The 57,671-nt window shown below is 66.8% G+C and carries 39 protein-coding genes (2 of these 39 running past the window's edge); 11 read left to right on the top strand and 28 right to left on the bottom strand.

Annotated features, from left to right (window positions below):
- The 5 genes from nagA to K9B35_RS16630 form a co-directional block, all read left to right on the top strand.
- On the top strand, positions 1-732 hold the 3' portion of the coding sequence (gene nagA / locus K9B35_RS16610) for an N-acetylglucosamine-6-phosphate deacetylase (protein WP_224923100.1). 435 nt of this gene lie to the left of the window's left edge; only the last 732 of its 1,167 coding nucleotides appear in the window; its start codon lies beyond the left edge, outside the window; the stop codon is at positions 730-732.
- Between the two features lie 19 nt (positions 733-751).
- Positions 752-3,253, top strand: coding sequence for a phosphoenolpyruvate--protein phosphotransferase (gene ptsP, locus K9B35_RS16615; RefSeq protein WP_224923101.1), 2,502 nt, complete (start codon positions 752-754; stop codon positions 3,251-3,253).
- Positions 3,250-4,932, top strand: a complete 1,683-nt coding sequence (gene nagE, locus K9B35_RS16620; protein WP_224923102.1) for an N-acetylglucosamine-specific PTS transporter subunit IIBC — start codon at positions 3,250-3,252, stop codon at positions 4,930-4,932. Before ptsP ends, nagE begins: the two co-directional genes overlap by 4 nt.
- Positions 4,933-4,996: 64 nt before the next feature.
- Positions 4,997-5,278, top strand: a complete 282-nt coding sequence (locus K9B35_RS16625) for a UvrB/UvrC motif-containing protein (RefSeq protein ID WP_224923224.1) — start codon at positions 4,997-4,999, stop codon at positions 5,276-5,278.
- A 370-nt stretch (positions 5,279-5,648) separates the two neighbouring features.
- Positions 5,649-6,068: an energy transducer TonB gene (locus K9B35_RS16630; protein WP_224923103.1), complete on the top strand. Its 420-nt coding sequence runs from the start codon at positions 5,649-5,651 to the stop codon at positions 6,066-6,068.
- Between the two features lie 41 nt (positions 6,069-6,109).
- Here the strand turns inward: K9B35_RS16630 and K9B35_RS16635 are convergent, their stop codons facing one another.
- From K9B35_RS16635 to K9B35_RS16715, 17 genes are all read right to left on the bottom strand, one after another.
- Positions 6,110-7,213: a cytochrome-c peroxidase gene (locus K9B35_RS16635; protein WP_224923104.1), complete on the bottom strand. Its 1,104-nt coding sequence runs from the start codon at positions 7,211-7,213 to the stop codon at positions 6,110-6,112.
- Positions 7,213-9,693, bottom strand: coding sequence for a TonB-dependent receptor plug domain-containing protein (locus tag K9B35_RS16640; protein ID WP_224923105.1), 2,481 nt, complete (start codon positions 9,691-9,693; stop codon positions 7,213-7,215). The genes K9B35_RS16635 and K9B35_RS16640 overlap by 1 nt, the downstream gene beginning before the upstream one ends.
- A 248-nt stretch (positions 9,694-9,941) precedes the next feature.
- Positions 9,942-11,756 (bottom strand): response regulator, encoded by a 1,815-nt coding sequence (locus tag K9B35_RS16645; RefSeq protein WP_224923106.1) that lies wholly within the window; start codon positions 11,754-11,756, stop codon positions 9,942-9,944.
- Entirely contained in the window at positions 11,746-12,606 is an 861-nt protein-coding gene (locus K9B35_RS16650; protein ID WP_224923107.1) for a CheR family methyltransferase, read from the bottom strand. The genes K9B35_RS16645 and K9B35_RS16650 overlap by 11 nt, the downstream gene beginning before the upstream one ends.
- Positions 12,603-15,683, bottom strand: coding sequence for a response regulator (locus K9B35_RS16655; protein ID WP_224923225.1), 3,081 nt, complete (start codon positions 15,681-15,683; stop codon positions 12,603-12,605). Before K9B35_RS16655 ends, K9B35_RS16650 begins: the two co-directional genes overlap by 4 nt.
- Positions 15,684-15,832: 149 nt before the next feature.
- Entirely contained in the window at positions 15,833-16,933 is a 1,101-nt protein-coding gene (locus K9B35_RS16660) for a 50S ribosomal protein L11 methyltransferase (RefSeq protein WP_224923108.1), read from the bottom strand.
- Between the two features lie 3 nt (positions 16,934-16,936).
- Positions 16,937-17,467, bottom strand: coding sequence for a hypothetical protein (locus K9B35_RS16665; protein WP_224923109.1), 531 nt, complete (start codon positions 17,465-17,467; stop codon positions 16,937-16,939).
- Positions 17,468-17,527: 60 nt separating this feature from the next.
- Positions 17,528-19,936: a caspase family protein gene (locus K9B35_RS16670; protein WP_224923110.1), complete on the bottom strand. Its 2,409-nt coding sequence runs from the start codon at positions 19,934-19,936 to the stop codon at positions 17,528-17,530.
- A 14-nt stretch (positions 19,937-19,950) separates the two neighbouring features.
- On the bottom strand, positions 19,951-20,628 hold the full coding sequence (locus K9B35_RS16675; RefSeq protein ID WP_224923111.1) for a hypothetical protein: 678 nt from the start codon (positions 20,626-20,628) through the stop codon (positions 19,951-19,953).
- Positions 20,629-20,723: 95 nt separating this feature from the next.
- Complete coding sequence (locus K9B35_RS16680; RefSeq protein WP_224923112.1) at positions 20,724-21,698, bottom strand: tetratricopeptide repeat protein; 975 nt, start codon at positions 21,696-21,698, stop codon at positions 20,724-20,726.
- A gap of 22 nt (positions 21,699-21,720) precedes the next feature.
- Complete coding sequence (locus K9B35_RS16685; RefSeq protein WP_224923113.1) at positions 21,721-23,481, bottom strand: CHAT domain-containing protein; 1,761 nt, start codon at positions 23,479-23,481, stop codon at positions 21,721-21,723.
- A 118-nt stretch (positions 23,482-23,599) separates the two neighbouring features.
- Positions 23,600-24,292, bottom strand: a complete 693-nt coding sequence (locus tag K9B35_RS16690; RefSeq protein WP_224923114.1) for a hypothetical protein — start codon at positions 24,290-24,292, stop codon at positions 23,600-23,602.
- A 283-nt stretch (positions 24,293-24,575) separates the two neighbouring features.
- Positions 24,576-26,003 carry a trypsin-like peptidase domain-containing protein gene (locus K9B35_RS16695; protein WP_224923115.1) on the bottom strand — a complete coding sequence of 476 codons (1,428 nt, stop codon included), beginning with the start codon at positions 26,001-26,003 and terminating at the stop codon, positions 24,576-24,578.
- Positions 25,993-27,411, bottom strand: coding sequence for a sensor histidine kinase (locus K9B35_RS16700; RefSeq protein ID WP_224923116.1), 1,419 nt, complete (start codon positions 27,409-27,411; stop codon positions 25,993-25,995). Before K9B35_RS16700 ends, K9B35_RS16695 begins: the two co-directional genes overlap by 11 nt.
- A 148-nt stretch (positions 27,412-27,559) precedes the next feature.
- Positions 27,560-28,366, bottom strand: coding sequence for a response regulator transcription factor (locus K9B35_RS16705; protein WP_224923117.1), 807 nt, complete (start codon positions 28,364-28,366; stop codon positions 27,560-27,562).
- 14 nt (positions 28,367-28,380) lie between these two features.
- Complete coding sequence (locus K9B35_RS16710) at positions 28,381-29,793, bottom strand: S1C family serine protease (RefSeq protein ID WP_224923118.1); 1,413 nt, start codon at positions 29,791-29,793, stop codon at positions 28,381-28,383.
- An 85-nt stretch (positions 29,794-29,878) separates the two neighbouring features.
- Positions 29,879-31,549 (bottom strand): tetratricopeptide repeat protein, encoded by a 1,671-nt coding sequence (locus tag K9B35_RS16715; protein ID WP_224923119.1) that lies wholly within the window; start codon positions 31,547-31,549, stop codon positions 29,879-29,881.
- Positions 31,550-31,691: 142 nt separating this feature from the next.
- Here K9B35_RS16715 and hppD point away from each other — a divergent pair, with 142 nt between their 5' ends.
- From hppD to K9B35_RS16730, 3 genes are all read left to right on the top strand, one after another.
- A complete protein-coding gene (gene hppD / locus K9B35_RS16720; protein ID WP_224923120.1) occupies positions 31,692-32,729 on the top strand; it encodes a 4-hydroxyphenylpyruvate dioxygenase in 1,038 nt (345 codons plus the stop codon).
- Between the two features lie 135 nt (positions 32,730-32,864).
- Positions 32,865-34,145: a homogentisate 1,2-dioxygenase gene (hmgA, locus tag K9B35_RS16725; protein ID WP_224923121.1), complete on the top strand. Its 1,281-nt coding sequence runs from the start codon at positions 32,865-32,867 to the stop codon at positions 34,143-34,145.
- Between the two features lie 117 nt (positions 34,146-34,262).
- The gene (locus K9B35_RS16730) at positions 34,263-34,661 is read left to right on the top strand and encodes a Rieske (2Fe-2S) protein (protein ID WP_224923122.1); all 399 of its coding nucleotides are present in this window, start codon (positions 34,263-34,265) and stop codon (positions 34,659-34,661) included.
- Here the strand turns inward: K9B35_RS16730 and K9B35_RS16735 are convergent.
- The 11 genes from K9B35_RS16735 to K9B35_RS16785 all read right to left on the bottom strand — a co-directional run bounded on the left by K9B35_RS16735 (position 34,658) and on the right by K9B35_RS16785 (position 54,285).
- Positions 34,658-36,073 (bottom strand): alpha,alpha-trehalose-phosphate synthase (UDP-forming), encoded by a 1,416-nt coding sequence (locus K9B35_RS16735; RefSeq protein ID WP_224923123.1) that lies wholly within the window; start codon positions 36,071-36,073, stop codon positions 34,658-34,660. The genes K9B35_RS16730 and K9B35_RS16735 overlap by 4 nt on opposite strands.
- Positions 36,070-37,866 carry a glycoside hydrolase family 15 protein gene (locus K9B35_RS16740; protein ID WP_224923124.1) on the bottom strand — a complete coding sequence of 599 codons (1,797 nt, stop codon included), beginning with the start codon at positions 37,864-37,866 and terminating at the stop codon, positions 36,070-36,072. Before K9B35_RS16740 ends, K9B35_RS16735 begins: the two co-directional genes overlap by 4 nt.
- Positions 37,863-38,627: a trehalose-phosphatase gene (gene otsB, locus K9B35_RS16745; protein ID WP_224923125.1), complete on the bottom strand. Its 765-nt coding sequence runs from the start codon at positions 38,625-38,627 to the stop codon at positions 37,863-37,865. Before otsB ends, K9B35_RS16740 begins: the two co-directional genes overlap by 4 nt.
- A gap of 77 nt (positions 38,628-38,704) precedes the next feature.
- On the bottom strand, positions 38,705-40,180 hold the full coding sequence (locus K9B35_RS16750) for a flavin-containing monooxygenase (protein WP_224923126.1): 1,476 nt from the start codon (positions 40,178-40,180) through the stop codon (positions 38,705-38,707).
- 66 nt (positions 40,181-40,246) lie between these two features.
- Positions 40,247-42,655: a S9 family peptidase gene (locus K9B35_RS16755; protein ID WP_224923127.1), complete on the bottom strand. Its 2,409-nt coding sequence runs from the start codon at positions 42,653-42,655 to the stop codon at positions 40,247-40,249.
- A gap of 82 nt (positions 42,656-42,737) precedes the next feature.
- Positions 42,738-46,946, bottom strand: coding sequence for a translocation/assembly module TamB domain-containing protein (locus K9B35_RS16760; RefSeq protein ID WP_224923128.1), 4,209 nt, complete (start codon positions 46,944-46,946; stop codon positions 42,738-42,740).
- A complete protein-coding gene (locus tag K9B35_RS16765; protein WP_224923129.1) occupies positions 46,946-49,081 on the bottom strand; it encodes a BamA/TamA family outer membrane protein in 2,136 nt (711 codons plus the stop codon). The genes K9B35_RS16760 and K9B35_RS16765 overlap by 1 nt, the downstream gene beginning before the upstream one ends.
- A 100-nt stretch (positions 49,082-49,181) precedes the next feature.
- Entirely contained in the window at positions 49,182-51,278 is a 2,097-nt protein-coding gene (locus tag K9B35_RS16770) for a malate synthase G (RefSeq protein ID WP_224923130.1), read from the bottom strand.
- A gap of 207 nt (positions 51,279-51,485) precedes the next feature.
- Entirely contained in the window at positions 51,486-51,938 is a 453-nt protein-coding gene (locus K9B35_RS16775) for a MarR family winged helix-turn-helix transcriptional regulator (protein ID WP_224923131.1), read from the bottom strand.
- 236 nt (positions 51,939-52,174) lie between these two features.
- Positions 52,175-53,482, bottom strand: coding sequence for an MFS transporter (locus K9B35_RS16780; RefSeq protein ID WP_224923132.1), 1,308 nt, complete (start codon positions 53,480-53,482; stop codon positions 52,175-52,177).
- A gap of 11 nt (positions 53,483-53,493) precedes the next feature.
- Complete coding sequence (locus K9B35_RS16785) at positions 53,494-54,285, bottom strand: 2-keto-4-pentenoate hydratase (protein WP_224923133.1); 792 nt, start codon at positions 54,283-54,285, stop codon at positions 53,494-53,496.
- 241 nt (positions 54,286-54,526) lie between these two features.
- Between K9B35_RS16785 and K9B35_RS16790 the strand changes: the two genes are divergently transcribed.
- The 3 genes from K9B35_RS16790 to uxaC form a co-directional block, all read left to right on the top strand.
- Entirely contained in the window at positions 54,527-55,546 is a 1,020-nt protein-coding gene (locus tag K9B35_RS16790) for a LacI family DNA-binding transcriptional regulator (protein ID WP_224923134.1), read from the top strand.
- 37 nt (positions 55,547-55,583) lie between these two features.
- Positions 55,584-56,252, top strand: a complete 669-nt coding sequence (locus K9B35_RS16795) for a hypothetical protein (protein ID WP_224923135.1) — start codon at positions 55,584-55,586, stop codon at positions 56,250-56,252.
- A gap of 172 nt (positions 56,253-56,424) precedes the next feature.
- On the top strand, positions 56,425-57,671 hold the 5' portion of the coding sequence (gene uxaC, locus K9B35_RS16800; RefSeq protein WP_224923136.1) for a glucuronate isomerase. Its footprint extends 193 nt past the window's final position; the window shows 1,247 of its 1,440 coding nt (coding positions 1-1,247); it begins with the start codon at positions 56,425-56,427; its stop codon lies off the right edge, out of view.

Below are 57,671 nucleotides of genomic sequence, written 5' to 3' on the forward strand. Positions count from 1 at the left end.
CGCAAGCTCGACAGCGACACGCTGGCGTTGCTCACCGCGCCGCGGCGCGGGCGGGTGATGCTGACGCTGGCGCCCGAACAATGCGCGATCGAGGATATCGCCACGCTGACCCGCCACGGCGTGATCGTCAGCGCGGGGCACAGCGACGCGACCTATGACGAAGCGAAACGCGCGATCGGCGCCGGACTGTCCGGGGTCACGCATCTGTTCAACGCGATGTCGCCGTTGCACCACCGCGCGCCGGGGCTGGTCGGCGCGGCGCTTGATTCCAACATCTGGTGCGGACTGATCGTCGACGACGCGCATCTGCATCCGGCAGCGGTGCGGATCGCGGTCAAGGCCAAGGGCGTCGACCGGCTGATGCTGGTCACCGACGCGATGCCGACGGTCGGCACCGACGCGAGTGAATTCATGCTGCAGGGCAAGCGGATTACCGTGCGCAACGGCGTGTGCGTATTCACCGACGGTACGCTGGCGGGGACGCATCTCGACATGGCCTCGGCCCTGCGCAACACGGTGGAGAATACTGGGCTGTCCGTCCCCGACGCTGCGACGATGGCGAGCACGACCCCGGCACGCTTCCTGTCGCTCGGCGATCAGCGCGGCGCACTCACGAACGGCCTGCGCGCCGACTGGATCTGCCTCGATCGCGACCTGCGGCCGGCCGGCACCTGGATCGGCGGTATCCCGCTCGCGATCGACGCTCCTGCGCGCCTGCGCGCTTCTCAATAACGAAAGGACCGGCGGCACGATGGCGCTGATCATCACCTCGCCGCTCCGGGGCTGGGCCGCCCCGCTCGATTCTGTTCCCGATCCGGTGTTCGCGGAGCGGATGATGGGCGACGGCGTCGCGATCCACCCGCTCGACGACACCGTCTGCGCGCCGTGCGACGGGGTGATCGTCACGCTGCACGACTCCGCGCATGCCGTCTCACTGCGCAGCGACGAGGGCGTCGAGCTGCTGATCCATATCGGACTGGAGACCGTGGCGCTGAAAGGGCGTGGCTTTACCCCATTGGTGGCGGCTGGCGCGCGCGTGCTGCGCGGCGACCCGCTGATCCGCTTCGACCTCGACGCCGTCGCGCTCGCCGCCGTTAGCCTGATCACGCCCGTCGTGGTGACCAATGCCGAAGCCTTCACCATCACCCGCCGCACGATCGACCGCGCGGTCGGCGCGTGCGAGGAGCTGATGGCGCTCGAACCGGTCGCGCAGGCACCGCGCCGCTGGTCGGACGACGGCACCGTGATCGCGCAGACGGTGACGCTGCGCCTGCCCCACGGCATCCACGCCCGCCCCGCCGCACGGATCGCCGAATGCGCGCGCGGATTTGCGGGAGATGTGCATCTGGTGCTGGGCGACCGACGCGGCGATGCGCGCAGCCCGATCGCGCTGCTCGCACTCGGCACACGACTGGGCGACAGCGTGGTGATCGAGGCGCGCGGCGACGATGCCGAGCACGCGCTGGCGGCGATGGTCGCGCTGCTCGCAAGCGACATGGGGGAGAGCGCAGCGGTCGCCACGCCCGCTCCGCTTGTCGCCACGCCGCTGGCGCCGGGCCAGATCGGCGGGGTGATCGCGTCGCCGGGGCTGGCGATGGGGCCGGTCGTGCGGATCGACCGATCGGCCATCGCCGTGCAGCGCGAGGGCGCCGGGATCACGGTCGAGCGCGAGGCGCTCGCCGCTGCTCTGGTCGAGGTGGGGGCGGGAATCGCCGCGCGGATCGCCACGGGCAGCAGCCAGGTGGCGGCGGTGATGTCCGCGCATCTCGCCCTGCTCGATGATCCCGGCCTTGCGTCCGCAGCCGATGCGCGGATCGCCGAGGGGACCAGCGCCGGCTTTGCGTGGCGTGGCGCGGTGCATGACCAGATCGATATCCTGCGCGCGACCGGCAATGCCCATCTCGCCGAGCGGATCGACGACCTGATCGATATCGAGCGGCAGGTGCTGGCGGTGCTGACCGGCATGCCCGCCAATGCCGATGCAGCGCCGCCGGGCGCGATCCTGGTCGCCGACGACCTGCTGCCCTCGCAACTGGTGACGCTTGCTGCATCGCGCCCGGCGGGGCTGTGCCTCGCGCGTGGTGGACCGACCTCGCATGTCGCGATCCTGTGCGCCGGGATGGGGCTGCCCGCACTGGTCGCGATGGGCGATGCGCTCGACGCGGCGGAGGGCGGTGCCACGCTGCTGCTCGATGCCGAGGCGGGGTGCGCGACGATCGCACCGAACGCGACGGACAGCACCGCCTTCGCCGCGCGGATCACGGCACGCCACGCCCGCCGCGATGCCGCACGCGCAACCGCCGCCGCGCCCTGCCACACCGCCGACGGCGCACGGATCGAACTGTTCGCCAATCTCGGCAGCGTCGAGGATGCGGTGGCCGCCGCCGCGCAGGGTGCCGAAGGATCGGGGCTGGTGCGCAGCGAATTCCTGTTCCTCGGTCGCGATTCCGCGCCGTCTGAAGACGAGCAGCACGCCGCCTATCAGGGGATTGCCGACGCGCTTCCGGGACTTCCGGTGATCGTCCGCCTGCTCGACATCGGCGGCGACAAGCCCGCCGCCTATCTGCCCTTTGCCGCAGAGGAAAATCCGGCGCTGGGCCAGCGCGGCATTCGTGTCGGCCTCGCCCATCCCGAATTGCTGGCGACCCAGCTGCGCGCGATCCTGCGCGTCCGCCCGTTCGGGCAGTGCCGCATCATGCTGCCGATGGTGGCGAGCGTTGCCGAAGTCCGCGCAGTGCGCGCGATCACCGATCGGCTACGCGACGAGCTGGGTATCGCCGATCCGGTCGAGATCGGCGTGATGGTCGAAACCCCGGCGGCGGCGATCACCGCCGACCTGCTTGCTGCAGAGGCCGATTTCCTGTCGATCGGGACCAATGACCTCAGCCAATATGTGCTGGCGATGGATCGCGGCAATCCGGCGGTCGCGGCACAGGTCGATCCGCTGCACCCGGCGGTGCTGCGGATGATCGCCGAGACGTGCCGCCGCGGCGCGGGTGCCGGGCGCTGGGTCGGGGTATGCGGGGGCCTCGCCTCCGATCCGCTCGCGGTGCCGATCCTGGTCGGGCTGGGCGCGACCGAATTGTCGGCGGTCCCCGGCTTCGTCGCCGAGGCCAAGGCGATCGTCCGGTCGCTCACGCTGGCACAGACACAGGCGCATGCCCGCGCGGCACTCGACTGTACCTCAGCTGCCGAAGTCCGCGCGCTCGCCCGCGCTTTTGCGGAGACGTCGTTTAGGGAGGTTGGGGCATGAAGAAGATCCTCGAAGCGCTCCAGCCACTCGGCCGCGCATTGATGCTGCCGATCGCGGTGCTGCCGATCGCCGGGCTATTGCTGCGCATCGGCCAGCCCGACCTGCTCGACATCGCCTTCATTTCGGCGGCGGGGGCGGCGATCTTCGACAATCTCGGCATCCTGTTCGCGATCGGCGTCGCGACCGGATTTGCGCGCGACGGCAATGGCGCAGCGGCGCTGGCGGGGATCACCTGCTATCTTACCACCACCACCGGCGCACAGACGTTCCTCGTCGCGCCGGCGGACATCGGCGCGGGCCTGCCCGAAGCTGCGACGGCGTTGGCGGCGAAAGCATGGGCCACCGGGCAGATCGACCGGCTGGAGGTGCCGATCGGAATCCTGTCCGGCCTGATCGGTGGCAAATTCTACAACCGCTTCGCCACCATCGCCCTGCCCGAATATCTCGCGTTTTTCGGCGGACGGCGCTTCGTGCCGATCGCGTCCGGGGTCGCCGGCCTGCTGCTCGCAGCGGTGATCGGTTATGGCTATGCGCATATCAGCAGCGGACTCGACGCGGCCAGCCGCGGCGTGGTCGGATCGGGCGAGCTCGGGCTGTTCGCCTATGGCGTGCTCAACCGGCTGCTGATCGTCACCGGGCTGCACCATATTATCAACAATGTCGCGTGGTTCGTGATCGGCGATTTCGGCGGCGTCACCGGCGATTTGCGCCGCTTCTTCGCCGGGGATCAGAGCGCGGGGGCGTTCATGTCGGGGTTCTTCCCGGTGATGATGTTCGGCCTGCCCGCTGCCTGCCTCGCCATGTACCACGAGGCACGGCCGGAACGGCGCAAGGCGGTCGGCGGGATGTTGTTCAGCCTCGCCTTCACCAGCTTCCTCACCGGCGTGACCGAGCCGATCGAGTTCAGTTTCATGTTCCTCGCGCCTCTGCTCTACGCGATCCATGCGGTGCTGACGGGGCTGTCGATGGCGCTGATGCAGCTGCTCGGCGTCAAGCTCGGCTTCGGCTTTTCGGCCGGGCTGTTCGACTATGTCCTCAATTTCGGGCTGTCGACGCGGCCCTGGCTGCTGCTGCCGGTCGGCGCGGTCTATGCGCTGCTCTATTACGGGCTGTTCCGCTTCTTCATCCGCAAGCTCGATCTGGCGACACCTGGGCGCGAGCGGGACGCGGCCAGTGTTGGCGACAGCCCGGTCGTCGCGGGCGGACGCGGCGCGCAGTTCGTCGCGGCGCTCGGTGGCGCGGACAACCTCATCAGCGTCGATGCCTGCACCACCCGGTTGCGGCTGATGGTGGTCGACCAGAGCGCGATCGACGATGCCGCGCTGACTGCACTCGGCGCACGCGGCATCATCCGCCCCTCCGCCAACGCCGCACAAGTCGTACTCGGCCCGCTCGCCGACCTGATCGCGGAGGAGATCCGGGGGGCACTTGGGCAGCGGCAGAGTCACGGGACGAATGGCCGCCCGCCGGAAGCACCGCCAGCGCCAGCGCCAGCGCTCGGCCCCGCGGTGGTCGACGCGCTGGGGGGCGCGGCGAACATCGTCAGCTGCCGGGCCCTGTCCGATCGACTACGGGTTGAGGTCGCAACGCCGGAGCGCGTCGATACGACCGCGCTGGCCAGCACGACTCGCGGCGCGATCCAGCCAAAAGCGGGAGTGTTCCACCTGCTGCTGGAGTGAGTCGGCCAGGGGTCGCGCTCTGGGCGTAATGCGGCTTAAAATCGCCGCCGTGCGTTGGGGGGCCATGACCGACACACTCCAGGACCTTCAGCGCAAAATGGACGCTGCGGCGAGCCGGCTCGATTTCGAGGAGGCGCGGCGCATTCGCGACCGCATCAATCTGATGCGCGGCGGAGCCAGCGCTTCAGCGGTTGCTCAAGCCGACACGTCGGGTTTGGCTCGGCAACAGCCGGGGGCGATGGGGCTTGGCACGAGCCGGCAGCGGCCATCTCCGCCGCCGGGCTGGAAGCCGCCGCCAAAGCCCGACCTGATGACGTCCGGCCGCAAGCGACGGGATCGACCATGAACGCCTAGACGTGGCTGGAAAAGCCACGCCCCACTCTTGCTATTGATTATCATTTGCCTAAAACGCGCCCATGCTCCGGGTTCGGTCTCTCGCGTCTGTTGCGTCGCTTCTGCTCACCGCCGGCCTGCTGGGCGGCATGATCCTCAGCCTTGCGTCTCGCGATGGCGGGACGGGCCACAGCCGCAACGCGGCGCTTCAGACGTTCGACGTGGCAACGGCAGCGCAGGCCGCCAACCGGGCCGTAGCGCGGGTCAGGCCCGACCGCGTCAAGCAACCGGCGCAATTCCCCGCGAACCGCCAACCCAAAACCGCATCCGCGCGACCGATCGCGATCATCGAGCTGAATTTGGGCGGGCCTGCGGATGCACCCATGGCTTCAGCGCAAGCCACCCCCGCCCCCCATGGCGAACGCCCTCCGCATCACGGCGAGAGCCCGGCGGCTGTCGCTCTGCACTCCGTTGATGCGCCCGCATTGCCCGCGTCCGCGCCACGACGCGCAGACACCAACGCCTATGCCGCGCATGTCCTCGCCTGGCTCAAACGCCACCAACAATTCCCTGAAGATCATGTCCGCGATGCGTTCGACGCGACGGTGCTGATCGCATTTACGATCGATCATCGCGGCAGAGCTGGAGACATCCGCATCGTGCGGGGAAGTGGCGTCGCGTGGCTCGACGCGCTCGCCCTGCGCCAGGTCCGCAACGCCTCCCCCTTTCCCCGCCCGTTCAAATTCGCGCCCGCTCAGGCGCTGCGCTTCGAAGTACCGATGCGGTACCGCGCACGCGGCTAGACTGGGGTTCAGGTGGCGGCACCAGCTCGCTGGAAACGGCGCTAGAGCGCCTTCAGGAACGCGACCAGCGCCTCCTGCTCCGCGCGGGTCAAGCCGAGCGGCTGAATGAGCGGATCCGGCGTCGGCGGCGGCGCATTCCCCTTGTATGCCTTCGCGCGGCGATCGCGCCCGCCCCCGCCATTGTAGAAGGCGACGACATTGTCGAACGATCGCAACAACCCATTGTGCATATAGGGCGCAGTGCGTCCCGCGTTGAGCAGCGAGGGCGTGCGGAAACGCCCGACATCCGCCGCAACGCCGGTCACTTCCCACCGGCCAAGATCCTCACGTGGGCGGCCATAGAAGCTTAGCCCCAGATTGTGGAAGCGCCGGTCGCTCAGCAGCATGCCGCTATGGCAATTGGCACACCCCGCCTTGGTACGGAACAGGTGCAGCCCCTTGAGCTGCTGGTCGCTCATCGCGCGATTGTCACCCGCAACAAGGCGGCTGAACCGCGTGGTGCGCGGCCGCAGGCTACGCTGAAACGCCGCAAGCGCTTGTGCCAGATCGGCCCGCCGGATCTGCGTGCGCCCGGTCAGCTCGGCAAATGCGGTGCGATAGGCAGGAATCGTGTTCATTCGCCGTTCGACGTCGCCAAGGTCCGCCGCCATCTCGACCCGGTCGATGATCGGGTGCAGCGCCTGTTCCTCCAGCGTCTCGGCGCGGCCGTCCCAGAACAATGGCGTCATCCAGCGCGTGACGATCAGTGCCTGAGAATTGCGCCGCCCACGCTGCCGGTCATGCCCGAACGGACGTTGCAGCGCGTCGCTGAACGCCAGCTCCGCCGCGTGGCAGGAGGCGCACGCGATCTGGCCCGATGCCGACAGGCGCGGATCGTCGAACAGCCTGGCGCCCAGCGCGACCCACTTTGCCTCACGCGGACCCGGCGTTTCGGGCGATGGCAGCGGCGCGAACTCCTCGAACGCCGCGCCTGCCCGCAATTGCGGGCGCGGCCAGTTCTCCGGCGTTCCCGAATAGGCGGCGCGCAGATCGAACGGTTCACCATCGTTGCTCGCGCGCGCGCCCAGCGCCGCGACGAACAGCACAGCCGAGCCCGCAAGCAAGCCGTACGAAAGCCAGCTCGATCTTGGTTTTCCCCGCCGCATCAGAAGCGCCAGTTCACGCCCAGCCAGACCGTCCGGCCGAACTGATAGGGCTGCGTGGTCAGCGTCGAATTGGGAGCAGGCGTATTGTCCAGCAGGTTGGCGACCCGGACATCGGCGGTCACCGTTCCCAGCGCCGATTTGAGGACATCGATCCGTGCATTGAGATTGACGTCCAGCGCATCGGGATAGGCGACATAGTCGAACACGTCGTAGCGCACGCCATCGACCGTCTGGTTGACGCCGCTATCCTCGATCCGGCTGAAACCATGGCGATAGCGGAAGTTGACATTGGTCTGCACGCGATCGTCCAGCCACTGCGCGGTCCAGGTGACATTGCCCAGCAGGGGCGATGCGAAATCCTCGCGCTGGTTCATCGCCTCGACCGCGTCGATCGTCAGGATCTGGCCCTGGAACAGCACCGGGGTGCCATCGAGCGTGTCCTCGACATCGACCAGATAATCGTCGTTGCTGCTGCGCGTCTTCGACCAGTTGAGGTTGAGCGCGATGCTGTGTTTGCCAAAGGCGCGGACATATTCGAGCGACGCGCCGCGATAGCTGCTGAACCCGTCATTCGCGAGGATGTACTGGGTGTAGCTGTCGCTCGCGCCGTTCGGCAGGACGATCGTCTCGGTGGTGCCGGGCGCGCGGGTAAACTCGTTGCGCCCCTCGCGATAGATCCCGCGCAGGCTCAGCTTGCCGCCGAGCAGCCTGCCGCTGACAGCCGCAGTCAACTCGTCCGAATAGGGCGTCTTGAGATTGCCGTCGCCGGAATAGCGGGTCGAGGCGCTGGTGCTGCGGATGGTCCAATTGTCGGAATAGACACGGTTGCCGCCGCTCACACTCGCCACCCGCTCCAGCGTCAGATTGACCGGATATTGCGCGCGCATCGCATAGGCGAGCAGCGAGCGGCCATAATAGCGGTTCGCGCCCAGGGTCAGCGACCATCCGTCCAAGGGCGTCTGCCACGCGACCGACAGGCGCGGCGCGAGATTATGGTTCTTGAGGAAGCTTTCATGGTCATAACGCAAGCCGGCGCGCGCGGTCACATCGCCGAGCTCGGCGGTGGCCTCGACCCAGGCGGCGAGGCTGTCCATCTCCACCCGCGCGTCATAGGCGCTGTAAACCTGTTGGCGGGTCAGCGCATATTGGCCCGTAACGCATGCCAGTCCCTCGTCCTGCGCGCAGACGATGTTCGCGCCGGTCACACCTGTCTGGAAGGCGCCGCCATCCTGCTCCCGCTGGCGCCGCGCGTCGATCCGCTGATAATCCAGCCCGGCGGACAGCTTGCCAAAGCCAAGCTGCGTCGCGGCGCGGCCTTTCAATCCATAGTTGTTCTGGCGCTGCTCAAGAGCGCCGAACCCGCCGAACGTGCAGTTGCTCGCCGCGCAGACATTGCCGGTCGCGGTCGATGACGGGAGCGAATAGTTGAATTCAGGTGCCTCGCGGCTGGTGTCGCTATGCGCGAACGTGGCGTCGAACGACCAGTCGACCTTGCCGGAATGGGACAGGCCGAGCCGACCGGTTACTCCGCCACCATGGCTGGTGATCAGATTGTCGACACCGTTCGCACTGGACGCCTCGCTGCGATACGGGCTGTAGGTGACCTGCGCCGTCGCGGTGGTCCCGCTCCCCAGTTCGGCCTGCGCCTTGGCCAGGAAATTCTCGCTGACGCTCGACTGACCAAATGGCGTGTTCCCGTAATTGGCGCCCCGGAAATAGGTCACTTCCGCCTGAGACCGGCTATAGGCGAACAAGGTGGTCAGCCCGTCGATCACCGGCATGTCGATGCTCGCGCCATAGCGCCACTTGTCGAACTGCGGCCGGTCAGGGAAACTCGCCCCGAGCGCGTCACGCGATCGATCCGATACCTTGAAGCTGGTCAGCGCGTCCGAGGTGTAACTCGCATTCACACTGGCGCGGATCACCTGCGCGGGCGCACGGCTCTCGATCTCGAGCGCGCCGCCGGTGAAGCGGCCATGTTCGGCCGACACATTCGAATCGCGCAGCGTGATGCTGCCGACCAGTTCGGAGTCGATCCACACCCCCTGCGCCCCCGCGCCCGAGACCTCGTTGAAGTTGAACGGATTATCCTGGGTGATGTCCATCCGCGACGACACATCGACCCCGTCGAGCGTGAACAGGTTTTCATAAAATCGCCCACCCGAGATGGCGATGTCGGCGGGGCGCAGATCCTGAATGTCCTCACGCGTCGCGAGCCCCTCGTTCCGAGTGAACTGCACGGTCGGGAGCGCCTTGAGCAGCTGATTGACGTCCCCCGACCCCGGCGTGCCGATTACGACCTGTTTGCGCTCGATCCTGCTAGTGCCCGCCTCGACACCTTCGCCCGACTGATATGGGAGCGTCACACCGCCGCCCTCGGCGACGACTTCGGGAAGCTGCTGAACCTCCTGCGCCGACGCTGATCCGGCCCAAATCAACGAAGCCGCGGCAGCACCGCGCAAATAGGTGACACTGATCATGCAAACCCCCGACTACCAATAAATGCTATTGCGAATCGGTCGCATAAAGACACGCAGCGGTCGTTGCAAGGGGCGCGCGCCGAAACTGACCCGCTGGCGATCAAGTCAGGTTACATTCCCAATTCGGCCACACAGCGGTGCGTCGCCCCGCGCCAGTCGGCATGGGGCTCCACCACAGCAAATGCTGGACTAGACCGTGCTGTCTTCGACGTAGCGGCGGAGCGGGCTGATCAGCGCCAGGCCAGAGGCTAGCGCGCCACCGCCTCAATGCTGAACAGGCTCGCCGCGCTGTCGAGCAATGTGGCCGGCGCAAATGGCTTGGTCACCACCACCACCCTGTCGAACTGCGCGGGGAGATGCTCGCGGCCATAGCCGCTGACGAACAGGAACGGGATGTCGCGCGCGGCGAGCGCGGCGGCGATGTCGTCGACCATCTCGCCCTGCAGATTGCCGTCGAGCAGCGCCGCATCGATCTCCGCCCGCCGTGCCAGCTCCAGCGCATCCGACCGCGCCGACGCCTGCCCCGCCACGACCGCGCCCGCCCCGCCGAGCAGGTCGACCAGCTCCAGCATCACCAGCGGCTCGTCCTCGACGATCAGGAAGCGCTTGCCCGCGAGCACGCTCTGCCCGCCCGCCGGAGCCAGCGCCGCACCGCGCGCAATCGCCCGCTGCGCCGGCCCGACACGCGGCTTGCCGGTGAACGGCAGGTCGAGCGTCCAGCGCAGCCCGTCGGGCGCATAGGTCGAGGTCGCAACCCCGCCCTCCGCCTTCAGGCTGCGCTCGATCAGCGCGGTACCAAAGCCGCGCCGCGTCGGCGCGACCACGGGCGGCCCACCGCTCTCGATCCATTCAAGCCGCAGCGTGCCATCGGCCAGCTGCCAGCGCATATCCGCGCGCCCGTCGGGCACCGACAGCGACCCATATTTATGCGCGTTGGTCACCAGCTCATGCAGCACCAACGCCAGATGCAGCGCGGGTTCGGGTGCCAGGTCCAGCTCCGGCCCCTCGATCCCCAACCGGTCGGGCGCGATCGCGCCGATCCGCAACTGCCCCTCGATCAATTCGCGCAGCCGCGCGCCTTCCCACGTCGCACTGCTCAACAGTGAATGCGCCTTCGCGAGCGCATGGATGCGGCCGATGAAGGTCGGCGCAAAGTCCGACGGCCCGGTCGAATGCCGCAGCGTCTGCGTCGCGATCGCCTGCACCGATGCCAGCGTGTTCTTGACCCGATGGTTGAGCTCGCCGATCAACAGCCGCTGCGTCTCTTCGCCCCGCTTGCGTGCGCTGACGTCGAGAATCTGGACATTGACCGACGCCAGCCGCCCCGTCGCGTCATGCAGCGCCGAGTAATAGCATTCGCAATCGAGCATCACGCCTTCGGTCGTGCGCATGCGCAGCGGCTGCATGTCGCGCACCCGCGCACCGCCGATCATGTCGGCGATCAGCGCCGCGGCGGCCGGAGCATGTTCGGGCGCGATCCACTCGAACTCGCTCGGGCGGAACCCGCACACTTCATGCGCGCGCCAGCCGAACAGCCGCTCCGCCCCGTTCGACCAGCCGAGGATGCGTTGGTCGCCATCCAGCTCGACGATCGCCAGCGGCGAATTGTCGCCATGCGCCTTCAACCGCCCCAGCGCATCGGACAGCGCGTCACGCTGCCGGGCAATCTCACGCCGCTGATGGTACAGCTCGACGAACACGCCGACCTTGTTGCGGACGATCTGCGGATCGACGGGCTTGAGCAGATAGTCGACCGCGCCTGCCTCATAGCCGCGAAACTTGCGCGTCTCGTCGGTGGCGACGGCGGTCAGGAACATGATCGGGATGCGCCGCGTCCGCTCGGTCCCGCGCATCAGTTCAGCCAGCTCGAACCCGTCCATACCCGGCATCTGCACATCGAGCAGAGCGACCGCGAACTCGCGCTTGAGCAGCAGTTCGAGCGCCTCGGCACCCGAGCGCGCCTTGACCAGCTCGACCCCTTCGCCCGTCAGCAACGCATCGAGCGCCGCGAGGTTTTCGGGGATGTCGTCGACAGCAAGGACGGGAACGGGTTCAGGCGGCATCGCGCACCCCGTCTAGCACCATCGCGTTGCGGCGGAAAATCTTCTCGGGCAGGTCGAAATCGTCGAACCCGTCGGAATGGGACGAAAAGCGCAGCGTCTCCTTCGACCCCAGCCCCAGAAACCCGCCCCGCACAAGCGAGTCACCGAACAGGCCGAGTGCGCGATCCTGCAACACGCGATCGAAGTAGATCAGGACGTTGCGGCTCGACACCAGTTGCGCCTCGGTGAACACGGAATCGCTGGCGAGGTTATGCTCGGCAAACACCGCGCGGCGGCGCAGGCTCTTGTCGAACACCGCCGCGCCATAGGCCGCGGTATAATAGTCCGATAGCGACGACTTGCCGCCCGCCAGCCGGTGGTTCTCGGTAAATTGCTGGATCCGGTCGAGCGCGAAGATCCCGGCCTCCGCCTTTTGCAGCGCCGCCGGGCTGATATCGGTGCAGTAGAAAATCGTACGATCCTCCAGCCCCTCCTCGCGGAACAGGATCGCCAGCGAGTAGAATTCCTCGCCATTGGCGCACCCCGCAATCCACACCTTTAGCGACGGATAGGTGCGCAGATGCGGGATCACCCGCTCGCGCAGCGCGCGGAAGTATCCGGGATCGCGAAACATCTCGCTGACCTGGATCGTCAGGAACGCCATCAGCTCGTCGAACACCGCCGGCTCGCGCAACAGCCGGTGCTGCAGCTGCGACAGGCTCTCGCATTCGAACCGCTGCTGCGCGCGCTCCATCCGCCGGTGCAGCGACGCGCGCGAATAGCCGCGAAAGTCGTAATGATGGTGCCGGTTGATCGCCTCCAGCAACAGATCGAGTTCGATCTCCTCGTGCGGGGCGAACACCTCCTTCATCGTGGCATCCACACGCGCACCAGACTGAGCAGTTTGTCGACATCGAGCGGCTTGGCGAGATAGTCGTTTGCGCCCGCGTCGAGGCACTCCTGCTGATCGCGCGCCATCGCCTTCGCCGTCAGCATGATCACCGGCAGGTCGCGGCCCCAGCTCGCCTTGCGCAGCTCGCGCGTCGCGGTCAGGCCGTCCATTTCCGGCATCATCACGTCCATCAGCACCAGGTCGATCGCCTGCTCGCCACCCGCCGCAGTCTCCAGCGCCGTCAGCGCCTCGCGCCCGTTGCGCGCGATGCGGACATCGACGCCATGCGGCTCGAAGATGCTGGTGACGGCATAGACGTTGCGAATATCGTCTTCGACCAGCAGCACCCGCCGCCCTTCCAGCGCGGCATCGCGGGTCAGCGACTTGGCGATCAGCGCCTGTTGCGGCTCGGGTAGGTCCGACACGACCTGATGCAGGAACAGCGTCACCTCATCGAGCAGCCGCTCGGGCGACTTGGCGCCCTTGACGATGATCGACTTGGAATATTTGCGCAGCCGCAATTCCTCGTCCGCGCTCAGATCGCGACCCGTATAAACAATCACCGGCGGGAAGCCGAGGCTCTCGTCCCCGCTCAGCCGTTCGAGCAGGTCGAGGCCAGAGGCATCGGGCAGGTTGAGGTCGAGCACCATGCAGTCGAACGTCTGGCTGCCCAGCAGCGCGATGCACTGCGCCGCGCTATGCGCTTCGAGCGTTTCGACCTCACGGCTGGCGAGCAGCAATTTGACGCTCTCCGCCTGCTGCGCGTCGTCCTCGACCACCAGCACGCGGCGCATCCGCTGCGCCATCCGCGCTTCCAGCCCTTCGAGCATGTCGACCAGCTGTTCGCGCTTCACCGGCTTGAACAGATAGCCGATCGCCCCGCTCGACAGTGCCGCCCGGCTGTCGTCATCGACCGACACGACATGCACCGGAATGTGCCGCGTGCGCACGTCTCGCTTGATCCGGTCGAGCACCGACAGGCCGGTGTGATCGGGCAGGTTCATGTCGAGGATCACCGCGTGCGGGATATATTGCCGCGCCATCAGCGCGCCTTCATCGGCAGTCCCGGCGATCAGGCACTGAAAGCCTTGCTCATGCGCGATGTCGCACAGGATGCGCGCGAACACCGGGTCGTCCTCGACGATCAGGATGACGCGCGCGTCCCCCGACAGCCGCTCGCGGTCATCCTCGGTCGCGACGACGCCGCGCTTCTTGCCGGGCTTGGGATTGGACGGGCGCGCACGCGCCGGGGCGGGCGTCGGCGCGGGGCCGACCGCGACCGGCTCATAGGTTTCGGGCAGGATCAGCGTAAATGCGCTGCCCTGCCCCGGTGCGCTGGCGACGCTCACCTCGCCACCGAGCAGATGGGCGAGTTCGCGCGAGATCGACAGGCCAAGGCCGGTGCCGCCATATTTGCGGCTGATCGTCCCGTCGGCCTGACGGAACGCCTCGAAGATGACGTGCTGCTGTTCAGCGGGGATGCCGACGCCGGTGTCGCGCACGGTGAACGCGATCCGCCCGTCGTCGCGCGCCGCCGTCTCGAGCGTCACCGTGCCGCGCTCGGTAAACTTGATCGCGTTGGACACGAAATTCTTGAGCACCTGTTCGAGGCGCTGCGGATCGGTCTCGATCTCGGTCGGCGCGCCGGGCGTGACCGAGACGTCGAGCGACAGGCCCTTGGCCCCGGCGGCGGGCTGGAACAGCGTCCGCAACTTGTCGAGCGTCGGGGCGATGCGGAAGCGGCGCGGTTGCAGCTCGAGCTTGCCCGCCTCGATCTTCGAGATATCGAGGATATCGTTGATCAGGCTCAACAGGTCGTTGCCCGACGTCTCGATCGTCTCGGCATGCTTGACCTGCGCCGACGACAGATTGCCGTCGCGATTCTCGGCCAGCAGCCGCGCCATGATTAGCAGCGAATTGAGCGGCGTGCGCAATTCGTGGCTCATATTGGCGAGGAATTCCGACTTGTAGCGGCTCGCCTGTTCCAGATCGCTCGCCTGCGCCTCCAGCGAGGCCTGCGAACGCGTCAGGTCGTCGCGCTGGATTTCCAGCTGGCGCGCCTGTTCCTCCAGCTGGGCGTTGGTCTGCTCCAGCTCGCTCTGCTGCACCTCCAGCCGTTCGGCCGCTTCCTGAAGCTGGCGGCTCTGCTGCTCCAGCTCCTCGTTATTGGCGCGCAGCTCCTCGCTCTGGACCTGCAATTCCTCGGCCTGTTGCTGCGTCTCTTCGAGCAGTTCGCGCAGCTGGGTGCGGTATTTGGCCGACCGGATCGCGACGCCCAACTGTTCGGCGACCCGCTCGAACAGCGCCAGCGCGTCCTGCGGCACCTCGCGGAAACCCAGCTCGATCACCGCATTCGCCGCGCCATCGACGCTCGTCGTGGCGATCAGCAGGTTGGCGGGCTTGGCGCTGCCCAGACCCGAACCGAAATAGAGATAGCCGTCGGGGACATCGGTGATCACGAAATTGCGCCGGTCCGCCGCCGCGTCGGCCAGCAATCCGTCGCCGGGGCCGATGCGCTCGGGCACGCGCGCATCGGCGGGCACGCCTTGCGTCGCATAGCGCTTATACCCGTCGCCATTGCGGATAAACACCGCACCCGCGCGCGCACCGAGATAGTCGACGAGGAATTTGAGCGCGTTGGTTCCCAGCTGCTCGAGCGGCTGCTCGCCGCCGACCGCCTTGGACAGACCGACCTGTCCGCCCTGCAACCACTCCTCGCGCTGAACGGCGAGGCGGTTGCGCACGAACAGGAAGCCGGTGATCGCAAGGATCCAGGTGACGGTCATGCCGAGCGAGCGGTTGAACACCGCGATCGACGGATCGACCCCGACCGGCGCTAGCGTAAAACCCAGGATCGTGAGCAAGGTCGCGATCGCCGCCATGATCGGCGGCACCACCGGGCGCGGCGCCAGATAGGCAAGCACCGCGGGCAGCATATAGCCGACCCACACCGAACTCCCCAGCGGGTAGTTCAGGTCGGCAATGAACGGTATCGCCAGAAGCACGGCGAGGGCACCATATAGCCACGCCGTTCGATTGGGCTTTTGCCCATGCATGCTAACGCTCAAAACGCTGTTCCCACCCTACGCCCCTAGGCAACCCTGCCAAACGCGCGATTACGATGCGAGTTCCGGGCGCGACAACATTCAAGTCACCATTGAGCCAGGCAAACAAGCGGGCGGATGTAAAACCCGTCTTCGCCTCGCTACGCTGTCACCGCGTCGGGCTCCGCCCAGATGCGCATCGCGATCAGGGTGTGCGCACCATGGACTCGCATGACCGTGCCTGATGGCACCGTTCCGACCGCAAAGGGGTAGAACAGGCACGCCCAGGACGAACTGGGTCCGCGCGCGGGCGCATTCTCGTACGTCACGCCTTCGACCAGGTCGATATGGATCCACTGGATGACGCCATTGGCGTTGCCGTCGCGGACGGTCAGCTCCGCACTGGTCCGGCCCGGACCATATGGCCCACCGGACGCAAAGTCCCAGCTGAACAGGTCGACCGGCTCGCTGCGCAGGACGAGCGACGGGTCGTTCGACGACGCTTCCAGCGGGTAGCGCGCGAGCGTGGCGTAGGGCGACAGGTCGAACCCCTCGACACTGTCGAGCTCGCGCGCCTTGGCATGCGGCCAGTAGGCGAGCGCCGCCCGCACCTGCGCACGCTCAGGCACCACGCGCCCGCCGGGCTTCAGGAAGCGCGGCACCGCATCGGCGAGCGCGGGCAGTACGCCTTCGCACAGCATGTCATGGGCGATGATCTCCTGCACGATCACATCGACGCGCTCGCCCAGATCGCGCTCCAGCTCGACCTCGGTCGAATAGCGCGGCACGATCGTGATGCGGTCGGCAAAGCCGTTATGCGCGACGGTGCGCGCCGCCGCATCGGCAACAGCCGGATTGACCTCGCACGCGGTCACCTGCACCGCCCCCGCGCGCGCCGCGATCATCGACAGCAGGCCGCTGCCCGCGCCGATATCGAGCACCCGGTCGCCCGGCCGAACCACCTGTTCAAGTGCGGCCCGATAGGCCGCATTGCGCTCCAGATCGCGCAGGATATTGTGATGCCAGCTCGGCACGCCGGCGGCCATTGCGCGCGCGGTCACCGCGCGCACCTGCGCATCGTCGGGCGCCAGATTGCGCGCCATCGTCGCAATCTCCAGCGCGCGCATTCGGAGGCCATGTTCCTGCGCCGCAGCAGCCAGGCCAGCCAGCGTTCGCGCATTGTCCTTCGCCGCCGCGACCAGTGCATCGAGCGCAGCCGCAAAGCGCGCCTTGTTCGGCGATTCACGTTCCGGCAAATTCATGAGTCAGCGGCGCTCCAGCGTCCGGATCGCCCCGGCGAGGCGCCCTCCAAGCCGCACCATAGCGCTATCCTCACGCCCGTCGATCCGCAATTCGAGCCGCGCATCAAGGCCGAAATTGCGCTCACGCCGATAATCCGCTGTTCCTTCCAGCGACATGCGCTCGATCGGGGCCGCGTCGAGGCGCGATTTGCGGGGCGGTGGCGACACGACGTTCCAGACCGCAGGCGGCACCGGGATACTGGGCAGCGCATGGGCCTGGCTCAGGGTCGCGCGGTCGTTCGGGACAAGCGTTGAGATCATGCGCGAGTCCGATCCGGGCAACGCCGGCAAGCTGCGCCGCGGCACCGGTGCTTCGCCGCCATGCACCGCCGCCTCGGCCATCAGCATCGCGCGCGCATCGACCGCAATCGTCGCGGCGGCGGCCGGAGCGGTGGAGGTCGGCGCGGGCGATCCGTTCTGCGCCCCGTCACGCGCAGCCGCCGGCACCGCCACCAGTGCGGGGCCAAGCGCCACGACGATCCAGTTTCCCCTCACCACTGCATACCCCCGTTTCAGTGATGGGTTGAACCTGCCCTATTCAGCGGGCGTGCGCAATCACTGCCCGCCGGTGCGTTCGGTCTGCCAGCTGAAGCGCAGTGCGGACACCGCAGTCGGCTTCTTGGCCGGGCCGCTGCGCGTGGTCGATCCGACCAACGCAGCGTCGATCAACTCCTCGATCCCCGTCCCCGCACCGCCATTGTTGCGCATCCGCGTTCCGGCCAGCGTCGGTCCGGCGGCGCTGGCACATGCCGCGCCATCCTCCGGACCCGGCACCACCGGGCATTGCGCCAGCCGGGCGTAGCTGAGCGGCACGCCATCGGTAACATCGCTGACCAGCAGCACCAGATCGTCGCGCAGGTCGCCGCCGGGGCTGGCATCGGTCAGGCTGTATTGCAGGACGCCGCTTTCCCCCGCTCGCAACCGGGTCGGGTTGTCGGCCTTGATCTTGTACCGCCCGTCCTGCCCGTCGAACAACAGGACGCCGCCATCGGGCGAGAAGATCAGCGGATTGACGTAGAGGTCGGTCTTGCCGGTGTTGGTCACCTTGACGAACAGCCAGTCACAGCGCTGGAAGCGAAAGCCGCCCGCCTCGCTGCCATCGCCGCCGACACGTCGTGCGTCCTTGTCGACCGCGTAGAAATCCGCGCTCGTGTCCGGACAGGGCGCACCCGCCGCGAGCGCCTTGGGCCGCCCGACATAGAATTCGACCGAGACATTCTTCGCCGGATCCTCGCCCGACTCCCCCGTCGCCAGTGCGGGGCTGGCCAGCACGCGCTGAAGCCGGCTGAACCGCGTCGCCTTCACCAGCGCGCCGCCGATCGCGAAGCGCACGCGGATCGTCGGATTGCTGCCATCCTGCGCCAGCGCGGCGGCGAGGTCGATCGACCCGAAATCGGCGGTCACCTGTCCTGGAGGCTGGGTCAAAGCGAGCTTGTCGCCATTGAACGCCAGCATCAAATCCGCTGCCTCGCCGGGCTGGACGAAGCTCGCGCCGATATCGGCGGGCTTGATCTCCTTGAGCGCCGCCAGCGCCGCCGCCTGCGCCTTGCTCGGGCTGGCGGGGGCGGTGGGCAGCGCGATGCGATAGTCGAGCTGAACCGGCTGCTGCTCGATCGTCGCGACCAGGCGCACCTCGCGCGACAGTGGCTTGCCGTCGATGTCGCGAACATCGTTCCACGCCTCAGCCGCAATGTCGCCGAACGCGGTGGGGACCAGGATCGCCTTGTACGCGTCAGCCTGGTCGACCCGTCCATACAGGATCGTCTTGTCCCCGGCAGGTGAGGTGAGCGCGAGGCCGATGATCGTCCCCTCGACCACGCCCTGCAATTGCCCCGCGCTCATTTCGAGCTGTTCGAGCTTCACCGGGTCGGTCGACTTGGTCTCGGCGGTGAACACGCGCGCGGGCTTGTACACCGCCCAGCTGCCACCGCCTGCCGCCGCGACTGCGGTCTTCATCAGGCCGCCCATCACCGGCCGGTCGAGATCGCCGTCGAACTCGGGGCGCGGCGACTTGTGTCCGTCGATGCCCGCAGTGATGCGGTTGGCCAGATCGCGATAGGAATAGACGCGCGGATTGTTCCAATTGGCCATCGCATAGACGGTGAGCAGGCCATGCGCCGCCTGTTCCAGCGGGTCGGCGTAGCGCGGCGCCTGATATTGCTTGGCCTGTTGCGCCGATGGCACCGCGAGCAGCCCGACATAGGCGCCCCAGCCGGCCTTGCCCTTGGACGTCTCGACCGCCAGGTCGCGCACGAAATTGCCGTCGCTGACGGTCGCGAACTTGCGGCTGACTTTCAGGCCCAATTTGGTCGAGGTCGGCGCGCCATTGTCCTTGCCCGCCGCGTCGCGGTTCGAATCGCCCGAATGGCAGAAATCGGCGATATAAGTGACGTTGCCGCCCTTGGCCCGGATCGCGTCGATTACCGCGCCGATCTCGTCATCGGTCACCGCATTCTCGATCTTCTCCGATCCGTTGGCGGGGCCGGTGTCATAAGGCAGGAACACCTCGTCGAGCCCGTCCGGCTCAGACCCGGCCACCGCCTCATTCTGCTGCATCCCATGCCCGGAAAAGGCCAGCAGAAGCTCGTCCCCCGGCTTGGTCGTATCCACGATCCGCTTCATCGCGGCGAGGATATTGGCGCGCGTACCGACCGCGTCGGGCTTGACCTTGGTCTGGCGCATCCGCGGATTGCCGCGCGCCGCGAGCAATTCGGGCGTCGGCGGATCGAGCAGCAGCGTCACGTCCTCCGCCTTCGCGCCTTCGCGGATCAGCGTTTCGGCGATCAGCACCGAATCGTTGAACGCCCCGATCATCGGCGATGCGATTCCGTCCTTGTAATTGACCACGCCGATGACGAGCGCACGGATGCGGCCCTTCGCCTCGGGCGCAGGCGCGGGCGCGGACGGCATTGATGCGGCGATGAGCCCCAGGGCTCCCAGCGCGAGCATGATCTGCCTCAACATCATCCGTCCCCTGTCTAGTTCGACACCAATATGGCGCGCGTCCACACGCGGCCCTTGTTCTTCAACGTGATCCGATATTCCTCGGTGCGTCCGGGCGTCCAGCGACACAGCAGGTCACGGCGCGCCACGCCGGATGTGACCGCCGGGCGATCGGTACACGCCACCCGGCCGCTGGAATCCGTAACGGCCAGCTCCAGCGCCGCATCGCCATCGCCGCGCACCCGCACCAGCGCCAGCCGTCCGCCCTCCGCCCGCGCGCGCATCGTCAGCGCGCGGTCGGCGGGCAGATCATGGGTATAGACGATCGCGGCCGGCAGGATGCCCTTGCTCGCCTCGGCCAGCGCCGCCTCGATCGCCGCAAGCGTGTCGGCATCGCCACCGGCCCAGCCGCGCGCTTCGATCAGCAATGCCGAGGGCGCAGTCACCGGAAGCTCCTCGCCCGTACGCGCACGGCCCAGCACCATCGGCGCATTCTCCGCACGTACCAGCACGAAATCCCCCGTCGCCAGCATCCGCGCGGCGACGATCATCATATCGACATCGCGATCGGCCCGCGCCCGCGCGATCAGGTCACGAACCAGCTCGGCCCGCTCGATCACCGCATCGGGCGTCGTCGCATCGGCGTGACCGTCATGCGGCACGGGCGCGGCGGCGACCGGCAGCGCGGCAAGGATCAGGGCAAGGGGCATCATCAGACGCATCGGTGGGGCGCAATTCCTGCTGGTTCGAACGAGCCGTATCCTGGCGCTGCCGCCAGTCTGGCGCGACCGACAGGGTCTGACAATTGTCACCGCGCGGCCCCGATCCGCCACGCCGCCTCGACTTGCCCCACAAAGATCGGCACGAAGGTTCGCAGCTCGGCTTGCGCGGCGGGGCCGTAGTCGCGATGGCTGGCCAGCCGCCGCTGCACACCCAGCGCAGCGCGGGCATAAAAGACGCGCGCCTCTCCCGGATTGCGCCGCCGCGTGACGTCACCCATCACCGCCGCTGCGGTAATTGCCTCTATATTGTCCCAGATCCCGGTCAGCGCATGGGCATAGACCGCGCGGCGCAGATAGGGTTCGGCCTCACCCGCGCGCCCCGCTTCGCGCAACGTCATGCCCAGCGCGACCAGCGCCTTGCGCGTTTCGAAATGATCGCGCCCGAACTGCTTCTCGTGCAGCGCAAGCGACCGGCGCAGCATGGCTTCGGCCTCGGCATAGCGGCGCTGGCCCATCATCCCGAGGCCCAGCGCCATCAGCGCCCCGCTAAGCGCCCCGCTCTCCTCCGCCGCGCCCGCATCGACCAGCGCCAGCGCCCGGCGCAAGCTGGTCTCCGCCTCACCATGCCGCTCCAGCATGGCCAGCACCAGGCCATGGTCGACCAGCACGCTCGCGACCAGATCGGGCGGCACGGCGGGGGTCGCGGTTAAAATCGCAGCGGCACGGCGCAGCATCGCTTCCGCCTCGACCGCCCGGTCCTGCGCCATCAGCGCGACCGCGAGCCGCGCGCTGATGAATGCGGCGCGGGGACCGTCCACGCCCTCGAACCGTAGCGCGGCGACCAGCGCAGCGCGCAACAGCGGCTCTGCCTCCCGGTCGCGTCCGCGCGATTGCAGCAACGATGCAAGTACGACCTGCGCTACGGCATGCTCCTCGCTGCCCGCCGGCGCAGCGGCGAGCGCGGCGCGGGCGTCAGCCTCAGCCTTCACCGCCGGGTCGGGAGTCGGCACGGCCTGGGTCGCGTGAGCGGAGATGGGGGACAGCACGAGCGCCACCGCCATCAGGGCGCCGCGCGCACCCACCTCACTTGCCCGGATCGCCGACCAGCGTGAACGCCGCCCAATATTTGGGGCTGACGAACTGGCCGGTGCCTTCGCTACGCACGGTCTGCATCGCCGCCTGCAGCGCACGCGCACGCCCGGCGACATCGCCCTTCTGGATGTTACCGAACGTCTGCTGCATCAGCAGCGAGGTTGCAGCGTCACTGACCGCCCAGTGGCTGACCAGCAGCGAACGGGCACCCGCCTGGAAGAATGCGCGCGCGAGCCCCGACAGGCCGCCCGCGTCCTTTCCGTCTCCCGCAGCAGTGTTGCATGCCGACAAAACGACGACATCGGCAGGAATCTTGAGCTCGGTTACTTCGGACATGGTGAGCAGGCCGTCGTCCAGTTCGGTGGCCTGTTTGGGCGGGGTAAATACGAGGCCCGGTTCGGCATTGTCACCCACTTCGGTCGCGAGCAAACCATGGGTCGAGAACACGACAAAGCGCGCGCCGGACACCGCCTTGCTCGCTTTGACCGCCGCCTCGGTCGCAGCATCCCCGATCACCACGGTGGATTGCGTCCCGAACGACTTCTGCAAGCTTTCCAACTCTGCCTTGGCCTGAGGCAGATAGGCCAGCGCCCGGAGCTTTTCCGGGTCTGCGAGTTTGCCTTTGTACATCTGGCCAGCAAGACCCGGCGTCACGCTGCGCCCGGTCTCTGGCGTGTAGGCACCGGCAAGCGTTGGGGCACCATAAGCGGCGAGCGTAATCCCGCCGCTGCGCACCTGCGCATAGGCGGGTGAGCCTGCGCGGTCCACGCACCCGGGATGCGCGTCGGCAGGCTTTTCAATGAGCAGGCAACGCAGCGAGCGCAACGCCGAGACCGACGGCAGCTCGGCCAGCGCATATTTGTCGATCAGCCACGGGCTGGTCGCCACCGCCGCCGGATCAGTATCCGAACCCTGTGGCGGCGCGGTAACGAGCAGCGCAAGCGGCAGCGAGGTGAGCGGGCCGCTGACATTGGTCAGCAGCACCTGCTTGCCCTTCAGCACGCCCTCAACCGGTGCGATCAGCTCCTTGTAAATCTCATGCGCGAGCTTGCGGTCGAACGCCTTGCCCTGCGGCGCGACTGCGGCGGTTCCGCCAGCGGCAGGCGGCGGCTGGCGACCCGATCCGCGCGCGCCGTCCACTTCCATGCTGGCGCGCAGCAGGTTGACCTTGGCGGCGAGCGCATCCTGCTTCATCGCCTCCGAGCGCGACCAGGTCGATCCCTCGCGCGTCACCGCCCAGGTATAGCTGGCGTCGTCCGAAACGAGGATGACGACCATCGCCTCATCGGGGTTAAGCAGTTTCTGCACCGCAGCGATGTCGAGCGCCTTGGGGCGCGTCAGGTCGAAATATTGCGGGAAATCCTTGGCGATCTTCGCCTCGATCGCATCGACTTCGGTGCGCAGCGCGGCGCGGCGCTGGGTCAGCGCGCGGCGTTCTTCCTCGGGCACCTGCGCGCCGCGTTCGATCAGCGCGCTGAACTGGCGGTCGACCGCCTCGATCTCGGCGAGCTTCTTGTCGCGCTCCTGCTCCAGCACGGCGAGCGGCCCGCCACCCGCGGCAAAGCGCGCAGTGGTGCGGTCGAGCGCCGCTGCTGCGCCGGAAATCTGAGCATATTGCGCCGCCTCGAACGCCTCGGACCGCAGCACTTCGGGCGACGGGACCGGTTCGATCTTGATGTCGGGCGTGGTCTGGGCGGACAGCAGGGCCGCAATCAGCGGCAAAGCCAGCGTTCGTGAAAGGGCGCGCTTCATGCCGGGTCTCTCCCCTGCGGCGCGGGCCACGCATTGGCGCGGCGATCCGGCCGATTAGTTCTGGCCGGAAAAACCGCCGCCCCGAAGCGCTCTGCTCCGGGGCGGCCAGTCTTTCGGCTTAGTTGGTCACCAGCGCGACGCCGGTGCCGTAGCCACCATAGTTGATCGCCTGAACCGAGAAGGGGCCGGTCCAGATCGGGTTGACGCGGCAGTACAGCGTCACGTTGCCCGACATGTCCTGGCACACCAGATTGCCGTTCTCGTCGAAGATCTTCAGGCCCAGCGGGGTCGAAGAGTCGCGACGGAGACCGACGACCAGCGGCTCACCGCCACGGGCGGCGAAGCGGACGGTCCAGGTCGTGCTGCCCGGGACGTACTGGACGGTGCGGATCGCACCGCCGACGACGCCCTTCGAGGTTTCGGCCTGCGCCGCCTCGACTGCGGCGACGATGTCGGCGTCACCACCGGCCAGCGTCTTCGCCTCGGCGAACAGGTCGGCCGAGGTCGTCACCTTGGCGGTGCCGGTGCCCTTGCCGGTGCCTTCGATCTTGCCCTTGTCGGTGCCTTCCTTGACGGTGACCGAATCGACCATCTTGGCCGCGACGATCATCGCGCGCGCATCCTTGGCGGTGCGGGCATAGTCGGCCAGACGATAGCCAAGTGCCAGCGTGTCGACCGCCTTCGAGCTTTCGGTCGCGGGAACTTCCTTGTCGCCAAGGTTCGTGCCCTTCTTGTCCTGCGCGATCGACGGCGAAGCCAGCATGCTTGCAGCAACCAGTGCCATCGCCATCTTCTTGTTGAGCGTAACCATTACCTTCGTCTCCTCACTCTCCGGGCCTGCTCCCAAGCCGGCCTCGCGAACTGATCCCTCGATCAGGCAGGTTCGTCTTTAATGTGGCCCCCGCCCGCGCGACACTAACAGTTTCAGTCTTCGTTTCCATCTCAAACTTGGCGCGAAGTCGCTGATTCGCGGCTGTTAAGGGACAGACTTCGCTTGACTACGTACGTATTTGCCGAAGGAGATCGACGACTCCACGGCACTTGCTTACCCAAGTTGAGGAAAGGCGTCGGGACTATCCCGACGCCTTCCCGTGTTACCGTTCCAGTTTGAGCTGGATCAGGCTGTTCCCGCGCGCCACGAACAATACTGCACCACCGGCAACATTCTGGAAGGCGCGGGCAAGTTCCGCCGCGCTCTGCACCTGCTCGCCATTGACGCCGACGATGATGTCGCCGACCGCCAGACCCGACCGCGCCGCCGCCGAACCCGGCTGGACGCTGGCGACGACGCCACCGCGCAGCTGCTCGGGCACCTTGTCGCTGGCATTGACGTCGCGGAACGTCGCGCCCAGCGCCGCCAGTCCGGCGCCGCCCGTCGTGGGTCGCGTGACCTGCACCGGGCGGGGTGCCTCGACCGTTACCTGCGCCGTACCGGTCTGACCGCCACGACGGTAACCCAGCGCGATCGTCTTGCCCGGTTCCAGCACGCCGAGGATCGCGGTCAGATTGCCCGGCCCCTCGATCGACCGCCCATCGGCCGACGTGATGATGTCGCCCGACTTCAGGCCCCCGCGCGCCGCGGGGCTGTCGGGCGAGACTTCGGCGACCAGCGCGCCGCGCGTCGACCCGCTGCCCGCCGCCTCGACCGTCACCGGGCCGACCGTCACGCCGATCCGCCCGCGCTTGACGCTACCGTTGCGGCGCAGCTGATCGGCGACCGCCATCGCCATGTTGATCGGCACGGCAAAGGCGATCCCGCTATTGTCACCCGACTTGGACCAGATCGCGGTGTTGATGCCGATCAGCCGCCCACGGCTGTCGATCAGCGCGCCGCCCGAATTGCCGCTGTTCACCGCGGCGTCGGTCTGGATGAAGTCCTGCAAGCCATCGCCGATCCCGGTGCGCCCAAGGCCGGAGATCACGCCCATCGTCAGCGTTTGGTCGAACCCGAACGGATAGCCGATGGCAAAGGCAAGGTCGCCCACCTCGATCCGCCCGCTGTCGCCGACCTCGATCGCGCGCAGCCCGCTCGCCTTGACGCGGAGCAGCGCGATGTCGGTCTGCGGATCGCGGCCGACCACTTCGGCATCGACGACGCGGCCGTCATAGAGCTGGACCTTGAACGCGGTCCCCTTCTCGACGACGTGGTTGTTCGACAGGATTTCGCCACGCGCGGCATCGATGATGACCCCCGATCCGCTGCCGATCGGCTGGGGTGCGCCTTGCTGAGCCTGCGGTTGCTGGCCCTGCACCTGCGCCGACGTCGCCTGGCCACGGAACGGGTCCTCGCCCTGCCCCTCGCGCGCTGCGGTGCGATCGCCCTCGGCCTGTTTTTGGCCGAGCACGATCACCTTAACCACCGTTGGCGCGACCGCCTTGAGGTCGCGGGCATAGCTATAAACGCCGCGCGCGCTGTCATAGGGCGCGGTCTGCGCCGCCGCACTCACGGCCAGCGGCGGCGACCCCAGCATCGCGATTGCCGCCACCCCGGCGAGCAACCGCCAGTGAAAACTAGACCTCATCATTTCCCCTTTCCCTGTGGTGCGCTGTATCGTCGTCCTGCGCAGGCAAACTGATTTCGATGCGAAACCCGCCCGCGCGGTTGAAAGCCTGAACATTGCCGCCCGCGCGTAACGCGACGGTGCGGACAAAGGCGAGCCCCAGCCCATGGCTGTCGGCACCGCCGCTCGAATAACCGGGCTCGAAGATGCGCTCGACCTTGCCGGGGTCGATCCCCGGCCCGTCATTGTCGACTGCGACGGTCACCGTGTCGTCGCTGCGCGCGACGCTGCAGCGGATTGTGGATTCCGGGGTGGCGAACTTGACGGCATTGCCCAGGATATTTTCGACCATCCGGTCGAACAGATCGCCAGCGACCCGCACCCGCGCGTCGGCCGCCTCCAGCGCGAACTCCAGATCCTTGTCGTCGCCGAGATAGACGAACATGTCGTCGATCAGCTGGCGGATGCGCGCGCCGGGATCGACCGTGTCGGCCTCGTGCCGCCGCGAGACCTCTGCGTCGATGATGCCGAGCAGCATCCGGCAGCGCTTGTCCATCGTCACCAGCTTCGCGTCGGCATCGGCGATTAGCGACTCGTCCGGTACCTTCACCGCCAGCGCCTCGAGATGCTTGCGCGCGACCATCACCGGGCCGCGCAAATCATGCGCGACATGGCGGTGCAGCCGCCGCAGCCCACCGATCATATCCTCCGACCGCGCGAGCAGCGCATTGAGATGCTGGGCGAGCAGGCGAAATTCGGGCTGGCCATCATCCGCAGGCGCGCGTTCGGAGAAGCCGGTGCGATCAGCGCGGTCGAGCAGTGCGTTGAACGCATCGAGCCGCGACCGCCATCCGCGCATCAGCGCCCAGGCGAGCAGCCCGGCGAGCAGCAGAAAGGCTATGCCGACGCCCGCCGCGAGCAGATAGGCCCGCGTCACCAGGCGCGGATCGGGGCTAAAGATCCGCGCGCTCAGAAACGCCCGCCCCTCGCCAAGATCGACCACCGTCCCGACCGCGGTCGCGTCCGCGCGCTGGCAGGCGGTCCCCGCTGGCACACGCAGCTGCACCGCGCCGCGCCCCGCCGGCCAGTCCAGCTTCGGCGTGCCGGTCAGCGCGCCGTCGGCCCCGCGATAGAGGAATAGCGCCCGCGCCCGTTCGCCGCTGTCGCAGCGCCCGCCATCGGTCGCCTCGGTCGCGCGCGCGGCGACCATCGTCAGCACTTCGGCGTCGCGCTCCTCGGCGGACAGGCCGGGCGCGAGGCTGTCGATCTTGCTCGACAGCACCGCCGCATCGGCCTGCGCGCGCACCATCGCCACCTCGCGCGCGTTCATCGACACCATCTGGAGCAGCCCGAGCGTCAGCCCGACCAGCGCCACAGCGGCAAGCGCGCCGATGACCAACGTCGTACGAAGCGGAAGCCAGCGGAGCATTAGTCTCCCCTCCCGCTCGCGGGAGGGGCCGGGGGAGGGCCTGTCAACGCGCCATGCAGCCGGTGGAGGAGGACAGGCCCTCCCCTAACCCCTCCCGCAAGCGGGAGGGGGACTTGCAGCATCCGATCCACCGGGGCAGCCACGCAGATCAGCGACTACCCTCCATGCCGGCCAGGTTGCGCAGCGCGAACCCCTGTGCCCAGATGTTGGTCACCAGCGGATGGAAATCGTCCGGAATATCCGGGCACTGCCGCTTCAACGACTTGCGCAGCCGCTTGATCGCCTGATCGACCGTATTGGCGAACTCCTCGGGGAAGTGGCTCCACCCCTTGCCGATCCAGCAGCGGTCCCACAGCATCGACTGGCTCAGCGGATTGCCGCGCTCCTTGTACAGCTCGACCAGGATGTCCGCCTCGCGGCTGGTCAGCTGGAGCAGCCGGCCGTTGCAGCGCACATCCTTGGTATCGGCATCCACTTCCAGCGGCGCGCAGGTCCAGCCCTTGCTGCGCATCGTCGGCTTGCGCCGGCGCAGTTGCGCGGCGACGCGCGCAACCAGCTCCTCGCTCGTCGCGGGCTTGGGCACATAATCGTCCGCTCCGCGCGCGATCAGCCCGTGGATCCGCTGATCCTCACCGCCCAGCAGAGAGTAAACCAGTGCGGGCACGTCGGGATCGGTCTTGAGGCCGTTGGGCCGGCGGCGCACGCGATCGAGCACCTCCAGCCCCTCAATCCCCGGATTGATCCGGTCGAGCACGAGCACGTCATAGGCATCGGCCTCAAGCGCCTCGAGCGCAGCGTCGCCAGTCTCGAACAGGTCGACGCTCTCGCATCCCGCCGCTTCCAGCGCGGCCTTCATCTCCGCGCCGATCTCGTCTTCCAGGATCAGTGCGCGGCATCCTGCAAAGGTGTCGGCGATGTTCTGCGCCGCTTCCGCGTCCAGTTTCAACACGCTCATCGTCATCATCTCCGTCATAGCGGCCCCCGCGGGAAGCGGCGCGGGACGCCGGGTCGCCGCGCCTTCGCGGCCTCGGCGCTGAGCGGGAGCGCGACGTGGAGCGTCCCCTGCCCGGCGCGCTGGATTCTCAGCACGGCAACGTCGCGCTTCGATGCCTTGATCGCGGCCATCGCCGCCGCTGCGTCGCGCGGCGCGACCCCGTCGACCGCGAGCAGCTCGTCGCCTTCGTAAAGGCCGTACATCTGCCCGATCGAAGCCTCTTCGACCTTGCCCACCGTCACCCGGCCCGCCGCATCGCTGCGCAACGCGAAGCCGAGCGTGAACGGGCCGCCCACAGCACCGCTCATATCCATCGCCAGCGCCGCGACCTTGCCGCGTTCGCCGGCCAGATCGTCGTCGGCCTCCAGCGCCACGGCGAGCGCGATCGTCTTGCCGTCGCGCACGATCTCGACCTTGACCTTGTCGCCGGGCTTACTGTCGATCAGCGCCATCGACAGGTCGCGGACCACCTCCAGCTTGCGCCCTTCTACGCTCAGCAACAGGTCGCCGATCTTGAGACCGCCCTGCGCCGACACCGCATCGATGATCAGGCCGGATTTGCCCGGTGCGCCAAGCGCTTCGGCCATGCCGGCATCGGCACTGCTCGCGGTAACGCCCAGCCGGCCGCGCACGACCTTGCCATCGGCGGCGAGCTGCGCCGCGATCTTTGCGGCGAGTTCGGCGGGAATCGCCAGGCCAATGCCGATGTCGAAGATGGTTTCGGGCGGAGTCGCCGTATTGATCCCGATCACTTCCCCCTCCTCGGTGATCAGCGGCCCCCCGCTATTCCCTGGATTGAGCGCCGCATCATGCTGGATGAAGTTCACCGGCCATGCGACGTCATAGGCGCGGTCATAACCGCTTATGATCCCGGAAGTAACCGAGAAACGGTTGCCCATCGGATTGCCCAGCGCAAAGACCTTGGCACCAAGCGGCAACTTCGACGACTTCGCCAATTTGAGTATCGGCAACGGCACTTCTGCGTCGATCTTGACGATCGCAAGATCGGTGCGCCCGTCGCGCCCGATCACCTTGCCCTTGTAGCGCTTGCCATTGGCGAAGGTCACTTCGACCACATCGAGCTTGGCGACAACATGCGCGTTGGTGAGGATCAGGCCGGACGCGTGGATCACGAAACCCGATCCCCCCGCCGCTTCGGTATCGCCATTCTGCTTGCGCGCCGCTTCGTCCTGCGGGCTGATCGCGACCACCGCCTTCATCGCGCGTTCGATCGCGGTTTCGGACTGAGCGGTGGCTGCGACCTTGGGCGTCTCCGGCATCGCAGCAGCCCGCGCGGTAGTCGGCAACGCAACGCCAAGGCAGAGTGCGGCACCGAGGAACCAGCCGAGCGTGCGGCGGGTCAGGTTCACGGATGGATTGGGGTTCATGAAAGTTCCGGATACTGACTTCAGACACCCCGTTCCTGTCATTTGGTTCAGGTGAAAGCGACGGTCAGGATCAGACGGACAGGGGTCAGGAGGACGGCTGAGCAAGGCTCCAGGCAGCGCGGACCTGATCGCGGAAAACGCGGGTAAGGCGCCCCATCTCGGCTTGCGCTTGCGCGTCGAACCCCTGACCGCTCGCCATGCGCGCCAGCGTCTGGTTTCCCGCTTCAAGCAACAATGTCCGCGCAAGCGGCAACGCGTCGTCTTCGCCGATCAGAAAGTTGCCATAGCTCCAGCCCAACAGGATGCGATGGATATGATCGGGACGGAACGCCGCGCGCGAGTCCGCATCGGCACGCGCGAACCACAGGCGCGCCTTCGCTGCATTCCCTTCGCGGCCGAGGAACCCCGCGAGACTGCTCGCGGTCTGCGCGGCGATTTGCCCGCCCGCGGCGCCAAGCGCCCTGGCCGCGCCATAGTTTGTTTCCAACAGCGCAATCGCCTCGGCGTGGCGACCTGCACCGCCCAATGCAGCCCCCAAATTGTTGCGTGCCATCACCGCGCGAACATGGCCGGGGCCAAAGGCGCGTTCGGCATAATCCAGCACCTGGCGCTGGACATCGATCGCCTGACCCGTTTCGCCAAGGCGGACGAGCACGCTGGCAAGATTGGTCAGGATCGCGATCATCTCGTCGATATTGACGACGCCGGATGCCTTGATGACCTCTATCGAGCGGCCATACATCTCGGCGGCGGCTTCGATCTGCCCCGATTCCATCAGGACCAAGCCGAGATTGTTGTAGGCAAGCCCCGTGAAGTTGCTCGCTTCGCCGAAAAATCGCAGGCGGATCGCCAGCGCCTCGCGCGCCGCAGTTTCTGCCTCTCGATATTCCCCCGTTCGGACGAGCAGCACGCTTAGGCCCGAAAGGCTCTCGGCAAGATCGGGGCTATCGCCCTCCGCCCGGCGCATCGCCACGGTCTCACGCCAAAGCGCAAGCGACTCGGTCGTCCGGTTTTGCTGCTCCAGACAATGCGCCAATGCCTCGCGTGCGCGAATGCTCTGCGTGGCGCGCGACCCCATCAGCGCGTCCAGCCGCGCGACCGCGACCCGCAGCGTCGTTTCCGCTTCGGTCAGGCGTCCAAGCCGGGATAGTGCCGTTCCCTCCATCATCCGGAACACCGCGCCTTCGACCGTGTCGCCAGCCATTTCGACCGCGCGGCGCGCGAGTGGCAGGCCTTCGGCATGGCGTCCCTGCATCAACAGATTGTTGGCGCGGCGGCCGAGATAGCTGGCAAGCATTGGATCGCCGGGAAAAAGCGCCTCGGCTGCCGCGAGGGCCGCAACGAAAGCGGGCTCCGCCTCACCATGCCGACCGATCCGTTCGAGCGCGGCTCCGAGCATGAACTGGGCGACCATGCTCATCCCGCTCGCATCCTCGAACGTGGCGGCGATCGCAACGCCGCGTCTGGCGGTGGCCACCGCCTCCTGCACACGCCCGGTCTCGCCCATCACCAGCGACCACATTGGGATCAGCATCACACACGGGCGCAGTTCCTCAGGCGCGGCCCCGTCGCCGCCGTTAGCTGCAACGCACGCCTTCACCGCGGGTTCGATCAGCGCGAGCGCCTTGCGCGCGTCGCCCGCATCCATCGCGGCGTCGAACTCCGGGCTGGTCTGGATGACATCGACCTCGACCACCGCCGGAGCAGCATCTTGGGCGGTCAACACGGCGGCGGCGAGCGCAAGCGGGTAGAGCATCATTTCCCCCTCGCAACGAGCCTCCTCCTCTAGACCGCTCAATACAAGGTACAAGCGCGAGGCCACGCCGCGCAATTTAGTATCATTTGACACCAAATGGGCGTCGGGTGTAATGCCTCCTCAACTTACGGAGGCTGCGCGCATGACCGACCCGACCAATCCCCTGGGCCTCAACGGCTTCGAGTTCGTCGAATTCACCTCGCCCGATCCCGACGCGATGGCACGCCAGTTCGAACAGCTCGGCTTCGTCCCCTCGCACCGCCACCCGACCAAGAACATCACCCGCTTCAAGCAGGGGCGCATCAACCTGATGCTCAACCGCGACGAGAGCGGCCGCGTCGCCGAGTTCCGCGCGGCGCACGGCCCCTCGGCCAGCGCGATGGCGTTCCGCGTCGCCGATCCGGTAGTCGCGATGGAGTGGGCACTGAAGAACGGTGCGGAGCGCACCGCCGAGGACGATACCTGCATCATCGGCATCGGCGGATCGTACCTCTACTTCATCCAGGACGGCACCGACCTCTATGCCGATTGGGAGGAAATCCCCGGCTGGCAGCAGGCGGAGGCGGACAATAATGTCGGGCTCGACCTGCTCGACCACCTCACCCACAATGTCCGGCGCGGCCAGATGCGGGTGTGGTCGGAGTTCTACAAGACGCTGTTCGGCTTTGAAGAGCAGAAGTATTTCGACATCAAGGGCCAGGCGACCGGCCTGTTCAGCCAGGCAATGATCGCTCCGGACAAGGCGATCCGCATCCCGCTGAACGAGAGCCAGGACGACAAGAGCCAGATCGAGGAGTTCATCCGCGAATATAAGGGCGAGGGCATCCAGCATCTCGCGCTGACGACCCCGGACATCTTCGACACGGTCGAGCGGCTGCGCGCGCGCGGCGTGAAGCTGCAGGACACGATCGAGACCTATTACGAGCTGGTCGACAAGCGCGTCCCCGGCCATGGCGAAGACCTGGAGCGGCTGCGCAAGAACCGCATCCTCATCGACGGCAATGTCGGCGACGAGGGCATTCTTCTGCAAATCTTTACCGAAAACATGTTCGGTCCGATTTTCTTCGAGATCATTCAGCGCAAGGGCAATGAAGGATTCGGCAACGGCAACTTCCAGGCACTTTTTGAGTCGATTGAACTCGATCAAATCCGTAGAGGGGTGATCAAGGTCGACGCATAACGAGGTTGGAGAGGAGAGCCGGGTCAACCGGCCTCAACCTTCCGAAGGGGGAAGGAACGCAGGAGGATGAGGGAGGCGGCCATAGGCCGCCCCCTCATCCGACTACTCGCCAGAGCGCGCTTTAGGGTCTGACCTATGACCGACTATTTCCCGGGTTTCGGCAATCACGTATCGACCGAGGCGGTCGCGGGCGCGCTCCCGATCGGGCGCAATTCGCCGCAGCGCCCTGCTTACGGTCTCTATGCCGAACAGCTCTCTGGCACCGCCTTCACCGCGCCGCGTCACGAGAATCGCCGCAGCTGGCTCTACCGGATGCGCCCGAGCGCCGAGCATCCGCCCTTTGCACCCTATGAATCCGCCACGCGTTTCGTGCCGCAGCCGGATGCAGCACCGCTTTCGCCGAACCGGTTGCGCTGGGGTCCGATCGCCGATCCCGCGCCGGGCACCGACCTGATCGACGGCATGACCAGCATGCTCGTCACCCGCGACCCCGCCGATCTCGAGGGCGTTGCGGTGCATCTCTATGCCGCCAACGCCGATATGGACCGCCGCGTCTTCTTCGACGCGGATGGCGAACTGCTGTTCATCCCCCAAGCCGGACGGCTGACACTGCTGACCGAGCTGGGGCGGATCGACATCGCCCCCGGCCAGATCGCGCTGATCCCGCGCGGCGTGCGCTTCCGGGCGCTGCTGCCGGACGGCAGCGCGCGCGGCTATGTTGCGGAAAATTACGGCGCGCTGTTCCGGCTGCCCGACCTTGGCCCGATCGGCGCCAACGGCCTCGCCAATCCGCGCGATTTCGAGACCCCGGCGGCATGGTACGAAGACCGCGACGAGCCGTTCGAGGTGGTCCAGAAGTCGCTCGGCCGGCTCTGGACCACGACGATCGACCATAGCCCGCTCGATGTTGTCGCCTGGCACGGCAACCTCGCGCCGTGGCGCTATGACCTGTCGCGGTTCAACACGATCAACACGGTCAGCTTCGACCATCCCGACCCGTCGATCTTCACCGTCCTCACCTCGCCCAGCGACGTGCCGGGCAGGGCGAACGCCGATTTCGTGATCTTTCCGCCGCGCTGGATGGTCGCCGAAGACACGTTCCGCCCGCCCTGGTTCCACCGCAACGTGATGAGCGAGGCGATGGGCCTGATCCACGGCGCATATGATGCCAAGGCCGACGGCTTCGTCCCGGGCGGGCTGTCGCTGCACAATTTGATGGCTGGTCACGGCCCCGATGTCGCCAGTTGGGACGGCGCGAGCAACGCCGAACTAAAGCCGCAGAAGATCGACGGCACGATGGCGTTCATGGTCGAAACGTGCTGGCCCTATCGCCCGACCGCGCATGCGATGACGACCGCGCAGCCCGATTACGACGCGGCCTGGGCGGGCTTTCCGAAGGCGCAGCTGCCGCAGTGAGGAAGTACCCAACATCCGTTTGTGCTGAGCTTGTCGAAGCACGATCCCCGTCAAACAGCTGCATGGCACGGCCCTTCGACAGTGAAAGGGTGAAACGTCCCCCGGACGTTTCAGCCCATGCCGGGGGCATGGGCGACCCTTTCACCAGGGCAAACGGCGTTGGTTGAACGCCTCACCACCACCCCGCCCGGCGTCCGGCTCGGCCCGCTTGACCTGATCGCCGACCGCACCGCGCGCAACTTCGTGCTGGAGATGAAGGCCGGGCGCTTCCATGGCTTTGCAGTCCGCAGCGGGGACGCGGTGTCCGGCTATGTCGATCGCTGCCCGCATATGGGGCTGCCGCTCGCGCAGCAGCTCGACGCCTATCTCACCGGCGAAAACAACATGATCCAGTGCAGCTGGCACGGCGCGCTGTTCCGGATCGAGGACGGGATGTGCGTCGGCGGCCCGTGTACCGGCGCGGCGCTCAGCCCGTGGCCGCTCGAAGTCCGCGACGGCGCAATCTATACCGCTTAGGCGGCGGCGACGTCGTTATCCGCCGGGATCGGCGCGGGGACACCCTGTCCCATCAGCGCATCGGTGAACAGTCCGCGCCACCACACGACATCCTCGGCCTCGACATTGTCCATCATCGACCGCCAGCGCCGCTTGCGCTCGTCAAGATCCATGCGCAGCGCCTGCATGATCGCATCCGACACCTCGTCCGCGCTGTACGGATTGACCAGCACCGCGTCCTTGAGCTGCGCAGCGGCCCCGGCGAAGCGCGACAGAATCAGCACGCCGGGATCCTCGGGATCCTGCGCCGCGACATATTCCTTCGCGACCAGGTTCATCCCATCGCGCAGCGGCGTCACCAGTCCGATCCGCGCCGCGCGGTAGATCCCCGCCAGCACATCGCGCGGATAGCCCTGATTGACGTAGCGGATCGGCACCCAGTCGGTGTCGGCATAGGCGCCGTTGATCTGCCCGGACAGCCCCTCGAGCGCGGTGCGGATCTTCTTGTAGCTCTCCACCGCCCCGCGCGAAGGCGGCGCGATCTGGAGCAGGAACACTTCCTTGCGCTCCTCGGGATGCTCGGCGAGGAAGCGTTCGTACCCGGCGAAGCGCTCTTCCAGTCCCTTGGAATAATCGAGCCGATCGACCCCGACGATCATGTCGCGTCCGACCGCGCTGTCGCGCATCCGGCGATACGCCATCTTGGCGGCCGGGCTCGCCGCCCCCTCAACGAACTCCTTGCAGTCGATCCCGATCGGCGCGACGATCGCGCGCAGCCGCCGCTCGCCGAGCACCAAGGTGTCGCCCTCGATCGTCGCACCCAGTTCATAGGTCGCATAGTCGCGGAACGACTCCAGCCATTCCTGCGTGTGGAACCCGACCAGGTCATAGGCGAACATTGTCCGCACCAGTTCCTGCGCCTCGGGCATCGTCGCCAGCAGGCGGCGGGGTGGCCAGGGGATGTGGAGGAAGAAGCCGATGCGGTTCTTGACGCCGCGGTCGCGCAAGCACTGGCCGAGCGGGAACATGTGATAGTCCTGCACCCACAAAATGTCCTCGCCCTCGACCAGCGGGCGCAGCGTATCGGCGAAGCGTTCGTTCACACGCTGGTAGCCGCCGGCAAAGCCCCGCTCATATTCGGCAAGGTCGATGCGATAATGGAACAGCGGCCACAGCGTGCGGTTGGCGTAGCCGTTATAATATTCCTCGATATCCTGCGGCTCGAGGTCGACCGTCGCGGTGGTCACGCCCTGCGCGCGCTGGAAATTGATCTGGCCGGTAAACTCATCCACCGTCTCACCCGACCAGCCGAACCAGATGCCGCCGAACTCGCGGATCGCTGCCTGCAGCGCGACGGCGAGGCCCCCCTGCGCACCAGCGTGCGAATCCTTGGGTGCAGACACACGGTTGGAGATGATGATCAGGCGGCTCATCGGATGGCGCTCCACGGTTTGCTCAGCAGGACGGCGCAGTTGATCATGCCGACCAGCGAGTAGGTCTGGGGGTAATTCCCCCACAATTCCCCGGTCACGGGGTCGATATCCTCGGACAGCAGACCGGCGGCGGTGCGCCGGTCGAGCATTTCGGCGAACAGCGCGCGCGCATCGGCGTCGCGGCCGGTGAAGTGCAGCGCCTCGATCAGCCAGAAAGTGCAGACGTTGAACGCGGTCTCGGGAAGGCCGAAATCATCCTCGGTCGCGTAGCGCAACATATGACTACCGCGCCGCAGTCCTTGTTCGACCGCATCAAGCGTGCCGCGGAACCGGTCATCATCGGGTGACATGAAGCGCATGTCGAGCAACTGGATCAGGCTGGCGTCGAGATCGTCGCCGCTGAAGGTCGCCGACATGCGATTGGTGTCGGGCCGCCACGCGGCTTCCTCAATCGCACGGCGCATCCGGTCGGCGCGCTCTTGCCAGACGCTGCGCTCGCTCTCCATTCCCAGCCGCTCGGCAGCGTTGGCGAGCCGGTCGCACGCCGCCCAGCACATTGCCGCAGAATAGGTGTGGACGCTTTGCCGCGTGCGCAGCTCCCACAGCCCGGCATCGGGCTTGTCGAACAGCTCGACCGCGCGTTCACCGACCCGCGCCAGCGCCTCGAAATCCTCGCGCCCGGCCATTCGGAACAACCGCTGGTCGAAGAATGCCTGCACGTTGGACAGCACGATCTGGCCATAGGCATCGTGCTGGACCTGCTCATAGGCCTGATTGCCGACCCGGACCGGACCCATGCCGCGATAGCCCGCAAGGCGCGGCGCCTCGCTCTCGATCAGCACGCTCTCGCCCTGCACGCCATAGAGCGGCTGGATATGCCCGCCCTTGGCCTGATCGACGATGTTGCGCAGATAGGCGAGATAGCCCTCCAGCACGTCGAGCGCGCCGACGCGGTTCAGCGCCTGCACAGTGTAATAGGCGTCGCGGATCCAGCAGTAGCGATAGTCCCAGTTGCGCCCGCTGTTCGCATGCTCGGGGATCGAGGTGGTCAGCGCGGCGACGATCGCGCCGGTTTCCTCATGCTGGCACAGCTTGAGCGTGATCGCGCTGCGGATCACGACATCCTGCCACTCGAACGGCGTCGCGAGGCCGCGTGCCCAATTTTGCCAGTGATAGCGGGTATAGTCCGCCATCTCGTCGACGGTCGTCGCGAGGTTGCCGGCGAAACTCTCATCCGGGCCGAGGAAGAAGTGCAGTGGGCGTTCGACCCGGAAACAAAGCTCGTCCTGCAACAACCCGACGGGGGCATTAGTGGAGAGGCGCAGCTGAATTCCGTCAAGCAGATAGCGGATGTGGTTGGACCCGGCCGTGGTCAGCACCGCCGGATCCCCCCAGTTGCGCGTCGGGCGCAGCCGCACGCAAATGCGCGGCGACCCCGCCACCGGGCGCACGATCCGCGCAAACGCGACCGGCCGGTACATCCGCCCCAGCCGCTCGAAGCGCGGACAAAAATCGGTGATCTCGATCGCGCTGCCGTTGCTGTCGGTCATCCGCGTGACCAGGATCGGGGTGTTGGTCAGATAATGCTGCTCAACGCTGGCGCAGTCCTCCAGGTCGATGCCCCACAGCCCGACCGCATCGTCGGAACGCGGGTCCCGCCCGTCGAGCAGCGAGGAAAACAGCGGATCACCGTCCACCTTCGGTGCGCACGCCCAAACGAAGCGCCCGGAACGGTCGATCAGCGCGCTGACCTGACAATTGCCGATCGGCCACAGGTCGAGATTGGGCTTCATGCTGCGTCCTTCGCAATCGTTTCAAGCCAACGCAGGGCGGTCGCGACATCAGGCACACGATAGACCGCCTCGGTTGCCCGCGCGGTGCCGACCAGTACCCCTGCCCCGCCCAGCCGCGCGACGGTGGCAAAGCCCGGCTCGTCGGTCAGGTCATCGCCCAGAAACATCGGGCGCGACCCGGCAAAGGGCATCGCCACCATCAACGCGGCGATCGCCCGGCCCTTGTCGCCCGGCGCCCGCAATTCGAAGACCATTTTGCCGCGTTGGAGCGTCAGGCCGGTGCTGGTCGCCAGTTCTTCCGCGAGCGCACGGCATGCCACTTCGGCATCGGGGACGCCGCGATAGTGCAGGCCGACGCCGAGCGGCTTGATTTCAACCACCAGCCCGGGGAGCGTATCGGCGAGCGCATTGAACTGTGTTGCGACGTCATCGAGCGCGACCGGGCGCTCGGGCACTTCCGCATGTTCGAGACCGCGCAGCTCCGCGCCGTGACTGCCGACGATCGGGCAGTCGAGGCCGCCGAACAGCGCATCGATCTCCGCCGCACCGCGCCCGCTGACGATCGCGACACGCCCGTCAAAGCGCGCGACCAGCCGCGCGACCAGCTGACGGAGCGGTGCATCGACCGCGACCGCATCGGGGCGAGGGGCGATCTCGACCAGCGTTCCGTCAAAGTCGAGGAACAGGCTGGCGCCATCGGCCAAATCGGCGGGAGGCGGCGCCAGCAGCGCCGCCGTGTTCGGTTCCATGAGCTCGGGCATCGACAAGGCAATGCATCCGGAACGCAATCGTTCCGAAATTTCTGCTGCATTGCGGCGGAAAGCCGGGCGGGGCTGTCCTACGCCAGTTCGCGCACCCGCGCCGGTTCGGGGTTGGAAAACTCCATCCCCTCATCAATCCCGCCGAACTTGAGGTCGATCAGGTCGAGCGTGTAATTCTGGTGCACCCGCCACGGGCGCTTGTCGCCCTGCTTGGGAAAGCGGTCGATCGCGCGCTGGACATAGCCGGAGGTGAAGCTGAGGAAATCCTCACGCGTCACATCCGCGCCGACGCGCGGCGTCGCCTGGCGCATCCCGCGCTTCTTCATCGTGTTGAGCAGGCGCGCGACATAGGCGCAGGTCAGGTCCGACTTCAGCGTCCAGCTGGCATTGGTATAGCCGAAGGACGAGGCAAGGTTCGGAATGTCCGAATACATCATCGCCTTGTAGCCAAGCGACTGGGCCGGCTCGACCCGCGCGCCGTCGACGGTGAACGGCACCCCGCCCATCAGCTGCAGGTCCAGCCCGGTCGCGGTGACGATCACGTCGGCGGGCAGCAGTTCGCCCGACTTGAGCCGGACGCCATCTGCCTCGAACCGCTCGATATGGTCGGTGACCACCGATGCCGCTCCCCCGCGGATCGCGGCAAACAGATCGGCATCGGGGACGAGGCAGATGCGCTGGTCCCATGGATTGTAGCTGGGGGTGAAATGGGTCGCGACGTCATAGTCCGGCCCGAGTTCATCGCGGACCATCTGCACGATCCGCTCCTTGGTCTGCTGCGGCTTCTTGCGCGCGATGCGATAGAAAAGCTGCTGCATCCCGACATTCTTGAAGCGGGTCAGGCGATAGGCGAGCTTGGCGGGCAGCTTCGCGCGAAGCCAGTTGGCGATGCCGTCCTCGCTCGGCCGCGACACGATATAGGTGGGCGAACGCTGGAGCATCGTGACGTGCGCCGCCGTCTTCGCCATTTCCGGAACCAGCGTCACTGCTGTCGCGCCCGACCCGATCACCACCACGCGCTTGCCGGCGTAATCCAGCCCCTCGGGCCAATGCTGCGGATGGACGATCGTGCCGGCGAAGTCTTCGTGCCCCTCGAACTGGGGCAGGTAGCCGGCGTCGTAGTTGTAATAGCCCGAGCACATGAAGAGGAAGTTGCAGGTGAACTCCACCCGCGCCCGCTCCGCCCCACGCTCGACCGTCACGCTCCAGCGCGCATCGGGGGTGGACCAGCTCGCGGCGACCACGCGGTGCTGGTGGCGGATGTGCTTGTCGATGCCATGTTCGCGCGCGGTGTCGTCGAGATAGCGCAGGATCGACGGCCCGTCGGCGATCGCCTTCGCCTGTGTCCACGGCTTAAAGCTGTAGCCGAGCGTGTACATGTCGCTATCGGAGCGGATGCCGGGATAGCGGAACAGATCCCACGTCCCGCCCAGCCGTTCGCGCCCCTCCAGGATCACATAGGAGCGGTCCGGGCAGTCGCGCTGCAGGAAATAGCCCGCGCCGATGCCGGATATCCCGGCACCCACCACCACCACGTCGAAATGCTCGGCCATCGCGCTCTCCTGAGCCAGATACTTACATGCGTGTAAGTTGAGCGCAATGGTGTCCGGGCGGCAGCGTCACTTCGCGGGCGGCACCTTCGCATTCTTCACATATTTGTCGAACCAGTCGAACATCTCAGCGAGGGTGTGCAGCACGGATTCGCGCCCGCGATAGCCATGGTCCTCGTGCGGCAGCATCACCAGCCGCGCGGTGCCACCGGTGCCCTTGACCGCCGCGAACATCCGCTCCGACTGTTCGGGGAAGGTGCCTGGATTGCTGTCATTCTCGCCATGGATGAACAGGATCGGCTCGTTGATCTTGTTCGCCGCCATGAACGGGCTGAGCCGGTAATAGGTGTCCGGCGTGTCCCAGAACACGCGCCGTTCCGACTGGAAGCCGAACGGGGTCAGCGTGCGGTTATAGGCACCCGATCGCGCGATGCCGGCACGGAACAGGTCGCTTTGCGCCAGCAGATGCGCGGTCATGAACGCGCCATAGCTGTGCCCGCCGACGCCCACGCGAACCCCGTCGCCAAAGCCGCGCTGCACGGTGAAGTCCACCGCCGCCTTGGCGCTCGCGACGATCTGTTCGATGAAGCTGTCATTGACCGTTTCCGGGTCGGCACCGACCACGGGCATCGCCGCCCGGTCGAGCACGGCATAGCCCTGGGTCAGGAAGAACAGATGCGACATGCCGCTGATGCGGGTGAAGCGATACGGGGAGTCGCGGTTCTGCCCGGCGGTCGCCGCATCATTGAACTCGCGCGGATAGGCCCAGACCACGACCGGGAGCGTGTCGCCTGACTTGTAGCCGGGCGGCAGGTAAAGCGTCGCGGTCAGATCGACGCCATCGGCGCGTTTGTAGGTGACCAGCTCACGCTGGATACCCGTCAGTTCGGGGTGCGGATCGGGGAAGTTGGTCAGGAAGCGCTCGGTCCCGCCCGCATGGAGCTTCAGATTCCCCGGATTGGTCGGGCTTTCATAGGAGGTGATGAAGCTGCGTCCATCGTCGGACACGACATCGACGACCGATTCGAGCTGTTCACCCGAATTGCGCCAAATCTCTTCGGTCTTGAGCGTAGCGAGATCGAAGCGGCGCAGGAACGGGCGCAGCCCATCGGGCGTCGCCCCTGCGCCCGACAGAAGCAGCTTGCCATCGCTGCTGCGCGCGACATCGAAACCGCTCCCGGTGACGGTCGTGAGCGGGCTGCCGGGGTCGGCATAGGCATCCTGCACGTTGCGGATGCTGAGCTGGCGTGGCGCGCTGGCACCCGTCACATCGACCAATGTCTCGCGCATTTCGCGGGTGTCGCGGTCATAGTCCTGCACGATGAGGTCATCCGACTTCTCGATCCCGGACATACCGGCAAGCCGGTCCTCGAGCCGCGCGAGCAGGCGGGGCGTGCCGCTGAACGGGGCAGCGAGCGCGAGCAGATTGTCGCGATTGGCGGATTTCACGCGCGGATCGCCGCCATCCTGCGCCTCGCTCCACAGCAGCAGAGCGCCTTCCGTCGGATGCCATTCGACGTTGCGGCGCCCGGTAACGACTCCCTGCACCGGCAGCGCATCGGCGAGCGGCTGCTTTGCGATCGTCTGCACCAGCTTGCCGTCGCGGGTGTAGACCGCGCTGGTCACCGGAAAACGGGTCCATGGCACCTGATAGGAGAAGGGCTGTTCGAGCCATTCCATCAGCAGGTACTTGCCGTCGGGCGACGCGGTGACCGAGGTATAGATGCGCGGAACGCCCACCGCGCGCCGGGTGCTGCCGTCCGCTGCGAGGATCACCGGCTGGCTGGTCGCGAGCCAGGCGAACATCGCCTCGTCATGCGGGTTTTGCAGCAGATCCTGATAGGTGCGCGTCTGCGCCGCCTTGCCACCTGCAGCATCCTGGATCGCCGGGCCGACCGGGGTCAACGAGCGGGTCGGCATCGGTCCGCGCTGTTCGGGGATGGTCAGCACCAGCAGCGATCCGTCGGCCAGCCAGCGCGCATTCTGGAAGATTGGGTTGACCCCGCCCGTCATCACCTTGCGTGCCTGCGCGGTCTTTGAATCGAGCACATAGAGGTCGATCGCACCTGCGCGAGTGTTGGTGAACACCAGCTTCGACCCGTCAGGCGCCCAGGCTACGTCCGAGATATCGGGGTCGGCCGGGAGGGCGACGCGGCGCACGGTACCGCTGGCAATGTCCTGCAGCGACAAGCCAACCGACGCGCGCGTGCCGTGGCGATCGTTGGTCGACGGGTCGAGCCGCAACCCCGCGAGCTTCTCCATCGGCTTGGCAAGATCGGCGACCGGCGGAAGCGCCACGCGCTCCATCAACAGCATCTGCTTGCTGTCCGGCGATACCGAGACGCCAGGGCTGGGCGCGCGGGTGACGATGTCGGTCACCGCCTGGGGCGGGGTCTGGTAGCCCTGTTGCGCGAGGGCCGGGGCGGCGAGCCCGACAGCGAGTGCGAATGACGAAATAACAACAAGCGATCGGTACATCGGGGACCCTCCGTTCCCCCCGCCTAGGCGCAACGCAGCCAATTGATCAACCGCATGCCGCGCCGGAATGTCGCTCCGCCGCTCAATAATCCTTCGAATATTTGAGACCCGCGCGCGATCCGCCGAACGATCCGGTGGCCGACAACAGGCTGAGCGCTCGGGTCAGCGCGATCTCGAGCTGGACCGCCGTATAGCCGCGCGCATCGGTGATGATCTCGACATAGATGTCGTCGGTCAGATACTGCCCCGCCGCGAGCGCCATGCCGCGCCCGGTGGTGTCGTCCTCACCCAGGATGCGCAGCCGGTCGATGCCCGCCGCCGACCGCAGCTGGCCGAGCGGGTTGAGACCGCCGCCAGCGGCACGCAGCGAGTTCAATGCGGCGGCCAGCTGGATCGCCTCGGTCGCGGACAAATTGGTGACCGAGCTGCCGAACAACAGGCGCGAAAGCACCTCGTCCTGCGGCAGGCTGGGGGTCGAGCTGAACGCGATGCGCGGCATTTGTCCGCTACCGCTGATGTTGATGTTCGCCGTTACCCCGTCGGCGGCAGTGGTCGCACCGATGTTGATCTGCGGATCGGCGAGCGGGCCGCCCTCGAAGCTGACGATGCCTCGGGTCAGTTCGAACCGCCGGCTGGCAAAGCTGTAGGTACCGCGCACCACCCGCGCCTCGCCCGTGACGATCGGTGCTGTGGAGGTGCCGGTCACCTGCATCCGCGCGCTCCATTCGGACTCGAGGCCCATGCCCGACACGAACAGGCGATTGTCGGCGACGATGCTGACATTGAGGCGGAAGATGCCCGCCGGTTTGATGCGGGTCGGGCGCTTGCCGTCCTCGGTCAGCTCGCTCTTGCGATAGACACCGGTGAGTTCGGGCACCTCGGCGGCGCCCTGACGGATGATCTGGTAGCGCGCCTCGGGGATGATGATCCGCCCCTCGATCAACCCGCCGTCGAGGCCGTTGGTGATGCGGAGCTGCCCCGTCGCGGTCGCGCCGAGCGCGTTGCTGCGGGCGAGGCGCGCGTTGCGGAAGCGCGCCGTGATATCGACCGGGAAACCCTGTTCCGCCGAAAGCCCGATCGTCCCTGACGCGCTCACCCGACCGCTGCCCGCGACCGCCTCGAGCTGCCCGATTTCCAGCGTATCGTTGTCGAACTGCCCGGTGACGGTCATCTGCGACAGCCGCGTGCCCCAGGTCTCGTTCTCATAGGTCAACTTCTCGCCGCGCAGCTGCCCGGTGAGCTGCGGCGCACGGACCTGACCCGAGAAATCGGCAGCGACAGCGACCGGCCCGGACAGGCTCTGATTGGGGAACCCGGCCATCGAGAACAGCACCGAGGACGGCCCGTTATAGCGGATGCCGCCGGACAGCGGCGCCGCCATCAGGCGCGTGGTCCAGCTGCCCGCGCCCGGGCCCAGCGGCTGGAGGCTCGCCACCATCCGCCCGATCGTGGTCGGTCCGCGCTTGATCAGCGCGCGCGCGTCGCCGCCATCGGGCAACAGCCGTCCGACGAAGCTGATATCGACCGGCGAAGACACGCCGCCGAGGCTCGACCGGGTGAAGTTGCTGACGTTGAGCCGCGCGATCGCCTGCGGGAACGTCGCGTCGCTGGCCTGGCTGAAATCGAGCGCGCCAGTGACCGTGCCGCCCAGCCCAGCTGTACGCGACAGGGCATTGGCGAGCGACAGATCGAGCTTGTCGAGCCGTGCCTGAATGCGCATCGCCTCGCCCCAGCTGCCCGACAGCCGCATGCTGCCCCGATCGAAATCGATCCGTGCCGGGGCGAGCGTATAGGTCGACCCGGCAATGGCGATCTGCGCCGGTTGCGCGGTTTTGAAGCCGATATTGTTGGCGTTCCCGGACAGCGCGACGCGCCACAGTTCCGGCTCGAACCGCGCATTGGCGGCGATACGGAACGGCACCGCCGAGGATCCTTCGGCGAACGCCTGCGCGCTGCCCTTGCCGCCGCGATAGTCGATCTTCGCCCGCGCGCGGCTCAGCGTGAACTGTGCGTTGCGCAAGTTCGCGACCTGCGCCTCGCCGGTGATCGCCGGGGCGTCGTCATAGAGGATCGCGGTTCCGTTGATGATCGCGCGGCCGATCGTGAGCTCCATGTCGCCGGGAATCTTGGCGTTGTTCGCAGTCGCACGCACCACCGCCTGCTGATACTGGCCCGCCGCCGACAGATCGATCGCACCGTCCAGCCCGGACCCGGCAAAGGTGAGGTCGCCATCGAACGGCCCGGCTGCAGTCTGGACCAGCTGGCCCTTGAAATCCGCCCCGGCAAAGCGCCCGGCGCGCACGTCGATCGCCAGCCGTTCGCCGGTGCGCACCAGCACATCGGCGGTGAACGGGCCATAGCTCGTCTCACCCTTGGCATCGACGGCATAGGCGCCATTGTCGCCAACGATCCTCGCTTCCAGATCGGTAAGGCCCACGCCCACGCCCGGTCGCGGCGCGCGCAGGTTCACCACGGGCCGCGTCAGGCTGCCGGTTACCCGCGCCGACAACGGACCATAGGCGTTGGACCAGGCATCTGCCGTCAGGCTGAGCGGCCCGGCGGGGTCGTAGCGGCCCGAGCCGCGGATCACGCGGAACAACGGCGCGGCGACCTTCAGATCACTGAACCGCACAATCCCGTCCGGCCCGAAATCGAGCGAGACGCGCGCAACGGCATTGCCGCCGAGGAAGCTGCGCACCCCGTCGTTGAACAGCCGCGTGCTGCGCCCGACGATCCGGCCCTTGATCCCCCAGCCACCGCCAGCAGCAGCATAGAGATCGGCGTCGGTCTCCAGATTGACGATGCCGATGCTGTCGATCTGGTAATCGTTGACCCGCCCCTTGAGCGCGCCGGTGTAACGCCCGGTGCTCATGTCCGCGGCGAGGATCGCGGTGGCGTCGATCCGGTCGGAGCGGATGCGGAGGTTCTCCGACAAAATCTGGTCGCCGGTAATCGCGAGATCGCCCGCCAGCGTGACATTGGTCAGCAATCCGCCCGCAGCGGCGTTGAGGCCGGAAATGCGCGCCGCCTGTGCCTTGACCGGGATCAGGATGCGATCGGCATTCACCGTCGCCAGCCCCTCGGCATAGAGCCGTTCGACCACCGTCTCGCCAAAGCCGAGCGCGGCAGCGCGCAGCTTGTAATCAACCGTCGGCGTGGCGAACGGGCCGTTGAGCGCGACTTCGCCTGCCACCGACCGGCCATTGAGATTCGGCGCAATCGCGCCGGGGGTCAGCAGCATTGCCTCGACCCGGAACTGGTCGAAGCGGCTCTGCCCCAGGTCGATCGTGCCGCTGGTCATCAGCGCCATCGCCTTTGACCGCAGCCGCAGCCGTGTGTCGGCGCGCCGCTGGTCGAGCGATGCATCGAGCGCGACCTGCATTCCGCCTGCGGTCAGCCGCTCGACTGGTCCCTGGAGATACAGGCCCGGCTGGGTCGTGCCACGCACCTGAACTGCGCCGTTGCGCGCGGCGATGCGCAGATTGGCGAGTTCACCCGCACCGAGCCGCCCGATCGCGCGCCCCTGCCAGTTCGACCAGCTTCCCGTGCCACGCACGCGCACCGCGAGCGGCGCTTCGAGTCCGGCGAGCCCCGCGACCAGCCCGCCGACCGGCGCTGTCAGATCGGCGCGCAGATCGAGCTTGTCGTCATCGGGCACCGCATCCAGCACCAGCGCGAGCGCGTCACCCCCGGTCCGTCCCAGCGTGCGGCCATTGACGATCACCCGTGCGCGGCGGTCCGCGATCTTCGCTTCCGCCGTAAGCGTCGCGATGTGGCGCTGCCCCGCGACCGGCGCTTCCAGCACCAGCCGGTCGATGTTCAGCCGAGCGATATCGATATCGAGATCGGGCAGCATCGGCGCATTGGGGTCGCCACCGGGCTCGAGCTCGGGCAAGCGCGCCACGCGCACTAGCGGGCTGGTCGCCGAGCGCACATCGACATGATTGTTGAGAAACGCGAACGGCCGCCAGTCGACCGCAACCCGTGGCGAGGTCGCGAACACACCCTTGGGGTCGCTGACCCGCACATCGCGCAGCACCATCGCGCCATAGATCGATCCTTCGATCCGCCCGACCTTGATGTTGAGACCCGACGCAGTGGTGTAGCCCGCCAGCCGATCCGCGATGAAGCGATGTCCGACCCCGGTATCCAGGATCGCGACCGCAGCGAGCAGCAGCGCGACCAGACTGGCCAGCCCGATCGCGGTCCATTTCGCCACGCGCTGCCAGATCGGGGCACGCTCGACGATCACCGTCGTCTCCGGCGTCTGCGCGGGCGTATCCTCAGCCATCAGAATGCTTGCCCGATCGAAATATAGAGCGCGACCTTGCTCTCGCCCGGCTTGCGCGCGATCGGGGTGGCGACGTCCAGCCGCATCGGGCCGAAATTGGTATAGAAGCGGCCGCCGATGCCCGCGCCAAAGCGCAGCCGGCTCAATTGCGGCAGCGACTCCTCATACACCTGCCCGGCGTCGAGGAACGGCACGATCCCGAAATTGCCGAAGCGATAGCGCGCCTCGACCGCGAATTCGTTGAAGCTGCGCCCGCCAACCGGCTTGTCGTCCGGGGTACGCGGTCCAAGCTCCTGATAGCCAAAGCCGCGCACCGATCCGCCGCCGCCGGCATAGTAACGCCGCGACGGGGCGAGGTCATTGCGGTCGATCCCCTGGATCGTCCCGAACCGCGCCCGGCCCGCCAGCACGATGCTGTCAGTCACCGGCTGGTAGATCGTTCCTTCCACCTGTCCACGGACATAGGGCCGCGCGGCGCCGCGCACCGAGGCCTCAGGGCTGACGTTCAGCTTCAGCCGCCAGCCGCGCGTCGGGTTGAGCAGGTCGTCGGACTGATCCCAACCCGCGAACAACGGCAGCGCGGCGATGAAGTAAAGTCCGCGCTCGCGCGCGCCACGGGTAAAGTCGAACCGATCCTCGCTCGTCCCGACCAGCTCGACGCCATAGGCGTAGGTCAGTTTCTTCTGCCAGATCGGCGTCGAATCATAGGAAACCCGCGCCGACAGCGTGCCGGTCAGGCCGGTAAACGCCTCAACGTCGGAGCGCAGCGCAGAGGCGACGATCTGGAAGGTGCGGTCGCGCTGCCCGGCATTGGATCGGCGGAAGGTCGCCGACGCGCCCTGTTCCTGCGTACCGAGTACGCCGGTCGCGATCAGCGCGCCTTCGGGCGGGAACAGGTTGCGATGCGTCCAGCTGACCTCGGCCCGGAAGCCCTGCCCCGTGCTGAACCCGACTTCGCCGGCCAGCGTGCGCGGCGGCCCCTTGGCCTGACGGACCAGCAGGTCGACCGCCTCGGTCCCGTCGGCATTGGCCTCGCCAGTCTTCACCGGCTCGACCGAAACGGTGGAGAACAGGCTGGTCGCGATCAGCGCGTCGCGCAAATCATCGACCTTGCGGCTATCGTACAGCTCGTCGCGGTCGAACCGCGTCAGCACATCGATATGATCGGGCGTGAATACCGCGTCGCCCTCGGTCCGGATCCCGCGAAAGCGCGCGCGCGGCCCGGTAGTGACGGGCAAGGTATAATCGCCGGTGCGCGTCGACTCATCCAGCAGGATGTCGCGCTGGCCGACCTCGGCAAAGGGGTAGCCATTTTGCGGCAGCGCGACGCTGACCGCCGCCTCCGCCGCCTGCACCCGCACCGCGTCGATGGGCTCACCGGTGCGCAGCTTGAGATTGTCGGCGATCAGCGTCGGCGGCAGCGTCGGATCGGCCTCGACCCGGATTTCGCCGAATTTGTAGAGCGGCCCGGGCACCGCCGCGATCGTTGCGGTCACCGGACGATCGCCCTGCGGCGTCTGTTCGATCGACGAGATGGCCGTCGCGTCGTAATAGCCGAGCGACTTCATCAGCCGCACCGCCAGCCCTTCATCCTCGCGCGCCCGCGCCCCGATGATCGCGGCGTTGGCCGCAACCCCGTCGCCATCCTCCAGCGCGGAGAGGTCGCGGAACTGATCCTCAAGATCGATTTCATCGAGCCCGGTGACGCGCGTGGCGTAGCGGATTTCGACTGCCGCCTCGTCATTGCCCGCGACCGGTTCGGCAATCGGGGTCGTGTCGAATTCCGCGAGCGGTGGCAGCGGCGCGGCGATCTCCGCTTCGGTCCCGGCATCATCGAGCGGCGGGGCATCCTCGATCGGCTCGACCGGAGCGATCGGCGGCGCCTGCGGCGTCATCTGCTCGAGCGGCGCATCCATGTCGTCGGACAGCTGCGGCAGCGCCTCGGAGAATTCATCGTCGGGGACGATCGGCTTTGCGTCCTGCGCGGGAACAGTGCGCTCGGCTTCGCGCTCCAGCGTCTTCGGATCCCCGGCAGGCGCACCCTGCCCCGGCTTGCCTACGCCACTATCGATCTGCGCCACCGCGACGCCCGGAACGAACGCAGCGCTTGCCAACAACAGGATTACCACACGCACGCCCGAAATAGTCCCGCCTCCCGATGGGATCGCGCCATGTTCAGACAGCACGTACCCCGACCGCTAGCGCAACGTGCCAGCGGGCGGAAGGTTCAATGGCTTAGCCGCGTGCTTTCGCCTTCGCGCGAAATGCATGCAGCAGCGGCTCGGTATAGCCACTCGGCTGGGAGACGCCGTCGAACACCAAAGCCCGTGCCGCCTGCAATGCGAGACTGTCGGGATCGCCGACCATCGGGCGATAAAGCGGATCGCCCGCATTCTGCGCATCGACCTTCGCCGCCATCCGCGCGAACGCCGCGTCCACATCCGCCGCCGTGGCGACGCCATGGAGCAACCAGTTGGCGATATGCTGCGAGGAAATGCGCAGCGTCGCGCGGTCCTCCATCAGGCCGATATCGTGAATGTCGGGCACTTTGGAGCATCCCACGCCCTGATCGATCCAGCGCACGACATAGCCAAGAATGCCCTGCGCGTTATTGTCCAGCTCGCGCGCGACCTCTTCCTCCGTCCAGTTCCGCCCCTGTGCCACCGGGATCGTCAGCAGCGGGGCCAGCGGCGGGATCGCCTCGCCCACAATCTCCCGCTGACGCGCGAAGACATCGACCTTGTGATAGTGCATCGCGTGCAGCGTCGCGGCGGTGGGCGATGGCACCCAGGCGGTGTTCGCGCCGCTCAGCGGATGGACGATCTTCTGGTCCATCATGTCGGCCATGCGGTCGGGCGCGGCCCACATGCCCTTGCCGATCTGCGCCCGGCCCGACAGCCCGTGCTTGAGGCCGACGCGGACATTGCGGTCCTCATACGCCTTGATCCAGCGACAGGCCTTCATCTCCGCCTTGGGGATCATCGGCCCGGCGCGCATCGACGTGTGGATCTCGTCCCCGGTGCGGTCGAGGAAGCCGGTGTTGATGAAGGCGATGCGGCCCTGCACCGCATGGATGCACGCGGCGAGGTTGGCGCTGGTGCGCCGCTCCTCGTCCATCACGCCGACCTTGATCGTGTGGCGGGCGACGCTCAGCAGATCCTCGACCGTGTCGAACAGGTCGTTGGTGAAGGCGCATTCGTCTGGCCCGTGCATCTTGGGTTTGACGATATAGATGCTGCCGGTGCGGCTGTTGCGCGCGCGGCCCAGCCCCTTGAGGTCGTGCAGTGCGATCGTGCTGGTGACAATCGCGTCGAGGATACCCTCGGGTGCCTCCGCGCCATCGATGTGGATCGCGGGGTTGGTCATCAGGTGGCCGACATTGCGCACGAACAAGAGGCTGCGGCCGGGTAGCGTCAGGTCGCTCTGGTTCGGCCGCTGATAGACGCGGTCAGCGGCGAGTTCGCGGGTCAGCGTCTTGCCACCCTTGTCGAACGTCTCGGTCAGGTCGCCGCGCATCAGGCCCAGCCAGTTGGCATAGGCCGCAACCTTGTCATCGGCATCCACCGCCGCGATCGAATCCTCCAGATCGACGATCGCGGTGAGCGCGCTTTCGAGCAGCACATCGGCGATCCCCGCCGGATCACTCGCGCCGATCGGGTGGCTGCGGTCGACCAGCACCTCGATGTGCAGGCCGTGATGGGCGAACAGCATCGACTCGCCGCGCGTCCCGACGAACTGGCCCGGATCGGCGAGCGGCAGGTCGCCACCTGAAAAATCAGCCCAGCGCATCCCGGTCAACGGCACCGCTTCGTCAAGGAACGCCTTCGCCGCCGCGATCACCTGCGACCCGCGTTCCGCGTCATAGCCACCGGCCTTCGCCAAACCGGGCAGCGCATCGGTGCCGTACAGCGCATCGTACAGGCTCCCCCACCGGGCATTGGCGGCGTTGAGCACGAAGCGGGCATTGAGCGCGGGGACGACGAGTTGCGGCCCCGCCAGCGTCGCGATCTCCGCATCCACGTCGCGCGTGCCGATGGTAAAGTCGCCCGGCTCCGGCACCAGATAGCCGATCGCGCGCAGGAACGTCTCCTGCGCCGCCGGATCGGCTGCGCGCAGCGGGTCCGCCGCGCACCATGCATCGATCTGTGCCTGAAGGTCCTCGCGCCGTGCCAGCAGGTCGCCGTTGCGCGGGGTAAAGCGCGCGAAAATCTCCGCCGCACCCGCCCACCAATCGTCCGCCGCGATCCCCAGCGGCGGCAACACCCGCTCCTCGACGAACCGGACGAGCGGCTCGGCGACGGACAGGCCGGCGCGAATCTGGGTGGCGGTCATGGAATCCTCCTGGCTAGCAACATCGACTGCCCTGGGGAGGGATGGCTCGATTAGGCGAGAACAGGGGGCCGGATCAAGCGCCTAGAATCGCTTTCAATTAGACGGCACCGGCCCGCTCCCCCACCCGGCCACCCAACGCCAGTGTATTCTATGGGTGGCCCGGTGGGGGAGCGGGCCGGTGCCGCTTCAGCGAAGCTGAAAACGAGTCTAGAATCCCGGCGAGATCGCGGCTGCCGCCGCCTCGACGCGTTCGAGCATCTTGCGCAGTTGCGCCTGCTCCTCGTCGTTGAGGCTGGCGAAGATGCGACGTTCGAACTCGAGCGCCTGGGGCGCGATCTGGCGGTAGAGCGCCCAGCCCTCCGCGCTGAGGTCGAGCAGATGCGAGCGCTGGTCGTCGGGATTGGGGGTGCGCGTTACCAGCCCGCGCTCATGCAGCGAAATCGCCGCGCGGCTGACCGTCACCTTGTCCATCTGGGTGCGGCCGCACAGCGCCTGCTGGCTCATCGAGCCGAACTCGGCGAGCACCGTCAGCAGCCGCCATTCGGGGATGCGCAGCCCGAACCGCGCCTGATACGCGCCCGCAATCGTCCCCGACACGCGGTTCGATGCGACCGAGAGCCGATAGGGCAGAAAGGCGTCGAGCTTGAGTGTTGCAGTCATAGGACAGTGATGGCGCGATCAGTCAGGCGATGCAATGTTAGCAATGCTTCATTGCGCAAAAGGGGGCGGAGGGGGACAGGAAATGTCGCCTCAAGCTCTTCTTAGCCCTCTCCCGCTTGCGGGAGAGGGTTGGGTGAGGGTTTTCTTGTTCTTCCCAGCGACGGCGCATCGCAGAACCAAAAAAGAAGAAGACCCTCCCCAACCCCTCCCGCAAGCGGGAGGGGCTAAGATGAGGCCTAGACTGAAACCCGCGTCAGGCGCGGCGACAGCAGGTGGATCGCCCCGACTGCGAGGAAATAGACCACGGTGCAGGCCGCGAAGATCAGCGTGTAATTGCCATCAGTGGCATCGAGCACGAGGCCGGTCGACTTGGCCATGATCATGCCACCGACACCGCCGCAAAAGCCGCCAAGCCCGATCACCGATCCCACTGCGCGCTTCGGGAACATGTCCGGCGGCAGCGACAGCAGGTTGGTCGAGAATGCCTGATGCCCGGCAAGCGCCAGCCCGATCAGCGCGACCGCCAGCCACATATTCTCAAGCTGCGTCACGAACAGCAGCGGGAGGACACAGCAGCCCGCGATGATCATCGTCACCTTGCGCGCGGCGTTCGGGGTCCAGCCCTTATGGATCAGGTTCGACGACAGCCACCCGCCCGCGATGCTGCCGACATCCGACAGCAGATACATGACGATCATCGGCAGCAGCACGACCTTGAGGTCGACATTGTACGTGCTGGCGAAATATTTGGGCAGCCAGAACAGCATCAGGAACCAGACCGGGTCGGTCAGGAACTTGGCCACCGCGAACGCCCAGGCCTCGCGCAGCCGCACGACGCGGCTCCAGCCGATCTTCTGGATCTGCTCGGGCGGATCATGCTCGATCCAGGCGAGCTCGCCCTCGCTGACCTTGCCGGTTTCGCGGGGGTTGCTGTAGAATTTGAGCCACAGCACCAGCAGCACGACGCCGAACAGGCCCGAATAGATAAACGTCTCGCGCCAATCGAGACCGAGCCAGGTCATGAAGACCCACAAGGTCGGCGCGGTCAGGATCACACCGATCGTGGTCGCGGAGTTGACCCAGCCGATCGCATAAGCGCGTTCCTTTTGCGGGAACCACTCGCTGCTTGCGCGGACGACCGCCGGGAAATGCCCCGCCTCACCCACGCCCAGCACAACGCGCGCCGCCATGAACGAGGCGACGGTGCTGGCAAAGCCGTGCATCACATGGCCGACGGTCCACACGCCGATCGCGATGGCATAGCCGATCTTCGGCCCGAACCGGTCGACCATCCAGCCCATGAAGAGAAAGCCGAGCGCGTAGGCCGCCTGAAACGCGGTGACGATGTTGCCATAGTCATTCTCGTTCCAGCCCAGCTCCTTGCCCAGATCGGGGGCAAGCAGGCCCAGCATGGTGCGGTCGATATAGTTGACGGTGGTCGCGAAGAAGAGGATCGCGATGATCATCCATCGATAGCGCCCGGTGCGGGGCACCGGCCCCGCGCGGGGTGATTCGCCGCCGGTTTCGGCCTGCGTCGCGTTCATCCATACTCTCCCTAAGCGGCGGGTCTGGCGGCCTCGATCGTGCAGCTCACCCGCATGGTTCCGAACGTGGCAGTAACCTGCGCGTTTGGCGATACCTCATGGACGCCGGTGACGGCGCCCGACGAAATCCACTGCCCCGGCCGCAACGCGATACCGCGCGCCGCCAGCGTTTCGAACAGGAAGCGCGCCGCGCCGACCGGTCCGTCGAGCATCGTGCGTGCAGCCGCCGCGCCGATCTCGACCCCGTCGATGCTCAGCGTCACCGGCCAGTCGAGAAAGCCCGAATTGCGCCAGTCGGGGATGGCGTCGCCAACCACCAGCCCGTGATTATTGCCGAAGTCCGAAATCGTGACGAGCGGCCCATGCGCGTTGATGCCCGGAAAGGGAGAGCTGGCGATTTCAAGTCCGACATGGACCGCGTCGATCAGGTCGGCGGCCTCGTCCAGCGTGTAGCTGGTCTTGGCAGGATCGGGCGCGGTGCCGATGCGCAGCAGAAACTCCGCCTCCGCCGCGCCAAAGCCTTCGCCGAAAATCGGCATCGCGGGTGCCGGGTCACCGTGCTGCACGAAGCCCGTGAAGATCGGCCCGGCGAGCCGGTTTGTGCCCAGCTGCCCGTCGAGCGGCGGATTGATCCGGCCGACCTTCCACCCGGCGACCTCGCCACCGGTCAGCGCGAGCGCGCGGTCCTGGATCGCATAGGCGTCGGCGAGCGTGGCGGGCACGGTGCCGGGATATTCGGGGAGGCCGCGTGCATCGCGGCGCGCGGCGACAAAAGCCTCCGCAATGACGTTCAGGTCGCTCATCCACCCCTCGCTTCTATTCTTGGCCGCATCGCTAATGGAAACCGGTGTCAATGGCAAGACATCGGTTACCCGGATCATAAATTTGCCCGATAGCCTGCGAAAGCAGCGTGTTGCAACGTCGCCCGATCAACCATCGCCGCGGCCCGGCCCCGGCGCGTCGCCGCGCCGCTTCCGAAACCGGTGTCACCCATCCCGGAGCGCACCGATTGGCGGCGAGCCGGTTGCGCGCTATGCACACGCGATGAAGAAAAGCGCTCAGGCGACGATCAACGATGTCGCGCGGCTCGCCGGGGTTTCAAAGAAAACCGTCAGCCGCGTCATCAACCGCTCCACCCTGCTCAACGAGGAGACGCGCGAGCGGGTCGAGAAGGTCATCGCCGAAATCGGCTATGTCCCCAACCCTCAGGCGCGCGCGCTGGCGCTGCGTCGCAACTTCCTGATCGGGCTGATCCACGACAACCCCAACCCGCACATGGTGCTCAACGTGCAGCAGGGGTTGCTGGAGGTGCTGCGCGATACCGAGTTCGAACTGATCGTCCATCCGGTCGACCGCGGATCGCCGACGATGCTCGACGATATCCGCCGCTTCCTCGAGCGCCAGCGCCCCTATGGCGTGATGCTGCTGCCGCCGATCTGCGAGAATGATTCGATCGCCGATCTCTGCAGCGAGATCGGCACCCGCTATGTCCGCATGGGTTCGGCATCGTTCGACGACCCCGAACATATGGTCGCGTCGAACGATCGCGAGGTCGTGCGCGGCGCAGTCGGGCATCTGGTCGAGATGGGGCATCGCCGCATCGGCCTGGTCCTCGGCCCGCACGGCTTCCGCTCGGCATTCGAACGCAGTCAGGGCTATGAGGCCGCACTCGACGATGCCGACATTCCGGTGCAACGGACGCTGATCGCGCAGGGTGATTATACGTTCGAATCGGGGATGCGCGCGGCCGAGCGGCTGCTCGACCTGTCGCCGCGCCCGACCGCGGTGTTCTGCTCCAACGACGCGATGGCGGCGGGCGTGCTGCACACCGCGCGCCAGCGCGGGTTGGACGTGCCACGCGACCTGTCGATCGTCGGTTTCGACGATACCACCATCGCCTCCTATCTCTGGCCGCCGCTGACCACCGTCCGCTGGCCGATCGCGACAATGGCGCGCGCCGCCGGCCTGAAACTGATCGGCGATGGCGAGGATGAGGAAAGCGCCGAGTCGCTGTTCGTCTCGACCCTGATCCGCCGCGCCTCGGTCGCGCCGCCGGGGGAGTGAGCTTGGTCGCCCGCTCGCCAGTTCAGGAGAGTTTCGTATGATACGCGCGATCAGGCTCGGCTTGGCCTCCATCATTCTGTGCACCTCCGTCTATACACCTTCGTCCTCGGCCGACGGCGCTAACGCGCAATGCAAGCTCCATGTTTGGACGACAGAGATGTTCGCCGTGACGGAGAACCTTGGCGATCCCAACCAAGGCGGGCTGGTCGGCGCCCTGCTTCATGAAGCGATGCGGCTTCGCTCGCCTGAAGGCGTCAAGCGGCAGCTGGAGACGCAATTGAGTGCTGCCGAGCAGCAAAGGATCATCACTGAACTCGACCTGAGCAAGCGGCTGGCGCTGCCCGGGTATGCAGTGATCTTCGAACCGCCAGCCAGCCAACCCGTCTGGACATTTGAACGGCTCAAAAGCTCGGAACGTATCGCGCCACAGACGGGTGACTGCTACGCGGAGCTGGCAATTATTTCCCAGCAATATTTCAAACAGGCGATCGGCACGCGCCTGCGGACATTTGTCTGGTATCGGGAGTATGACTCGAGGGGCGTGTTGAAGGCCAAGCTGCTCGATACCACTGCAACAAAGGCGATCGACTTCCCCGCAAAGAGCGACGCGGAACTCCCTGCCTCGGCAATTTCAATTCAAAAGGCATTCCGTGAAAACATGATCAAGGTCGCTACCGATAAACTCAAACGTTCGCCGCGACTCTGACACTGGCCGGCGCGGATGCGGCGGCAACCAGAGGTGGCGAACGCGCCGATCACCACCGCGCCTCGGTCGCGCCGCCATTGGAATGGAGTCAGGCCGGCACTAAGACCTAGGTTGAGGTTGAACGACAATCTGACACCGGTTACCGGCTCGGACGATAAGTGAGAGGAAGCCTGTGCACCCGTTGGCACTTGATCCAGACCGGCTGTTTCCCGCCGATCCCGGCATGCGCGGGATCGCGCGTGCGCTCTATGCTGGCATCGCCGATCTGCCGATCGTCAGCCCGCACGGCCATACCGACCCGGCCTGGTTCGCGACCGATGCGGCGTGGGAGAATGCGACCGAGCTGCTGCTCGCGCCCGATCACTACATCTTCCGCATGCTCTATTCGCAGGGCGTCGACCTCGATGTGCTGCGGGTCCCGCGCAAGGATGGTGTGCCCGCCACCGATCCGCGCAGCGCATGGCGGGTGTTCGCCGGCAACTATCACCTGTTCCGCGGCACGCCGTCGCGCATATGGCTCGACCATGTCTTTGCCGAGGTGTTCGGGATCGACCGGCTGCTGAGCGCCGAAACCGCCGACCATTATTACGACACGATCACCTATGCGCTCGCGACGCCTGCGTTTCGTCCGCGCGCGCTGTTCGACCGGTTCCGGATCGACTTTCTCGCGACGACCGAGGGCGCTGACGACCCGCTCCACCACCATGCCGCGATCCGGCAATCGGGCTGGCAGGGCCGCGTCGTCACGACCTATCGCCCGGATTCGGTGATCGATGTTGAGCATGAGGCGTTCGCAAGCGCGATGACCGCCTTTGCCGACCTGACCGGTGAGGATGTGCACAGCTGGTCGGGCTATCTCGCCGCGCACCGCAAGCGGCGGGCGGACTTCCGCGCCGCTGGAGCCACGGCGACCGACCATGGCTTCGCCACCGCGCAGACCGCGAACCTGTCGACCACCGAGTGCGAAGCGCTGTTCGCCCGGATCGTCGGCGGCGCGTGGGACGCCGCCGATGCCGAACTGTTCCGCGCGCAGATGCTCACCGAAATGGCGAAGATGAGCGTCGCGGACGGCATGACCATGCAGATCCATCCCGGATCGTGCCGCAACCACAATGCCCAGCTGTTCCACAGCCATGGCCGCGACAAGGGCGCCGACATCCCGATGCGCACCGACTATGTCCACGCGCTCAAGCCGATGTTGGATGTGGTGGGCAACGCGCGCGACCTGACGATCATCCTCTTCACGCTCGACGAATCGACCTATGCCCGCGAACTCGCGCCGCTCGCCGGCCATTATCCGGCGCTCAAGCTCGGCCCGGCCTGGTGGTTCCATGATTCGCCCGAGGGGATGCGCCGGTTCCGCGAGATGACGACCGAGACCGCCGGCTTTTACAACACCGTCGGCTTCAACGACGACAC

The organism is Sphingomonas sp. R647 (genome assembly GCF_020177055.1).
Lineage (GTDB): Bacteria > Pseudomonadota > Alphaproteobacteria > Sphingomonadales > Sphingomonadaceae > Sphingomonas.

Coding starts and splice junctions, on each gene's coding strand:
- ptsP (WP_224923101.1), top strand. CDS start 752: ATGGCGCTGATCATCACCTCGCCGCTCCGGGGCTGGGCCGCCCCGCTC.
- nagE (WP_224923102.1), top strand. CDS start 3,250: ATGAAGAAGATCCTCGAAGCGCTCCAGCCACTCGGCCGCGCATTGATG.
- K9B35_RS16625 (WP_224923224.1), top strand. CDS start 4,997: ATGACCGACACACTCCAGGACCTTCAGCGCAAAATGGACGCTGCGGCG.
- K9B35_RS16630 (WP_224923103.1), top strand. CDS start 5,649: ATGGCTTCAGCGCAAGCCACCCCCGCCCCCCATGGCGAACGCCCTCCG.
- K9B35_RS16635 (WP_224923104.1), bottom strand. CDS start 7,213: ATGCGGCGGGGAAAACCAAGATCGAGCTGGCTTTCGTACGGCTTGCTT.
- K9B35_RS16640 (WP_224923105.1), bottom strand. CDS start 9,693: ATGATCAGTGTCACCTATTTGCGCGGTGCTGCCGCGGCTTCGTTGATT.
- K9B35_RS16645 (WP_224923106.1), bottom strand. CDS start 11,756: ATGCCGCCTGAACCCGTTCCCGTCCTTGCTGTCGACGACATCCCCGAA.
- K9B35_RS16650 (WP_224923107.1), bottom strand. CDS start 12,606: ATGAAGGAGGTGTTCGCCCCGCACGAGGAGATCGAACTCGATCTGTTG.
- K9B35_RS16655 (WP_224923225.1), bottom strand. CDS start 15,683: ATGCATGGGCAAAAGCCCAATCGAACGGCGTGGCTATATGGTGCCCTC.
- K9B35_RS16660 (WP_224923108.1), bottom strand. CDS start 16,933: ATGAATTTGCCGGAACGTGAATCGCCGAACAAGGCGCGCTTTGCGGCT.
- K9B35_RS16670 (WP_224923110.1), bottom strand. CDS start 19,936: ATGTTGAGGCAGATCATGCTCGCGCTGGGAGCCCTGGGGCTCATCGCC.
- K9B35_RS16675 (WP_224923111.1), bottom strand. CDS start 20,628: ATGATGCCCCTTGCCCTGATCCTTGCCGCGCTGCCGGTCGCCGCCGCG.
- K9B35_RS16680 (WP_224923112.1), bottom strand. CDS start 21,698: ATGGCGGTGGCGCTCGTGCTGTCCCCCATCTCCGCTCACGCGACCCAG.
- K9B35_RS16685 (WP_224923113.1), bottom strand. CDS start 23,481: ATGAAGCGCGCCCTTTCACGAACGCTGGCTTTGCCGCTGATTGCGGCC.
- K9B35_RS16690 (WP_224923114.1), bottom strand. CDS start 24,292: ATGGTTACGCTCAACAAGAAGATGGCGATGGCACTGGTTGCTGCAAGC.
- K9B35_RS16695 (WP_224923115.1), bottom strand. CDS start 26,003: ATGAGGTCTAGTTTTCACTGGCGGTTGCTCGCCGGGGTGGCGGCAATC.
- K9B35_RS16700 (WP_224923116.1), bottom strand. CDS start 27,411: ATGCTCCGCTGGCTTCCGCTTCGTACGACGTTGGTCATCGGCGCGCTT.
- K9B35_RS16705 (WP_224923117.1), bottom strand. CDS start 28,366: ATGAGCGTGTTGAAACTGGACGCGGAAGCGGCGCAGAACATCGCCGAC.
- K9B35_RS16710 (WP_224923118.1), bottom strand. CDS start 29,793: ATGAACCCCAATCCATCCGTGAACCTGACCCGCCGCACGCTCGGCTGG.
- K9B35_RS16715 (WP_224923119.1), bottom strand. CDS start 31,549: ATGCTCTACCCGCTTGCGCTCGCCGCCGCCGTGTTGACCGCCCAAGAT.
- hppD (WP_224923120.1), top strand. CDS start 31,692: ATGACCGACCCGACCAATCCCCTGGGCCTCAACGGCTTCGAGTTCGTC.
- hmgA (WP_224923121.1), top strand. CDS start 32,865: ATGACCGACTATTTCCCGGGTTTCGGCAATCACGTATCGACCGAGGCG.
- K9B35_RS16730 (WP_224923122.1), top strand. CDS start 34,263: ATGCCGGGGGCATGGGCGACCCTTTCACCAGGGCAAACGGCGTTGGTT.
- K9B35_RS16735 (WP_224923123.1), bottom strand. CDS start 36,073: ATGAGCCGCCTGATCATCATCTCCAACCGTGTGTCTGCACCCAAGGAT.
- K9B35_RS16740 (WP_224923124.1), bottom strand. CDS start 37,866: ATGAAGCCCAATCTCGACCTGTGGCCGATCGGCAATTGTCAGGTCAGC.
- otsB (WP_224923125.1), bottom strand. CDS start 38,627: ATGCCCGAGCTCATGGAACCGAACACGGCGGCGCTGCTGGCGCCGCCT.
- K9B35_RS16750 (WP_224923126.1), bottom strand. CDS start 40,180: ATGGCCGAGCATTTCGACGTGGTGGTGGTGGGTGCCGGGATATCCGGC.
- K9B35_RS16755 (WP_224923127.1), bottom strand. CDS start 42,655: ATGTACCGATCGCTTGTTGTTATTTCGTCATTCGCACTCGCTGTCGGG.
- K9B35_RS16760 (WP_224923128.1), bottom strand. CDS start 46,946: ATGGCTGAGGATACGCCCGCGCAGACGCCGGAGACGACGGTGATCGTC.
- K9B35_RS16770 (WP_224923130.1), bottom strand. CDS start 51,278: ATGACCGCCACCCAGATTCGCGCCGGCCTGTCCGTCGCCGAGCCGCTC.
- K9B35_RS16775 (WP_224923131.1), bottom strand. CDS start 51,938: ATGACTGCAACACTCAAGCTCGACGCCTTTCTGCCCTATCGGCTCTCG.
- K9B35_RS16780 (WP_224923132.1), bottom strand. CDS start 53,482: ATGAACGCGACGCAGGCCGAAACCGGCGGCGAATCACCCCGCGCGGGG.
- K9B35_RS16785 (WP_224923133.1), bottom strand. CDS start 54,285: ATGAGCGACCTGAACGTCATTGCGGAGGCTTTTGTCGCCGCGCGCCGC.
- K9B35_RS16790 (WP_224923134.1), top strand. CDS start 54,527: ATGAAGAAAAGCGCTCAGGCGACGATCAACGATGTCGCGCGGCTCGCC.
- K9B35_RS16795 (WP_224923135.1), top strand. CDS start 55,584: ATGATACGCGCGATCAGGCTCGGCTTGGCCTCCATCATTCTGTGCACC.